General features: G+C 50.4%; 55 protein-coding genes (2 of these 55 cut by a window edge). 49 read left to right on the top strand and 6 right to left on the bottom strand.

Going from position 1 to position 57,671, the window contains the following annotated elements; all coding sequences use genetic code 11:
* From infB to EDM58_RS15340, 44 genes are all read left to right on the top strand, one after another.
* A protein-coding gene (gene infB, locus EDM58_RS15550; protein WP_122914152.1) for a translation initiation factor IF-2 crosses the window boundary here: on the top strand, positions 1–830 show its 3' portion. Its footprint begins 1,696 nt before the window's first position; the window shows 830 of its 2,526 coding nt (coding positions 1,697–2,526); the start codon falls outside the window, past its left edge; the stop codon is at positions 828–830.
* A complete protein-coding gene (locus EDM58_RS15545) occupies positions 830–1,111 on the top strand; it encodes a DUF503 domain-containing protein (RefSeq protein WP_122914151.1) in 282 nt (93 codons plus the stop codon). The genes infB and EDM58_RS15545 overlap by 1 nt, the downstream gene beginning before the upstream one ends.
* Before the next feature lie 23 nt (positions 1,112–1,134).
* Positions 1,135–1,500, top strand: a complete 366-nt coding sequence (gene rbfA, locus EDM58_RS15540; RefSeq protein WP_023557110.1) for a 30S ribosome-binding factor RbfA — start codon at positions 1,135–1,137, stop codon at positions 1,498–1,500.
* Positions 1,490–2,485 (top strand): DHH family phosphoesterase, encoded by a 996-nt coding sequence (locus EDM58_RS15535; RefSeq protein ID WP_122914150.1) that lies wholly within the window; start codon positions 1,490–1,492, stop codon positions 2,483–2,485. Before rbfA ends, EDM58_RS15535 begins: the two co-directional genes overlap by 11 nt.
* Positions 2,478–3,404, top strand: a complete 927-nt coding sequence (gene truB / locus EDM58_RS15530; RefSeq protein ID WP_122914149.1) for a tRNA pseudouridine(55) synthase TruB — start codon at positions 2,478–2,480, stop codon at positions 3,402–3,404. The genes EDM58_RS15535 and truB overlap by 8 nt, the downstream gene beginning before the upstream one ends.
* A 2-nt stretch (positions 3,405–3,406) precedes the next feature.
* Entirely contained in the window at positions 3,407–4,348 is a 942-nt protein-coding gene (locus EDM58_RS15525; RefSeq protein ID WP_122914148.1) for a bifunctional riboflavin kinase/FAD synthetase, read from the top strand.
* A gap of 138 nt (positions 4,349–4,486) precedes the next feature.
* The gene (gene rpsO, locus EDM58_RS15520) at positions 4,487–4,756 is read left to right on the top strand and encodes a 30S ribosomal protein S15 (RefSeq protein WP_122914147.1); all 270 of its coding nucleotides are present in this window, start codon (positions 4,487–4,489) and stop codon (positions 4,754–4,756) included.
* 260 nt (positions 4,757–5,016) lie between these two features.
* Positions 5,017–7,158, top strand: coding sequence for a polyribonucleotide nucleotidyltransferase (gene pnp / locus EDM58_RS15515; RefSeq protein WP_122914146.1), 2,142 nt, complete (start codon positions 5,017–5,019; stop codon positions 7,156–7,158).
* Between the two features lie 137 nt (positions 7,159–7,295).
* Positions 7,296–8,276: a polysaccharide deacetylase family protein gene (locus EDM58_RS15510; RefSeq protein WP_122914145.1), complete on the top strand. Its 981-nt coding sequence runs from the start codon at positions 7,296–7,298 to the stop codon at positions 8,274–8,276.
* 113 nt (positions 8,277–8,389) lie between these two features.
* Positions 8,390–9,649, top strand: coding sequence for a M16 family metallopeptidase (locus EDM58_RS15505; protein ID WP_122914144.1), 1,260 nt, complete (start codon positions 8,390–8,392; stop codon positions 9,647–9,649).
* A 70-nt stretch (positions 9,650–9,719) separates the two neighbouring features.
* Positions 9,720–9,980, top strand: a complete 261-nt coding sequence (locus EDM58_RS15500; RefSeq protein ID WP_122914143.1) for a YlmC/YmxH family sporulation protein — start codon at positions 9,720–9,722, stop codon at positions 9,978–9,980.
* A 135-nt stretch (positions 9,981–10,115) separates the two neighbouring features.
* Positions 10,116–11,018 (top strand): dipicolinate synthase subunit DpsA, encoded by a 903-nt coding sequence (dpsA, locus tag EDM58_RS15495; protein ID WP_122914142.1) that lies wholly within the window; start codon positions 10,116–10,118, stop codon positions 11,016–11,018.
* On the top strand, positions 11,011–11,607 hold the full coding sequence (locus EDM58_RS15490) for a dipicolinate synthase subunit B (RefSeq protein WP_122914141.1): 597 nt from the start codon (positions 11,011–11,013) through the stop codon (positions 11,605–11,607). The genes dpsA and EDM58_RS15490 overlap by 8 nt, the downstream gene beginning before the upstream one ends.
* Positions 11,608–11,663: 56 nt before the next feature.
* Positions 11,664–12,704: an aspartate-semialdehyde dehydrogenase gene (locus EDM58_RS15485; RefSeq protein ID WP_023557099.1), complete on the top strand. Its 1,041-nt coding sequence runs from the start codon at positions 11,664–11,666 to the stop codon at positions 12,702–12,704.
* A gap of 11 nt (positions 12,705–12,715) precedes the next feature.
* Positions 12,716–13,942 (top strand): aspartate kinase, encoded by a 1,227-nt coding sequence (gene dapG / locus EDM58_RS15480; protein WP_023557098.1) that lies wholly within the window; start codon positions 12,716–12,718, stop codon positions 13,940–13,942.
* A gap of 39 nt (positions 13,943–13,981) precedes the next feature.
* Positions 13,982–14,857 (top strand): 4-hydroxy-tetrahydrodipicolinate synthase, encoded by an 876-nt coding sequence (gene dapA / locus EDM58_RS15475; protein WP_122914140.1) that lies wholly within the window; start codon positions 13,982–13,984, stop codon positions 14,855–14,857.
* A 147-nt stretch (positions 14,858–15,004) separates the two neighbouring features.
* Complete coding sequence (locus tag EDM58_RS15470; protein WP_122914139.1) at positions 15,005–16,681, top strand: ribonuclease J; 1,677 nt, start codon at positions 15,005–15,007, stop codon at positions 16,679–16,681.
* Positions 16,682–16,836: 155 nt separating this feature from the next.
* Positions 16,837–17,673 carry a ClpP family protease gene (locus EDM58_RS15465; RefSeq protein WP_122914138.1) on the top strand — a complete coding sequence of 279 codons (837 nt, stop codon included), beginning with the start codon at positions 16,837–16,839 and terminating at the stop codon, positions 17,671–17,673.
* Positions 17,670–17,900 (top strand): YlzJ-like family protein, encoded by a 231-nt coding sequence (locus EDM58_RS15460; protein WP_122914137.1) that lies wholly within the window; start codon positions 17,670–17,672, stop codon positions 17,898–17,900. Before EDM58_RS15465 ends, EDM58_RS15460 begins: the two co-directional genes overlap by 4 nt.
* 121 nt (positions 17,901–18,021) lie before the next feature.
* Complete coding sequence (locus EDM58_RS15455; RefSeq protein WP_122914136.1) at positions 18,022–20,400, top strand: FtsK/SpoIIIE family DNA translocase; 2,379 nt, start codon at positions 18,022–18,024, stop codon at positions 20,398–20,400.
* Positions 20,401–20,620: 220 nt separating this feature from the next.
* On the top strand, positions 20,621–21,346 hold the full coding sequence (locus EDM58_RS15450) for a GntR family transcriptional regulator (RefSeq protein WP_122914135.1): 726 nt from the start codon (positions 20,621–20,623) through the stop codon (positions 21,344–21,346).
* 38 nt (positions 21,347–21,384) lie between these two features.
* Positions 21,385–22,440, top strand: a complete 1,056-nt coding sequence (locus tag EDM58_RS15445) for a BMP family lipoprotein (protein ID WP_122914134.1) — start codon at positions 21,385–21,387, stop codon at positions 22,438–22,440.
* A gap of 116 nt (positions 22,441–22,556) precedes the next feature.
* A complete protein-coding gene (locus EDM58_RS15440; protein WP_183187531.1) occupies positions 22,557–24,071 on the top strand; it encodes an ABC transporter ATP-binding protein in 1,515 nt (504 codons plus the stop codon).
* Complete coding sequence (locus tag EDM58_RS15435) at positions 24,064–25,134, top strand: ABC transporter permease (RefSeq protein WP_122914132.1); 1,071 nt, start codon at positions 24,064–24,066, stop codon at positions 25,132–25,134. Before EDM58_RS15440 ends, EDM58_RS15435 begins: the two co-directional genes overlap by 8 nt.
* The gene (locus EDM58_RS15430) at positions 25,134–26,090 is read left to right on the top strand and encodes an ABC transporter permease (protein ID WP_122914131.1); all 957 of its coding nucleotides are present in this window, start codon (positions 25,134–25,136) and stop codon (positions 26,088–26,090) included. The genes EDM58_RS15435 and EDM58_RS15430 overlap by 1 nt, the downstream gene beginning before the upstream one ends.
* A 79-nt stretch (positions 26,091–26,169) precedes the next feature.
* On the top strand, positions 26,170–27,348 hold the full coding sequence (locus EDM58_RS15425) for a stalk domain-containing protein (RefSeq protein WP_122914130.1): 1,179 nt from the start codon (positions 26,170–26,172) through the stop codon (positions 27,346–27,348).
* 55 nt (positions 27,349–27,403) lie between these two features.
* Positions 27,404–27,559 (top strand): hypothetical protein, encoded by a 156-nt coding sequence (locus EDM58_RS25760; protein WP_023557085.1) that lies wholly within the window; start codon positions 27,404–27,406, stop codon positions 27,557–27,559.
* A gap of 119 nt (positions 27,560–27,678) precedes the next feature.
* Complete coding sequence (gene yfmF, locus EDM58_RS15420; protein ID WP_122914129.1) at positions 27,679–28,974, top strand: EF-P 5-aminopentanol modification-associated protein YfmF; 1,296 nt, start codon at positions 27,679–27,681, stop codon at positions 28,972–28,974.
* A gap of 1 nt (position 28,975) precedes the next feature.
* Positions 28,976–30,268, top strand: coding sequence for an EF-P 5-aminopentanol modification-associated protein YfmH (gene yfmH / locus EDM58_RS15415; RefSeq protein WP_122914128.1), 1,293 nt, complete (start codon positions 28,976–28,978; stop codon positions 30,266–30,268).
* Between the two features lie 9 nt (positions 30,269–30,277).
* Positions 30,278–31,012, top strand: a complete 735-nt coding sequence (ymfI, locus tag EDM58_RS15410; protein ID WP_122914127.1) for an elongation factor P 5-aminopentanone reductase — start codon at positions 30,278–30,280, stop codon at positions 31,010–31,012.
* 100 nt (positions 31,013–31,112) lie between these two features.
* Positions 31,113–31,382, top strand: coding sequence for a DUF3243 domain-containing protein (locus tag EDM58_RS15405; protein WP_122914126.1), 270 nt, complete (start codon positions 31,113–31,115; stop codon positions 31,380–31,382).
* Positions 31,383–31,489: 107 nt separating this feature from the next.
* Entirely contained in the window at positions 31,490–32,269 is a 780-nt protein-coding gene (locus tag EDM58_RS15400; protein WP_023557080.1) for a YmfK family protein, read from the top strand.
* A 12-nt stretch (positions 32,270–32,281) separates the two neighbouring features.
* Complete coding sequence (locus tag EDM58_RS15395; RefSeq protein WP_122914125.1) at positions 32,282–33,163, top strand: helix-turn-helix domain-containing protein; 882 nt, start codon at positions 32,282–32,284, stop codon at positions 33,161–33,163.
* Between the two features lie 114 nt (positions 33,164–33,277).
* Entirely contained in the window at positions 33,278–34,624 is a 1,347-nt protein-coding gene (gene rimO / locus EDM58_RS15390) for a 30S ribosomal protein S12 methylthiotransferase RimO (protein ID WP_122914124.1), read from the top strand.
* Entirely contained in the window at positions 34,625–35,200 is a 576-nt protein-coding gene (gene pgsA, locus EDM58_RS15385) for a CDP-diacylglycerol--glycerol-3-phosphate 3-phosphatidyltransferase (RefSeq protein ID WP_122914123.1), read from the top strand.
* A 108-nt stretch (positions 35,201–35,308) separates the two neighbouring features.
* Positions 35,309–36,550 (top strand): competence/damage-inducible protein A, encoded by a 1,242-nt coding sequence (locus EDM58_RS15380; protein ID WP_122914122.1) that lies wholly within the window; start codon positions 35,309–35,311, stop codon positions 36,548–36,550.
* Positions 36,551–36,557: 7 nt separating this feature from the next.
* Positions 36,558–38,147 carry a DEAD/DEAH box helicase gene (locus tag EDM58_RS15375; RefSeq protein ID WP_122914121.1) on the top strand — a complete coding sequence of 530 codons (1,590 nt, stop codon included), beginning with the start codon at positions 36,558–36,560 and terminating at the stop codon, positions 38,145–38,147.
* Positions 38,148–38,311: 164 nt separating this feature from the next.
* Positions 38,312–39,370: a recombinase RecA gene (gene recA / locus EDM58_RS15370; RefSeq protein ID WP_122914120.1), complete on the top strand. Its 1,059-nt coding sequence runs from the start codon at positions 38,312–38,314 to the stop codon at positions 39,368–39,370.
* Positions 39,371–39,443: 73 nt separating this feature from the next.
* Positions 39,444–40,091 (top strand): RecX family transcriptional regulator, encoded by a 648-nt coding sequence (locus EDM58_RS15365; RefSeq protein WP_122914119.1) that lies wholly within the window; start codon positions 39,444–39,446, stop codon positions 40,089–40,091.
* Positions 40,092–40,374: 283 nt separating this feature from the next.
* A complete protein-coding gene (gene rny, locus EDM58_RS15360) occupies positions 40,375–41,919 on the top strand; it encodes a ribonuclease Y (protein WP_122914214.1) in 1,545 nt (514 codons plus the stop codon).
* Positions 41,920–42,015: 96 nt separating this feature from the next.
* A complete protein-coding gene (locus EDM58_RS15355; protein WP_122914118.1) occupies positions 42,016–42,810 on the top strand; it encodes a TIGR00282 family metallophosphoesterase in 795 nt (264 codons plus the stop codon).
* A 117-nt stretch (positions 42,811–42,927) separates the two neighbouring features.
* Complete coding sequence (gene spoVS, locus EDM58_RS15350; RefSeq protein WP_003385776.1) at positions 42,928–43,188, top strand: stage V sporulation protein SpoVS; 261 nt, start codon at positions 42,928–42,930, stop codon at positions 43,186–43,188.
* Between the two features lie 546 nt (positions 43,189–43,734).
* Positions 43,735–45,513 carry a 2-oxoacid:acceptor oxidoreductase subunit alpha gene (locus EDM58_RS15345; protein ID WP_122914117.1) on the top strand — a complete coding sequence of 593 codons (1,779 nt, stop codon included), beginning with the start codon at positions 43,735–43,737 and terminating at the stop codon, positions 45,511–45,513.
* Positions 45,485–46,351: a 2-oxoacid:ferredoxin oxidoreductase subunit beta gene (locus EDM58_RS15340; protein WP_122914116.1), complete on the top strand. Its 867-nt coding sequence runs from the start codon at positions 45,485–45,487 to the stop codon at positions 46,349–46,351. The genes EDM58_RS15345 and EDM58_RS15340 overlap by 29 nt, the downstream gene beginning before the upstream one ends.
* Positions 46,352–46,411: 60 nt before the next feature.
* Here EDM58_RS15340 and EDM58_RS15335 read toward each other — a convergent pair whose 3' ends face one another.
* A complete protein-coding gene (locus EDM58_RS15335) occupies positions 46,412–47,452 on the bottom strand; it encodes a YkvI family membrane protein (protein ID WP_122914115.1) in 1,041 nt (346 codons plus the stop codon).
* Positions 47,453–47,504: 52 nt separating this feature from the next.
* On the opposite strand from EDM58_RS15335, the gene EDM58_RS15330 reads away from it, so the two are divergent.
* The 3 genes from EDM58_RS15330 (at position 47,505) to EDM58_RS15320 (ending at position 50,047) form a co-directional block, all read left to right on the top strand.
* A complete protein-coding gene (locus EDM58_RS15330) occupies positions 47,505–48,254 on the top strand; it encodes an MBL fold metallo-hydrolase (RefSeq protein ID WP_122914114.1) in 750 nt (249 codons plus the stop codon).
* A 40-nt stretch (positions 48,255–48,294) separates the two neighbouring features.
* Positions 48,295–48,855: a tRNA 5-(aminomethyl)-2-thiouridylate-methyltransferase MnmM gene (mnmM, locus tag EDM58_RS15325; RefSeq protein WP_122914113.1), complete on the top strand. Its 561-nt coding sequence runs from the start codon at positions 48,295–48,297 to the stop codon at positions 48,853–48,855.
* Between the two features lie 136 nt (positions 48,856–48,991).
* Complete coding sequence (locus EDM58_RS15320; RefSeq protein WP_122914112.1) at positions 48,992–50,047, top strand: YheC/YheD family endospore coat-associated protein; 1,056 nt, start codon at positions 48,992–48,994, stop codon at positions 50,045–50,047.
* 47 nt (positions 50,048–50,094) lie between these two features.
* Here the strand turns inward: EDM58_RS15320 and cbpB are convergent, their stop codons facing one another.
* From cbpB to EDM58_RS15305, 3 genes are all read right to left on the bottom strand, one after another.
* Positions 50,095–50,565, bottom strand: coding sequence for a cyclic-di-AMP-binding protein CbpB (gene cbpB, locus EDM58_RS15315; protein WP_122914111.1), 471 nt, complete (start codon positions 50,563–50,565; stop codon positions 50,095–50,097).
* A gap of 279 nt (positions 50,566–50,844) precedes the next feature.
* Positions 50,845–51,687, bottom strand: a complete 843-nt coding sequence (locus tag EDM58_RS15310; RefSeq protein WP_122914110.1) for a lipoate--protein ligase family protein — start codon at positions 51,685–51,687, stop codon at positions 50,845–50,847.
* A 124-nt stretch (positions 51,688–51,811) separates the two neighbouring features.
* Complete coding sequence (locus tag EDM58_RS15305) at positions 51,812–53,053, bottom strand: S-layer homology domain-containing protein (RefSeq protein ID WP_122914109.1); 1,242 nt, start codon at positions 53,051–53,053, stop codon at positions 51,812–51,814.
* A gap of 327 nt (positions 53,054–53,380) precedes the next feature.
* Here EDM58_RS15305 and EDM58_RS15295 point away from each other — a divergent pair, with 327 nt between their 5' ends.
* Positions 53,381–54,748: a putrescine aminotransferase gene (locus tag EDM58_RS15295; RefSeq protein ID WP_246000775.1), complete on the top strand. Its 1,368-nt coding sequence runs from the start codon at positions 53,381–53,383 to the stop codon at positions 54,746–54,748.
* Between the two features lie 32 nt (positions 54,749–54,780).
* Positions 54,781–56,259 carry an aldehyde dehydrogenase family protein gene (locus EDM58_RS15290; RefSeq protein WP_425455623.1) on the top strand — a complete coding sequence of 493 codons (1,479 nt, stop codon included), beginning with the start codon at positions 54,781–54,783 and terminating at the stop codon, positions 56,257–56,259.
* A 63-nt stretch (positions 56,260–56,322) separates the two neighbouring features.
* Here the strand turns inward: EDM58_RS15290 and EDM58_RS15285 are convergent, their stop codons facing one another.
* Both EDM58_RS15285 and EDM58_RS15280 read right to left on the bottom strand, forming a co-directional pair.
* A complete protein-coding gene (locus EDM58_RS15285) occupies positions 56,323–57,405 on the bottom strand; it encodes a polyamine ABC transporter substrate-binding protein (RefSeq protein ID WP_122914107.1) in 1,083 nt (360 codons plus the stop codon).
* Positions 57,406–57,430: 25 nt separating this feature from the next.
* On the bottom strand, positions 57,431–57,671 hold the final stretch of the coding sequence (locus EDM58_RS15280; protein WP_122914106.1) for an ABC transporter permease. Its footprint extends 539 nt past the window's final position; 241 of the gene's 780 nt are visible here — the last part of the coding sequence; the start codon falls outside the window, past its right edge — the gene reads right to left on this strand; it ends in the stop codon at positions 57,431–57,433.

Raw genomic sequence — 57,671 nt, 5'->3', positions numbered from 1 at the left:
ACAAAGGACGCCGTCTGAAAGAAGCGGGTCCGTCCACACCGGTTGAAATCACCGGTCTGAATGACGTACCGCAAGCAGGGGACCAATTCATGGTCTTCGAAGATGAGAAAAAAGCGCGCGCGATTGGTGAAGCCCGTGCATCCAAGCAGCGTGAATCCGAGCGCCGTGAAAACACGCGTGTCTCCCTGGACGACCTGTTCCAACACATTCAGGAAGGCGATATTAAAGAGCTCAACCTGATTGTCAAAGGGGACGTGCAAGGTTCCGTGGAAGCTCTGCGTGGCTCTCTGGAGAAAATCGATGTGAATGGAACGCGTGTGAAAATCATTCATACCGGTGTAGGGGCGATTACAGAATCTGACGTAACACTTGCAAATGCGTCCAATGCAATCGTGATTGGCTTTAACGTGCGTCCAGAGCCAAACGCGCGCAGTATGGCCGAGCAAGAGAAGATCGATATTCGACTGCACCGCGTCATCTATACGGTAATTGAAGAGATTGAGCAAGCCCTGAAAGGGATGCTGGATCCCGTATATAAAGAAAACATCATCGGTCAGGCCGAAATCCGTGAAGTGTTCAAGGTATCCAAGATCGGCAATATTGCCGGATGCTATGTAACGGAAGGAAAACTGAGCCGGGATGCAGGTGCCCGTGTCATTCGCGAGGGTATCGTGATCTACGAAGGCAAGCTCGATACCTTGAAGCGCTTCAAGGACGATGCCAAAGAGGTTGCTGCCGGATACGAATGTGGCTTGACCTTGGAACGATTCCATGACATCAAGGTTGGCGATGTGATCGAAGCATTCGTCATGGTAGAAGTGAAGCAATAATGGTAGCAGGTACGCGGATTGAACTGTTTCTGCCCGCATGCCAAAACTTGAAAGAGAAACGAGCCATCGTCAAAAGTGTGATCGGCAAGCTGCGGAGTCGATTCAACCTCTCCGTAGCAGAGGTGGCTTACCAGGAGCAGTGGCAGCGTACCGTCTTGGGTATCGCTGCCGTTGCTAATGAGGTCTCTTTTTTGCAACAGGAGATTCAGGCTGCGATTCGACTCGTGGAAATCCATCCCGGCGTAGAGTTGATCGCTGCGGATACGGAATACTATGAGTAATGCAGGCGATGGAGGTGAATAGAATGAACAAGACACGCATGAGTCGCGTAGGCGAGGAGATCAAAAAAGAGTTGAGTATTGTCCTGCAGCGAGGATTAAAAGATCCGCGCGTCGGCTTTGTGACCGTTACAGATGTTGAGGTAACCAGTGATTTGCAACTGGCCAAGGTCTTTGTCAGCATCTTTGGGAGCGAGGAAGAGCGCAAGGCTTCTCTCGCCGGACTGCACAAGGCAAAAGGGTATTTGCGCACAGAGATTGGCAAGCGCGTAAAACTGCGCCATATCCCTGACTTTGTTTTCAAGCTGGATGAGTCAATCGACTACGGCAGCAAAATCGAAACGATCCTGCGGGAAATCTCCACTGAAGGGGAAAAACGGGATGAATCATAATCAGGAACAGATTAAGGAAGCGGCACAATTCATGAAGGAACATGACCGCTTCCTGGTTCTTTCTCATGTCAATCCAGATGGCGATGCGACAGGTTCGGCGCTAGGTGTCGCCTTGATTCTGGAAAAACTTGAAAAAACATACATAGTGATCAATGAAGGAGAGACTCCCGAGAAGTTTTCCTTCCTGCCTCGCTTTGAGCTTCTTCGCAATCTATCCCATCAACCGCTTGATGAGACGTTCGGGGCCGTAATCGCCGTCGACTGCGCCGATGAGTCGCGGATGGGCGATGTACGGTCTCTCTTTGCGTCTGACTCCGTACTGCTCAATATCGATCACCACCCGACGAACGACGCTTTCGGCACGCATAACCTGATACGGACGGATGCGGCGGCGACGGCAGAAATCTTGTATGATGTAGCGGTTGAAGCAGGGGTTCCTTTTGACAAGGAACTGGCGTTGTGCATCTATACGGGTCTGTTGACGGACACCGGAGGCTTTCGATACTCGAATACATCCCCGCGTGTGATGGAAATCGCTGCTCAGTTGCTTACCTACGGGGTAAAGCCCGGGGAAGTGGCGGAGCGTTGTCTGGAGGAAATCACGCTGGCGCATGTGAATATTCTTCGCCGCGCTCTTCAGACCCTCACCCTTACGCATCAAAATCAGGTAGCCTCCATCACTGTACAGCCTGTTGATTTTGAAGAAGCGGGGGCGCAGCGAGAGGATGCAGGCGGACTGGTCAACTACTGCCGCAACATTGAAGGAGTCGAGGTAGGCATTACCTTCATAGAGTCCGAACCGGGTGCGGTCAAGGTGAGCATGCGGGCGCGGGATCGAGTGGATGTCGCTGTCATTGCCAAGCAATTTGGAGGCGGCGGACATGCCAAGGCAGCAGGCTGTACGATTCACGGCGAGGTTGCAGAGGTGCAAAAGAGAGTCTGGCAGGCGGTTGGTCAAGCCCTGGGAGTGAAGGATCATGAGTAATGTAAGCGGTGTGTTGGTCGTTGACAAGCCGGCAGGGATGACGTCACATGATTGCGTAGCGAAGATCCGCCGCCTGTACGGCACTCGGAAGGTGGGGCATACAGGTACGCTGGACCCGGAAGTGACAGGGGTGCTCCCGATTTGCCTGGGTCACGCTACCCGGCTTGTCGAATATTTGCAGGAACTGCCCAAGCGCTATGATGTCGTCATGCGAATCGGGTATTCGACCACTACAGAGGACGCTACGGGAGAAATCGTGGAAAAGCAGGAAGTGGATACCGCTTCGATTACCGAAGAGCGAATCAAAGCGATTTTTCAGCAGTTTTTGGGAGAAATCGAGCAGGTCCCACCTATGTTCTCTGCGGTAAAGGTCAACGGAAAGCGGCTGTACGACCTGGCCAGGGAAGGAACTGTCGTGGAGCGGCAGGCGCGCAAGGTCACAATCTACGAACTGGTCTTGCACGAGGTTCGCGTGGAGGAGGAGATGGTAGACGTTCGTTTTACCTGTACCTGCTCGAAAGGGACTTACATGCGCACGTTATGTGTTGACCTTGGTCGTGCTCTGGGGTATCCTGCCCATATGAAGCTGTTGCGGCGAATCAAAAGCGGCCCTTTTACAGAGCAGGATGCGATTCCGCTCGCAGCATTGGAAGAATTGGCAGCACATGGAGGAGATATTTCCCAACCGTTGCTCTCCATCCGCGAAGCAGTCTCTTTCCTTCCCTTTGTCCAGGTGAAACCAGAACGGGTCAAAGCCGTTTTGAACGGACTCCCGACAGGATTGCCGGGTGTGGATGCCAAGGAAGGAAGCTTGATTTGCCTGTTTTCCGGCGAGCAGCTGCTCGGGATTCATCGCGTATGCCGAGGGGATAAGGGCCTCTATGCCAAAGCCGAAAAAGTCTTTCCTTCCGAGGTGTAACTGTGAAAACCATTTCCCTGTCATATCCATTACCCCATGACTTCCATGAGCAAAATCCTTCCGCGATCGCCTTAGGATATTTTGACGGAGTCCATCTCGGCCATCGCAGAGTGATCCAGAAGGCTATTGACATCGCAAAGGCGAATGGCTGGCAAAGCACGGTCCTGACGTTTGATCCCCATCCGCGGGAAGTGCTGGGACAAAGCGGCTACAACCACTATTTGACTCCTTTGCCGGACAAGCTGGAGCAATTTGAAAAAATGGGCGTAGACACCACATACGTCATGCAGTTTGACATTTCGTTCGCCGCCGTATATCCCGAGGATTTCATTGACGAATGCCTGCTGCCGCTCTCTTGCCGCCACGTAGTCGTCGGATTTGACTACACATTTGGACATCGGGGCATGGGGACAGCGCAGACCTTGCAAGAGATGAGCCGGGGCCGGTATGGCGTTGACATTGTCGGGCCGGTCAACCGCTTGGGAGAAAAGGTGAGCAGCACGGTCATTCGCGAATACCTGCACCATGGCGATGTGGAACAGGCCCGTCACTTGCTGGGACGTCCTTACAAAGTGCGGGGGACCGTCGTGCATGGCGACAAGCGGGGGCGCACGATTGGCTTTCCGACCGCCAACGTAGCGGCACTGCGGCCCTACCTCATCGGCAAAAACGGAGTCTATGGCGTTCGCTTTACCGTAGATCAGCAAACGTATTTCGGAGTGATGAACGTCGGGATCAAGCCAACCTTTGAGTTGGAGAAGAAAGAAAAATCGCTAGAAGTGCACATTTTTGACTTCTCCCGGGAGATTTATGGCGAAGAAGTAGAAATCGAGTTTCTCTTCTACATCCGCGAAGAGCAAAAATTTGCCGGGGTTGATGCTTTGATTGCACAAATTCAAAAAGACGTGGCTACCGCAAAGAAAAGGTTCTCTGAACCCTACTAACTGCCGATAACGCTTTGCATTCCAGAAATCGATATGATATAATTCATAACGTTGTACAGATAACCACAGCTTGGCTGTCCGATTCTCACCGACGGCAGACTCGGCTGACTGGTATACAAAACAAGGAGGTGAGTCTAGATGGCATTGACTCAAGAACGTAAAACTCAACTGATTGAAGAGTTCCGTACTCACGAGAACGACACCGGTTCGCCGGAAGTGCAAATCGCTATCTTGACCGAAAACATTAACAACCTGAACGGACATCTGCGTACACACAAGAAAGACCATCACAGCCGTCGCGGTCTGTTGAAAATGGTAGGTCAACGTCGTAACCTGTTGACATACTTGAGAGAAACAGATGTTCAACGTTACCGTTCTGTGGTAGACCGTCTGGGTCTGCGCCGCTAAGGTACGTCTTGCAAAAAGCGGGTCTTCCCGCTTTTTCCTACGTTGGGGGCTCGCTGCCGAGTGCGGCGGGCCATCCAACCTATACATGGACGTATACAGGGCTGCACCCTTCGTACGAGCTTCAAATTGAAGCTTTTTTTATTACCACGAAAGGCTGCCAATGGTATCCATTTAATTTTACTTGCGGCAGGAAATAATACATACAGGTAGAAAACAAAGTGTAGAACTGCACATTGTCGTGAAGGAGGACTGCTAGCAACATGGAGCAACAATACCGTACATATGATTTTGAACTGGCAGGCCGCAAACTGACGCTGGAATTTGGCAAAATGGCCAAACAGGCTCAGGGCTCGGTACTGGTTCGGTACGGCGATACGGCAATTCTGTCTGCGGTGACGGTCTCGAAGGAACCTAAAGCTCTTGATTTCTTCCCGCTCACTGTCAACTATGAGGAGCGTCTCTACGCAGTCGGGAAAATCCCCGGCGGCTTTATCAAAAGAGAAGGACGTCCAAGTGAAAAAGCGATTCTCGCCAGCCGCTTGATCGACCGTCCTGTACGCCCGCTTTTTGCAGAGGGATTCCGTAACGATGTACAAATCGTCAACACTGTCTTGTCTGTCGATCAGGATTGTTCGCCAGAAATCGCCGCGATGATCGGGACATCCGCAGCGTTGTGCGTCTCAGAAATTCCTTTTGAAGGTCCGATCGCCGGTGTGATCGTGGGACGCGTAGATGGTCAATTTATTATCAACCCGACTGTCGAGCAAGCGGAGAAGAGCGATATTCACCTTGTCGTGGCAGGTACCCACAGTGCCATCAACATGGTAGAAGCATCTGCCAACCAGGTGCCGGAAGCGATTATGCTCGAAGCGATCATGACAGGGCATGAAGTGATCAGGCAGCTGATTGAATTCCAAAATATGATCGTGGCAGAGATCGGCAAAGAAAAAATGCAAGTCATTCTGCACGAGGTAGATCCACAAGTCGACCAAGCGGTGCGCGCCGTCGCTGAAGCTCGGTTGAAGGAAGCTGTGCGCATCGAAGAAAAACAAGCACGCTACGATGCCATTGATCAGATCAAGGCAGAGACGCTGGAGCACTTCGCAGCGCAAGACCCGGAAGCCTTTGCAGAACAGGAAAAAATGATTTCCGAAGTGCTGGGCAATATCGTCAAGGATGAAGTACGCCGTCTGATTACGGATGAAAAAGTTCGCCCGGATGGACGAGCATTGGATGAAATCCGCCCGCTTTCCAGCGAAGTCGGCATCTTGGCCCGTACACATGGCTCAGCTATGTTTACTCGCGGACAGACGCAAGCGCTTAGCGTTTGTACATTGGGTGCTTTGGGCGACGTCCAAATTCTGGATGGATTGGGTCTGGAAGAATCCAAACGCTTCATGCATCACTACAATTTCCCGCCGTACAGCGTAGGGGAAGCACGACCACTTCGACCTCCTGGAAGACGTGAAATCGGCCATGGTGCCTTGGGTGAGCGGGCGATTGAACCGATCATTCCAAGTGAGACAGAGTTCCCGTACACCATTCGTCTGGTGTCCGAAGTGATTGAGTCCAATGGTTCCACGTCGCAGGCATCGATCTGCGCCAGCGTTCTTGCATTGATGGACGCAGGTGTGCCGATTAAAGCACCTGTAGCTGGTATCGCGATGGGCTTGATCATGGGAAAAGACGGAGACACCTTCTCCATTCTTACGGACATCCAGGGCATGGAAGACCACCTGGGAGATATGGACTTCAAGGTAGCCGGGACAGAAGCTGGTGTAACCGCAATCCAGATGGATATCAAGATCTCCGGGATTAATCGTGAAATCCTGCAAATGGCGTTGGAGCAAGCGCGCATTGGACGTCTGCACATTCTCGAGCACATGATGAGCACGATCTCCGAACCGCGCAAAGAACTGTCTCCATTCGCGCCTAAAATTATGACAATGACGATCAATCCGGAAAAAATCCGCGATGTCATTGGTCCTCAAGGTCGCGTAATCAACAAGATCATCGAGGAAACCGGCGTGAAGATCGACATCGAGCAGGATGGACGCGTCTTTATTGCCTCCATAAACCACGAGGCAAACATGCGTGCGAAACAAATCATTGAAGATCTTGTTCGCGAAGTGGCTGTTGGCCAGACGTATCTGGGCACGGTCAAGCGCGTCGAGAAATACGGTGCATTCGTAGAACTGTTTGCCGGCAAGGAAGGCTTGTGCCACATCTCTCAATTGGCGGAGGAGCGCGTAGCCAAGACTGAGGATGTAGTCGCAGTAGGCGATAAGATCGAAGTGAAGGTTACGGAAATTGACGACCAAGGTCGTGTCAATCTTTCCCGCAAGGCTGTGCTCAAAGAGCAGGCAGCAGCCAAACAGGAAGCGCCCGCGCAAGCTGAATAATAGTCCTACCCAAAAGGCTTCGTCACTCGAAGAACACTTCGCGTACGGAAGCTTTTTCTTTTTTCGTCTAACTTTCTTCTCACATACATAAAGTGGACAAAGAGAGACTTGTACGTTTTGGAGGAGGAAAGGGTCCTATGACGAAGGGCAAGAGGAGGCTGTGGTTCGCGATCGGGATCGCGGTGCTGGTGACATTCCTGATGAATGGACAGTCGATATCCCGTTATGTCGATGCGGTAAAAGGGAAGGAAGCTGTCTTCGCAACCGCCGCTGGGGACGAGAGGGAACAATTGCGCCAGAAGATCGAAACGTGGAAAGCGGGACGGGAAGAAGCGCCGGTAGATGCAAAGGTGGACCCCACATGGAAAGCGGTACCGGGCTATAATGGACTGGTGGTAGATGTAGACGCGTCCATCGAGAAAATGCTGGCTTCCAAGCAAGCAGGTCCCGAATGGCTTGTATTCAAAGAAGTAGAACCGGCTGTTGATCTCAAGCAACTGGGAGCTCATCCGGTATATCGGGGCAATCCCAAAAAGCCTGCCATTTCTTTTATGATCAACGTGGCATGGGGGAACGAGTACCTGGATTCCATGCTGGACACGCTCGACAAGCACCAGGTCAAAACAACCTTCTTTTTCGATGGCTCCTGGGTCAAAAAATATCCGGAGGAAGCCAAGAAAATCGCTCAGCGCGGCCATGAAATCGGCAATCACGCCTATTCCCATCCCGATATGAAGTATCTGGGGGTCGAAAGAATCCATCAGGAAATCCGGCGCACGCAGGAAGTGATCGAAAATACAGTCGGGATCAAGCCCAGCCTCTTCGCCCCTCCATCCGGATCATTCAATCAGCGTGTCGTGGATATTGCTCGCTCTTCCTATGACATGCAGACGATCATGTGGACTGCAGACACAGTCGATTGGAAAAAACCGTCCCCTTCGTGGGTTATCCAAAGAATCAGCAAACGAATGGAAAATGGCGTGCTTGTTCTGATGCACCCGACTGCTGCATCGGAGGCAAGCCTGGACCAATTGCTTACACTCGCCAAGCAAAAAGGGCTTGTACCAACCACCGTATCAGAGGTCATCTCCAGCAGCCGTCTGCCCAAACAGTCCTGAAGCATGCTCCTTTGTTGTGGTGAGACTGGAAGTTTGCTATAGTTAGACGTGTTTACGGCTACAGATCTGCCTATGAGGATCGAAGACGATAAGATTCGCCAAGGAGGATTTTTGTGATACAACGCCATACTTGTGAAAACGGTCTGAGAATCGTGACGGAGAAAATCCCGTCTGTTCGCTCTGTTGCCATCGGTATCTGGGTGGGGACCGGTTCGAAATATGAGAATGAACAAAACAACGGAATTTCCCATTTTCTGGAACACATGTTTTTCAAAGGCACCGCTACACGCTCCGCGAAAGAGATTGCGGAGACGTTCGATGAGATCGGCGGAAACGTGAATGCGTTTACTTCCAAAGAGTACACCTGCTACTATGCCCGTGTGCTCGATCAGCACGCTCCAATAGCTCTGGATGTGCTGGCCGATATGTTTTTTGAATCCGTTTTTGATCCTGAAGAACTGGAGAAGGAGAAAAATGTCGTCATCGAAGAGATCAGCATGTATGAGGATACGCCTGACGACCTGGTACACGATCTGATCAGTCGCGCCAGCTTCGGCCAGCATCCGCTCGGCTACTCCATCCTGGGGACGGAGGATGTCCTGCGCAGCCTCAAGAGGGACGATCTTGTCCAATACATTGAGGAGCATTATCTGCCGGGGAATACCGTGATCACGGTAGCAGGAAATTTTGATGACGCGTTAATTGAGGAGATCAAAACGCGTTTTTCCGGATTTTCGCGCAAGGGCAGTGATATCAGCCTGACCAAGCCTCCGTTTTCCGGCGGCATCATCGGCCATAAAAAAGCAACCGAGCAGGCCCATCTGTGCATCTCCCTTCCTGGATTCCAGGTTGGGCACGAGAATACCTACTCATTGATCCTGCTGAACAATGTCCTCGGAGGAAGCATGAGTTCTAGACTGTTCCAAGAAATTCGCGAAGAGCGGGGATTGGCTTATTCGGTCTATTCATATCATTCTTCCTACAAAGAGACTGGCTCGTTTACGATTTATTCGGGAACGGCTCCTGAACACGTCGGGCAGGTATTTGACATCGTCACCAACATTTTGCAGGACGTGACTGTCCACGGCATTACGGATAAGGAACTCAACAAAGGAAAAGAACAGCTGAAAGGAAGCCTGATGCTCAGCCTGGAAAGCACCAGCAGCCGAATGAGCCGTCTGGGCAAGAACGAATTGCTGCTCTCCCGACACCTCAGTCTCGATGAAATCATCGCGAAAATTGACCGTGTCTCCCATGAATCGGTCATGGCGGTAGCCCAAGAGCTGTTCCGCAGCAAGATGGCGCTCGCAATGGTAAGCCCCTTGGAGGACTTCCCGAAAAATGTGAAAAGCGATGTGCTCGTATCTAGTTGAAAAATCCGGCATAGGCCGGATTTTTTTGCGTATATCAACAGTAAATCACGTGGACAAAGGGAGTGCGTCTATGCGCTTGAGCGAATTGGGTGGCAAGGAGATCATCGGGCTGGATACCGGAGAGAGGATGGGTGTGATTGGCGACTCTGATCTGGTCATCGATCCGCAAAACGGAGCGATTGAATCCATTTTGTTGTCTGGAGGCGGCTTTTTGGGTTTGGGCAAGAAAAGGGAGGACATTGTGATTCCGTGGAGCTCCATCATCAAGATTGGGCCGGACATGATCATCATCCAGCTGAAGCCGTTGGAGAATCAAACGGTTCAAAAGTAGACTCAGTGTCACCGAACCAAGGGCGAGAGAATAGGATGGAGGTAGACTACAACGTTTCGCGACTTACGTTTCGTACGGAAAAACCCTTGCGTTTCAATCAAGATGCAGTAAAATGTGTGGAAAGGGGAACGCAGCATGCTAACGGGCATACATGTTGCCTTCATCGGCGGCGACGCGCGCCAGTTGGAAGTGATTAAACGCTGCATTCAACTGGATGCGATGGTGACGTTGATTGGCTTCGACAACCTGGAAAGCAATTTCACAGGGGCAACGAAGAGACCATTAACATGCGATGTGTTGAAAGACGCGGATGCCCTCATCCTACCCATTGTCGGAACTGATGACTCTGGTTATGTAGAAAGCATCTTTTGCTCCAAACAACTAAAGCTGCAAGAAGAGCATGTTGCAAGCCTGCCAAAGCACTGTGTGGTATACACGGGGATGGCCAAACCATACCTGCGCGGACTGTTGGAGCCAAAAAACATTCCGTTGGTAGAATTGCTGGATCGTGATGATGTAGCCATCTACAACTCCATCCCAACTGTAGAGGGAGCTTTGATGATGGCGATCCAAAACACGGATATAACCATTCACGGTTCGAACAGCATGGTATTGGGATTGGGCCGTACCGGGTTATCCATGGCTCGGGCCTTACATGCACTTGGAGCCCGTGTCAAAGTTGGAGCAAGGCGTCAGGAACACTTGGCGCGCATTTATGAGATGGGATTGACTCCCTTCCATATAGGCGAAGTAAGGCAGCACGTGACGAATGTTGATTTTATCTTCAATACGGTCCCGCAATTAATCCTGACAGCAGAAGTAATCGCTCAAATGCCGCAGTCGGCGTTTATCCTCGATCTCGCTTCCAAACCGGGTGGCACAGATTTTCGCTACGCCGAAAGACGGGGGATCAAGGCACTGCTCGCACCTGGACTGCCCGGAATCGTTGCACCAAAAACCGCAGGACAAATCATGGCCCAGACCTTGTCGCGTCTGATTGCGGAGCAAACGAGATCCAGGGGGAATCAGCATGGGTAAACTTCAAGGAAAAACCATTGGATTCGGGCTATCCGGCTCACACTGCACATTTGAAGAGACGATGCCGCAAATCCAGCGATTTGTGGATGAAGGGGCAAGAGTCATTCCTATCGTCTCCAACACGGTTATGACAACGGATACTCGCTTTGGCACATCGCAAAGCTGGCAACAGCAAATCAAGGAGATCACGGGCGAGGAACTGATTTCTACGATTCCTCAAGCCGAGCCTCTAGGGCCGTCCAAACTCCTCGACGTCATGCTGATTGCGCCCTGCACGGGAAGTACGACCAGCCGATTGGCCAATGCGATTACAGACAGTCCAGTACTGATGGCAGCGAAAGCGACGATGCGCAACCTGCGACCGCTGGTTGTCGCCATATCCACCAACGATGGACTGGGATTAAATGCAGCCAATATTGCCAAGCTGTTGGCAGCCAAAAATATCTACTTCGTCCCGTTCGGGCAAGATGCTCCGGACAAAAAGCCGAACTCACTGGTAGCACGCATGGACCTGCTCGTGGAGACGTGCATAGCTGCTATGGAAGGGCGACAATTGCAGCCCCTGCTTATCGAGAGATTCAACTACTAAAAACACTAGAGAAAAACCAATTGACTTGTTTTTCGCGATTAGGAGGAGAGTAAGAGATGGCGAACCAACTGACTTATAATGTTGCCGTCGTGGGCGCAACGGGTGCAGTCGGACAACAAATGATTCGAATTCTGGAAGAACGCAATTTTCCGATTAAACAATTGAAGCTGCTTGCATCCGGACGGTCTGCCGGCAAGACTGTCATGTTCAAGGGGCAAGAAGTGGTTCTGGAAGAAGCGACTCCGGAAAGTTTCGCTGGTATTGATTACGCCCTGTTCAGCGCAGGCGGTTCGGTCAGCAAGGAGCTGGCTCATCACGCTGTGCGCCATGGTGCCGTAGTCATCGACAATACCAGTGCCTTCCGCATGGATCCTGAAGTGCCATTGGTTGTTCCAGAAGTAAACATGGATGCTGCCCTGGCGCACAATGGGATTATTGCGAACCCCAACTGCTCCACCATTCAGATGGTAGCCGCTCTGAAACCCTTGTATGATCGTTATGGAATAGATCGGATTATTGTGTCCACCTACCAAGCAGTATCGGGTGCTGGTCAGTCGGCCATCAACGAACTGCTTACGCAAAGCCGTGAAGTGCTGGATGGCAAGGAGCCGACATGTGAAGTTCTGCCGGTCGGAAAGCTTCCTGTACACCATCAGATTGCATTTAACGCCATTCCGCAAATCGATGTGTTTACGGAAAATGGATTTACTTACGAAGAGATGAAAATGATTAATGAAACGAAAAAAATCTTCGCAGATGATCAGGTCCATGTTTCCGCAACCTGCGTACGTATTCCAGTTGTATATGGACACAGTGAATCAGTCTACGTAGAACTGAAGAACGATTACGATTTGGCTGAAGTCAAATCCCTCCTGGAAAAAGCACCAGGCATCGTACTTGTAGATGTACCAGAAGAGCAACAATATCCGCTCGCTACTGATGCGACAGGGAAGCTTGATGTCTTTGTCGGTCGTGTACGACGTGACCTCCATCATCCTCGCGGCCTGCATATGTGGATCGTTTCAGACAACCTGCTGAAAGGTGCTGCTTGGAATACGGTGCAAATCGCTGAGGAACTCATCAAAGCAAGAGCATAGGGGAGAGGTTTGTGAAGATTCTCGTCCAGAAGTTCGGTGGTTCTTCCTTGACGACGGAGGATTGCCGAATGAGGGCAATCTACCATATAGAAAAGGCGATAGACGAGGGATATTCCCTCGTCGTGGTCGTCTCGGCGATGGGACGCAAGGGCGATCCCTACGCTACGGATACACTTTTGCAGCTCATACGAAGCAACGGAAATACACTGCCAAGCAGAGAAATGGATTTGCTCTTGCACACGGGCGAAATCATTTCCGCAACAGTGATGTGCAGCATGCTGCATGCGCGTGGGATAAAAGCGAAGATATTAACTGGGGGCCAGGCGAATATCGTAACAAGCGATGATTTTACCCAGGCCCAGATTAACCATATCGACCCTGCACGAATGATCAAGGAGCTGCAGGAAGGGAATGTACTCATCGTACCTGGTTTTCAGGGACGCACAGAAGATTGGGAGATTACGACCTTGGGGCGCGGGGGCAGCGATACGACAGCGACCGCGCTCGGGGTGGCACTGGAAGCCGAAATGGTGGACATTTTTACGGATGTAGAAGGAATTATGACGGCAGATCCTCGGATCGTGGAGGAAGCGCAACCCCTGACCACCGTTACCTATACGGAGATTTGCAATATGGCGCATCTGGGTGCCAAAGTCATTCATCCGCGCGCTGTAGAGATTGCGATGCAGGCGAACGTACCAATTCGTGTCCGCTCGACGTTTTCGGACGATCCCGGTACATTGGTCACAACGATGCTGGAGATCGGCAAGTTGGGGTATGCGGTGAATGATCGGGTCGTAATGGGAATCGCGCATGTACCCAACATTACACAGATTAAAGTTGCCAATAAAGAGGGACAGTACGATACACAGCTCCAGGTCTTCAAGACGATGGCGACACACAACATCAGTGTTGATTTTATAAACGTAAATCCGTTGGGAGTCGCCTACACGGTCCATGACGAATTAGGAGAGAAAGCGGCACGATTGTTGACAGAGATGGGCTATGAGCCACAACTGCTGCCATGCTGTGCAAAGGTTTCTGTGATTGGCGCCGGAATGACGGGTGTACCGGGAGTAATGGCTCAAATCGTTGAGGCTTTGACTCATGAAGATATTCAGATTTTGCAGTCGGCAGATTCGCATACGACCATCTGGGTACTCGTACATGAGGCAGATATGGTAAGGGCTGTCCGTGCTTTGCATCAACAATTCCATCTGCATCAACATCATGTGTAGGTTTCCATTCTGACCATTGATAGAGGAGTTGGATAGGCAGTGGCACGTTTTGGCCGACTGGTTACCGCGATGGTAACGCCATTTAATGATCAAAACCAGGTTGATTATGAGAAAACCGAACGTCTGATCGATCATTTGCTGGAGACAGGGAGCGAAGGTATTGTCGTGAGCGGCACGACGGGGGAATCCCCCACCCTGTCGCAGAAAGAAAAGCTGGATCTCTTCAAACATGTAGTCAGCTATGCAAAAGGCAAATGCCACATTATCGCCGGCACTGGAAGCAACAATACGCAGGCGAGTGTGGAATTCACGAAAGAAGCGCAAAGCTTGGGCGTGGATGGGATTATGCTGGTAGCGCCCTATTACAGCCGCCCCTCCCAAGAAGGGCTGTATGCTCATTTTCACGCAATCGCCTCTGCCACAGAGCTGCCCGTCATGCTGTACAATGTACCCGGCCGCTCCGCTGTCAACATGACTGCTGAGACCACGCTTCGGCTGGCGCAGCTTCCCAATGTCGTATGCATGAAAGAAGCATCCGGCAATCTGAGTCAGATCGCAGCTATCATCGAGCATGCTCCCGAGGGGTTTGAAGTATACAGCGGTGATGACAGCCTGACACTGCCGGTTCTGTCGATCGGAGGCGTAGGGATTGTCAGTGTTGCCAGTCATATCGCAGGACGTCAAATGAAGGAAATGGTCAACGCCTTTTTTGACGGCAACCTGAAGGAAGCGGCAAGCCTTCATCGCAAGCTGATGCCAATCTTCGAAGGTTTGTTTGCCTACCCGAGCCCGGGACCGACCAAGGAAGCCTTGAACCAATTGGGGATAGATGTGGGTGGAGTACGACTGCCGTTGGTGGAGCTGAACGAAGAGGAAAAAGCGTTCGTTCAGTCCCTGCTTGCCCACTTAGCCTAGCATCCATAATTGCAGCAAGAGCCATTCTTCGTGAATGGCTCTTTTTTCTTGTGTTCACGTTTTCACTTCGGGTATAATGAAAACAAGTGATTTGGGGCGGTTATTTTTGAGTGTACAATGACAACTAAATATAGGAGGTTACAAGTTTTGGCAAAGTCGAATCACTCTGTTCTCATTTTCGCCCTGGGCGGAGTCGGCGAAATTGGGAAGAATATGTACGTGGTACAATGCGATGATGACATCGTAGTAATTGATGCTGGATTGAAATTCCCGGAAGAAGAGATGCTGGGAATTGACATGGTGATTCCAGACATCACTTACTTGGAGGAAAATCGCGATAAGGTTCGGGGGATCATCATTACGCATGGGCATGAGGACCACATCGGTGGGTTGAGCTATTTCTTGAAGCACCTCAATGTACCAGTCTATGCAACCAAGCTTACCCTCGGACTGATTGATGCAAAATTGAAGGAAGCGGGCATATTAAACGATACGAAGCGCGTATTGATCAACAGTGATTCGGAGATCGTCCTCGGAAGCATGAAGGCTACCTTTTTCCGGGTAAACCACAGTATTCCTGACTGTGTCGGCGTATGCCTGGAGACACCTGAAGGGTACATTGTTCATACGGGAGATTTCAAATTTGATCAGACGCCGATCAACAACCAGACGGCTGATTTGGCCAAAATGGCGATGATCGGCGAGCGCGGCGTCTTGTGCTTGCTCTCGGACAGTACCAATGCGGAGCGTCCTGGCTTTACAGGCTCAGAACGTTCGGTTGGAATTGCCATTAAAGATGTGTTCAGCAAATCCACAGGCCGCATCGTCGTATCCACTTTTGCATCCAACGTGCACCGGATCCAGCAAGTCGTGGATGCTGCTGTGCAATTTAACCGAAAACTGACCGTTGTCGGCAGAAGCATGCAAAATGTGATCAATATCAGCCGTGATCTGGGCTATCTTTTTGTGCCGGACGGTTTGATTGTGGATACGGATGAAATTAACAAATTGCCTGCCGAGCAGGTAGTGATTCTGTCTACTGGAAGCCAGGGAGAGCCGATGTCGGCGCTCACTCGCATGGCCCGATCCGCCCATCGGAAAATCGATATTCTTCCAGGAGACACCGTGATTATCGCCGCTACCCCAATTCCTGGGAATGAAAAGTACGTAGCGCGCACGATTGACCAGCTTTCCCGCATTGGAGCCGAGGTGATTTACGGCGGCCATGGACCAAACGGAACCGTCCACGTATCCGGTCATGGCAGCCAAGAAGATCTTCGTCTGATGCTCAATCTCATGAAACCCAAATTCTTCATCCCGATTCATGGAGAATATCGCATGCTGAAAAGCCACTCGATTCTTGCGGAACAGGTCGGAATTCCAGCGGAGAACATTTTCTTGCTGGACAATGGCGACACCGTCGAAATTTCCGGTGGCAACGCCCGTTACGGCGGCAAGGTTCACGCAGGCATCGTGCTGATCGATGGATTAGGTGTCGGAGATGTGGGAAATATTGTATTGCGAGACCGCAAATTACTCTCTCAAGATGGTATTCTGGTAGTTGTCGTTACGCTCAGCAAACAAAACGGTACGATTTTGTCCGGTCCCGACATCATTTCCCGCGGCTTCGTGTATGTACGTGAGTCCGAAGAATTGCTGGACGAGGCTAATCGCATCGTCACCCAAACACTTGTGAAATGCATGGAAGAAAATGTAAATGAGTGGTCGTCCTTGAAAAATAATGTGAAGGAAGTATTGGGTCGCTTTCTGTTCGAACAGACGCGCCGCCGCCCGATGATCCTTCCGATTATCATGGAAGTGTAGCTCATTTTATGTGCAGACAAGCAAGAGATCCTTGTTCCAAAAGGATGCTCTTGCTTGTTTTTGTTTGGGCAAATCCGCAGGCAGGTTACCTGCCATCTGTGCATCTTTTTCCCTTTGCCTATCCATACTAACGAGGAAAGTGAGGGAGGATGATTATGTCAAATCGCGGACTCACCGATTATTTGAATCGGCCACCTTTTGCAAGCAACGCAAATGTTAATGCCAACCTGCGAGCTTCGGCTTCGAGGGAGGAACAGGAGCCTGGAGAGGTGCCGCCTGGGGAACCTGCGGCTGCGCCGAATGCTCCGGACGATTCCAAGAAAAAATTGCTTGATTCCATTACACAACTGGGGCAGACCAATGTCCCTCAGCTGGAGAGCAACATCTACTGCATGAGCATTATTGGGCAGGTAGAGGGGCATATCCAACTGCCGCCGCAAAACAAGACGACCAAGTACGAGCATCTGATCCCGCAATTGGTCGCAGCCGAACAGAACAGCAAGATTGAAGGCGTGCTGGTCATCCTGAATACTGTTGGCGGAGACGTGGAAGCGGGACTCGCGATCGCGGAAATGGTCGCTTCGCTTTCCAAACCGGTGGTCACTTTGGTGCTGGGTGGCGGACATAGCATCGGCGTACCGATCGCAGTAGCAGGAGATTACGCCTTCATTGCCGAAACGGCTACCATGACGATTCACCCGATTCGTCTGACGGGGTTGGTCATCAGCGTTCCGCAAACTTTTGAATACCTGGACAAGATGCAGGAGCGCGTCGTCAGCTTCATCGCACGCCACTCCAAAATCAGCGAGCAGCAATTCCGTGACCTGATGCTTCGTACGGGAGAATTGACACGCGATATCGGAACCAATGTGATCGGCGCTGATGCCGTGAAGTACGGTCTGATCGATGAAGTCGGGGGACTCGGCAAGGCCTTGAAAAAATTAAATGAGCTGATCGAAAAGAATCGCACCGAAGAGAAGGTGTTGCAATGATTTTGCATTCGGTCGTACCGATGGAGACGGTCTTCGCCAACATGGATCAGGTGGAAAAGCAAGAACTGAAGGAAGTTACGATCGGCCACATGACCATGCTGGTGGAACCGACTGGCCCCTTTGAAGGAAAGATCGTCCGGATGATCAGTCCGCTGCCGCAGGACTATCTCAATCCCCGATGCGCTCCCGGCCAGACGATTGCTTTTCATCCGAACGGTTTCTCCTAAGAAGTCCTGTATTTCTATGAATTTCCTGTGTTATACTGATGATGTGCGAACAGCAGCCGAACAGCAGCCGGCTGCCTTTTTACAATCTCAAGCAATATTTTGAAGAAAACAAAAAGGAGGCATGCCAGTGAGTAAAAGAGGAAAAAAACAATCAAGTGCGGCATTGGCCTCGGTTGTCAAAATAGAGCTGCTGGGACTCGTCATCATCGTGTTGTCACTCATAGGACTTCTGGAAAGCGGCTTTTTGGGAAAAAACGTCCTGGCGTTTCTCTTCCGCTTTTTCGCGGGCTCCTGGGATTTTACGATTCCTGTCTTTTTGATCGGAATGGCGCTCTACATGATGTTTACCCGCCAGAAGCCGCAGTTGAACTTCCGGGTCCTGGGTATACTCTTCATCGCGCTTGCGGTCTTTACATGGGATCATTTGATTCTCTACAAGCAGATCACGGCTGACGGCAAATTTGCGGACCAGAGCATCCTGCGAGTCACCTGGGACAGGCTCTGGCTGGATCATAGCCAACGGGTATCGACCACAGGAGTTGGCGGCGGGATGCTCGGAGCGATCGTGTTTGCGATCAGCAATGGACTGGTTGGGACGATTGGAACAGGAATCATCATCGTGTTTCTCTTCCTGGTCGGCCTCATGCTGTTGTTCAATCTCTCCTACGTGGACATTCTGATGTTCTTGCGTGACAAGGCAGCCCGAATGTACGGCAAAGCCAAGGATACTGTCAAGGAGTCCGTCCATTTAATGCAGGAGGAGAACGAGAAGAGAAAGCAAGAGGCAAAGGCGGCCAAGCAAGAGCAAATGGCCGAAAAGCAAGCGGAGCAAACTCTGCCGCCTGATGGCTCATCCGAGCTGGCTAGTGCCCGGGAACATTCCACTCCACTGGGTGCCGAGCCTCACACTGATACACCGATCAAGCCGGTCATCCACGATTTTACGGACAAATTGCAAGCAACAGATGAGCGGACAACAGCGCCGCCTCAGAGCAGCAAAGCTGTCTCCAATACGGAACAGGAAATTACGTTTACGCTGGAAGGCGACGAAGAAATATTCGGGACGCTGGAGCATGACGCGGCATCTGCCAACACAATACCGTATGAATTGCCCGGTTTACATATGCTGTCAAGACCGCGTCCGACTGGTTCAGCCAAAGATGTCGACCATACCTCCAATGCTGCCAAACTCGTGCAAACGTTGAAAAGCTTCGGAGTGAATGCCACCGTATCAGAGGTGCACCGCGGTCCCGCAGTCACGCGTTATGAGGTCCAGCCTGCCACAGGTGTAAAAGTGAGCAGAATCGTCAGTCTGACCGACGATTTGGCTTTGGCGCTGGCAGCCAAGGACATCCGTATTGAAGCGCCGATTCCGGGGAAATCGGCAATAGGCATCGAGGTTCCCAATTCCGAGGTAGCGGTTGTATCGCTGCGGGAGGTACTGGAATCCCCCCAATACCAGGACGCGCCTGGAAAGCTGACAGTAGCGCTGGGCCGGGATATTTCAGGAGAGCCGATCGTGGCCGACCTGACCAAAATGCCCCACTTGCTCGTCGCAGGTGCTACCGGCAGCGGAAAATCCGTCTGCATTAATGGCCTGATCATGAGTATTCTTTTCAAGGCAAAGCCGGATGAGGTCAAGCTGATGATGGTAGACCCGAAAATGGTGGAGCTGAATGTCTACAACGGCATTCCCCATCTGCTTGCCCCGGTGGTTACAGACCCGAAACGCGCGTCTGTCGCCCTGAAAAAAGTAGTCGCCGAAATGGAGCGCAGATACAATCTGTTCGCCAAATCCGGCTGCCGCAATATCGAAATGTACAATGCGCATACGCCCGAGTCCCCGCTCCCTTATATCGTGGTGATCGTGGACGAGCTGGCTGACCTGATGATGGTGGCGCCAGGAGAGGTAGAGGATGCCATCTGTCGTCTGGCTCAAATGGCCCGTGCATCGGGTATTCATCTGATCATTGCTACCCAGCGTCCATCCGTCGACGTGATCACGGGGGTAATCAAGGCAAACATCCCTTCCCGTATCGCTTTTGGCGTGTCCTCGATGGCTGATTCGCGGACGATTCTGGACATGGGTGGGGCGGAAAAGCTGCTGGGAAGGGGCGACATGCTCTCTTTGCCGATGGGCGCCTCCAAACCGATTCGGGTACAAGGAGCCTTTGTTTCTGACAAAGAAGTCGAAGAAGTCGTCAACTTTGTCAAAAACCAGCAGGAAGCCAAATACAATGAAGATATGATTCCGGGCGATGTCCAGGAGGATCAGCAGCCAGTCGCGGATGATGAGTTGTACGACCAGGCTGTACAGATTGTCCTCGAGGCGCAGACGGCTTCCGCATCGCTGTTGCAGCGCAGATTGCGGGTTGGCTACACCCGGGCAGCAAGACTGATTGACATGATGGAAGCAAATGGGGTAGTAGGTCCCTACGAAGGGAGCAAGCCCCGGGAGGTTCGCCTTCCACGCCCTTCCATAGAAAGCCATATCTCATAACCAATTTTACCCAAGAAATACAAATACGGAAAATCACAAAAGCAGGCCATGTTTTCGATAACAGCAATGTTGTTCACGAAAATATGGCTTGCATGATGTTCGCCCCTAGGTTAAAATTCTTACGAGATTAAAGGAAATTGTTGTTATGCCGTCTTTCAGGAAATAGAGGTCTGACGTCTTACCTGTTGGAATGGCTAGTGGACAGCAGGAGTGAATGACAATGAGCATAAAAGGGAATTCTCGATCTTTGTTTCTCTTGGTGATGGATAAAATCAAGAGCGATATCGAGTCTGGGAAACTGCGGCCTGGTGAGCGCCTTCCTTCAGAGGCTGAACTGTCAAAACAGTTGGGCGTAAGCAGGGCGACGCTTCGCGAGGCACTCCGCCTTCTGGAAGAAGAGAAAATCGTCATTCGCCGTCACGGGGTAGGAACCTTTATTAACTCCAAACCTGTTTTTTCTGGAGGAATTGGGGAACTCTTTAGTGTGACAGACGCCATTGAGCGTCAAGGATACACGGCGGGGACGATGATCCTGAAGACTTCTTTTGAGGAGTCTGCGGAAGAGGAGCGGAAAAGACTATCCATGAAGCCGGGCGAAGGCGTATTGATGATCGAGCGTATTCGCACCGCGGATGGCTTGCCCGTGGTTTATTGTATCGACCGAATTCCCGCGCACCTGGCACCCGAAGGCTATTCCGCAGGGGGAGAATCCATCTTTACATGGTTGGAGAGTACTACAGGGATCAGGATCACGTATGCAGTCGCCGAGATCAAACCGATGGGCTACAATGAAAAGGTTTCCAACCTGCTGCACTGTGATCGATCGACTCCTTTGTTGCTGCTCGAGCAGATCCACTATGATGAGAATGAGCGACCGATCTTGTATTCCCACAACTACTTTCGGGCTGACAAGATTCACTTCCACGTCGTTCGCAGACGGATGTAGACAATTTCATTTATATCAATAACAGGGGGTAATCTCGAATGAAAAAGGTTCTTTCCGTCCTCTCTGTTGCAACTCTCAGCCTCTCGCTCGTACTGGCTGGTTGCGGCAGTAAAACAGAAGCACCTCAAGGACAAACAGGCAATGCAGGTGGCACAGAAGGAGCAGCACCGGCAGCAGCGGCTAGAGTCGGTATGGTTACGGACGTTGGCGGCGTAAACGACAACTCCTTCAACCAAAGCGCTTGGGAAGGACTGCAAAAACTTCGCACAGATTTGAATCTGCCAGAAGGCAATGTGAACTTCCTGCAATCCACCAGTGATGCGGACTATGTTCCGAACCTGACCCAGTTTGTAAAAGACGGTTGGGATCTGACTTGGGGTATTGGTTTCTTGATGGGTGACCACCTGAAAAAAGTAGCGGATGAAAATCCAAATTCGAAACTGGCAATCATCGATGCTGAGGTTGACGCTCCAAACGTGGAATCCGTTCTGTTCAAAGAACATGAAGGTTCCTTCCTGGCTGGGGTAGTAGCTGCGAAAATGAGCAAAACGAAAAAAGTCGGTTTTGTCGGCGGTGTTGAAATCCCAGTTATCAAACGCTTTGAGCTTGGCTTTGAAGCAGGTGTAAAAGCTGCTGATCCAAGCGTAGAAGTCATCAAAATCTACACAGGCTTCTTCGACAAGCCAGACGAAGGAAAATCTGCTGCTTCCCAAATCTACGGTCAAGGCGCAGACATCATCTTCCACGCAGCTGGCGGTACTGGCGACGGCGTGTTCAACGAAGGGAAAAACCGCAAATCCAAAGGTGAAGACGTTTGGGTAATCGGTGTTGACAAAGACCAATCCCTGACATTTGGCGACGACATCACATTGACTTCCATGGTAAAACGCGTAGACGAAGCGGTACACCGCGTTTCCAAAGACGTGATCGACGGCAAGTTCGAAGGCGGCAAAATCGTATGGCTGGGCTTGGCTGAAGACGGTGTAGGCTTGGCTGACACATCCAGCAAAAACGTCCCAGAAGACGTACTGAAGCTGGTTGACGAGTACAAGGAAAAAATCGTTAAAGGTGAAATCAAAGTCCCTGCTGAGTAATGATGACAAGGCTGTAAGCGAGCAAGGCTGGTTCGAGCAACTGGCCTTGTTCTTTACCTACTAGACCCATAAAAACGGGGTGAACGTGGTTGGAATCGGTAAAAACTGTTGTTGAAATGAGAGGAATTACGAAGCGTTTCCCCGGAATTGTTGCCAACGACAACATTTCTTTTTCCGTGAAAAAAGGGGAAATACATGCGCTGCTTGGTGAAAACGGCGCAGGTAAATCTACACTGATGAACGTTCTATTTGGTCTTTATCAACCGGAGGAAGGCGAAATCCTCATTAACGAGAAGCCGGTTAAGATTACCAGTCCCAACGTTGCGAACGAGCTGGGGATTGGCATGGTGCATCAGCATTTCATGTTGGTTGAAACATTTACTGTGACAGAAAATATTGTGTTAGGAAATGAACCGAAAAGCGGGTTACAGATAGATATTAAGAAGGCTGTAAAGGCTGTGGAGGAACTTTCCAATCAATATGGCTTGAAAGTGGACCCAAATGCGAAAATCGAACAGATTTCCGTAGGTATGCAGCAGCGGGTTGAGATTTTGAAAACCTTGTACCGCGGTGCTGACATTCTCATTTTTGATGAGCCTACTGCTGTTTTGACACCGCAGGAAATCAATGAACTGATTGAAATCATGCAGAGCCTCGTCAAGGAAGGCAAAACGATCATCCTGATCACGCACAAGCTGAAGGAAATCATGGCAGTGTGCGATTCAGTGACCATCATCCGCCGAGGCAAGGTCATCGATTCCCTCAAGGTGAAAGACACCAATCCAGATGATTTGGCAGCCAAAATGGTCGGACGGGAAGTAAACTTCAGCGTGGACAAGCAGGAAGCACAGCCAAAAGGCCCGATCCTGCAAGTGGAGAACGTCGTCACTCGCGGAAATCGCGGAGTAAATGCTTTAAACGGCATCAGCTTCGAAGTTCGTTCCGGAGAGATTCTGGGGATCGCCGGGGTGGATGGCAACGGGCAGAGTGAGCTGATCGAGGTCTTGACGGGATTGCGCAAAGCTGATTCGGGCCGCGTTCTTCTGAACGGCAAAGATATCACCAACCATACGCCGCGTGACATCTCCGAATCAGGCTTGTCACACATTCCGGAGGATCGCCACAAGCGCGGGTTGGTTCTTGATTTCACCATGAGTGAGAATATGGTGTTGGAGACGTATTTTCATCCCACGTTCAACAAGAACGGCTTCCTCGACTATGCAGCCATTGACAAGCATGCAGCGAAACTGATCGAGGAATTCGATGTGCGTACACCGAGCATCCACACACCGGCACGGGCCTTGTCCGGGGGAAATCAGCAAAAAGCGATCATCGCCCGCGAAGTGGATAAAAATCCGGATCTTTTGATTGCGGCTCAGCCGACGCGCGGCTTGGATGTCGGCGCGATTGAGTTCATTCATCGCAGACTTGTCGATCAGCGGGACAAAGGTAAAGCGGTATTGATGCTTTCCCTGGAGCTGGACGAGATTATCAATGTCTCCGACCGAATCGCCGTGATTTACGAAGGAAAGATCGTAGGGATCGTCGATGCGAAGTCGACCACAGAGCAAGAGCTGGGCTTGATGATGTCTGGCGGAAATCGCAAGCAAGGAGGAGGAACCGATGAATAAAGCTATAGCCATTTTTACGAAGGAATCGTTCCTCGTCCCGGTCATTGCCATTATCCTGGGTCTGCTGGTTGGCGCGATAGCGATGCTTGCGGGTGGATTTAACCCGATTCTGGCCTATACCGCGCTGGTTGAGAAAGTATTTGGCAGCGCCTACAATTTCGGGGAAACCATCCGTCAAATTACGCCCTTGATTTTTACGGGTCTCGCTGTCGCATTCGCATTTCGCACGGGTCTTTTCAATATCGGAGCGGAAGGACAATTTATCGTAGGAATGGTAGCTGCGACAACAGTCGGAGTCGCTTTTGAGCTTCCGGCCATCATCCATGCGCCACTCGCGATCCTGGCAGGTGCGATTGCAGGGGGGCTATGGGGTTCCGTCGCAGGCTACTTGAAGGCAAAACGCGGTGTTAACGAAGTCATTACAAGCATCATGATGAACTGGATTGCGCTTTATCTCGCCAACTGGGTCATGAATTCCTTCTTCGTCCCAAAAGGGCAGCAACGCTCTGAGATGGTCCATGATTCTGCGATCATCACGATCACCTGGTTATCACAGATGTTTGACAACGCCCGCTTACATTGGGGCACGTTAATTGCCGTTCTGGCCGCCATTTTCTTTTATGTTATTATGTGGAAAACGAGAACCGGATACGAATTGCGTGCGGTTGGCCTGAACCCGCATGCTTCCGAATACGCAGGCATGAACGTCAATCGCAATGTGATCAAGGCCATGTTCATTAGCGGTTTGTTTGCGGGGATTGGCGGGGCTGCGGAGATTCTAGGCGTTTTCCATTACCAGGCGATTCTTACTGCACAGCCGGGATACGGATTTGATGGTATTGCGGTCGCCCTGATCGGTGGCAATACGCCTATCGGGGTTATCCTGGGAGCGATCCTGTTTGGAATCCTCAGCTTTGGCGCAGCGGGCATCAAATTTACGGCTGGAGTGCCCGTCGAATTAATTCGTGTCGTCATCGCGTCCGTCATCTTCTTCGTGGCCGCACATGGAATCGTGAAAGTTTTTGTGAAGCCTATTTTGAAGAAGAAGGAGGGTGGAAACTGATGGATTGGGCAACCGTCGCCAGTAACCTCGTTCATGATACCATCGTGTTTTCCACTGCCTTGATTTTTGCGGCATTGGGAGGACTTTACTCGGAGCGGTCTGGTGTAGTCAACATCGCGCTCGAGGGAATGATGATTATCGGTGCATTCACCGGTGCCGTTATCACCAACGTCATACAGGATTCCGGCTCTATTGCGCCTTGGATCGGATTTATCGCAGCAGCGATAGCCGGTGCTATTTTTGCATTGCCTCATGCCGTGGCATCCATTACATTCAAGGCCGACCAAGTGGTTAGCGGTGTGGCACTTAACTTTCTGGCTGCAGGATTAGCTGTCTATTTGACCAAAATCATTTACAACGGCGCCGGTCAAACAACGACACTTACTGAGGTATTCGATAAATGGGAAATACCGGGCTTAGCCGAGATTCCTTACCTCGGGCATGCTCTATTCGAGGCGTATCCTACCAGCTTTCTCGCCTTTATCATCGTGTTCCTGACATGGTTCCTGCTGTTCAAGACCTCCTTTGGACTCCGCCTGCGCGCGGTAGGGGAGCATCCGCGTGCAGCGGACACCGTCGGAATTAACGTCAAGAGAATGCGTTATATCGCAGTTATGATCAGTGGTGCTCTGGCAGCGATGGGTGGTGCGACCATCACCTTGACCACGACAAGCAACTTTTCCCACAACACGATATCCGGGCAAGGCTTTATCGCTCTCGCCGCCCTGATATTCGGGAAGTGGCACCCTGCCGGTGCTATGGGAGCCGCACTATTCTTCGGGATCGCACAAGCCATCAAAGCGCTGGTGCAGGTGTACGGATTGACCCAATACGTACCGACCGAATTTATCTTCATGCTTCCTTACGTCTTGACGATCCTCGTTATGGCAGGTTTCGTAGGACGCTCCAGCGCTCCTGCGGCACTTGGCAAACCGTACGAGACAGGATCCCGCTAGTTAACATTTTTTACGCCTAGAACCCGGCTCCATCCCTGTGTGATAATGGCTTCTAATACATTGCACAGGGAGGGATTAGATGAATCGCTGTATACATACAGACAGCATCCGTCTATGGTCGGGAATTCTAGGCGTTTTCGTCTTGCTTGCCGGTCTTTGGGTGCAGAGCGCGGATGCAAGGGAGAAGCCAGGACCGGAGATTTCGCTGATCATCGACGGTATTGGAATGGAGACAGATGTACAGCCTTTGCAAAAAAATGGCCGCATGCTGGTTCCGGTTCGGGCCATTGCGGAAAAAACAGGGGCCAAGGTTGGTTATGACGCGCAAAAACGCCAAGTCGAAATCAGCAATGAGCATAAAAAAATCGTTGTCCCGATCGATCGGTCTTCCGCTTATGTAAACGGAAAACAAGTCTGGCTGGATGTTCCTGCTACCATCGTGAACCGAAGGACCCTAATCCCGGTTCGCTTCGTAAGTGAAGCACTGGGTTATGATGTAAAATGGGATGACGATTCACGTATCGCGGTGATTTGGACAACAAAAGCCAAAGCTACTCGAGCGGACCGTGTTCAACAAGCCGCAAACCCTTACGTGGTCCAGGCAGGAGACAGCCTCTATCAGATTGCCAAGCGCTATCAGGTCAGCATGGAAACGGTAAAGAAAAACAATCATTTGTACTCCGATGAATTGCTGGCAGGACAAATTCTCTACCTCACCGATCAGGCCCAAAAAGCAGAGTTTAACCCAACGGGCTTCTTAGGAGATCAGAAATTGCTGCGGGACCATTTCGTTTTTCCCTTTGCTGCGCAAAGCATCTATACCCCTTTCGTCAGAAGCTTTGGCTCTGACCGGGAGTGGACGGAAAGCGGCAATGGAAGCGTACGCTCTCACGAAGGAATCGACATCATGGCACCGAGTGGAACTCCCGTCTATGCGGTATCCTCCGGCACGATTAACCGGATTGGATGGAATACATATGGCGGCTGGCGCATCAACATTACAGATGCAGGCGGGGCGTACAAGATGTATTACGCCCATCTTCACGCATATGCTCCGGGGTTGAAAGAGGGAAGTCATGTCAAAGCCGGGCAATTGATCGGTTTCGTCGGGGCGACTGGCTATGGCCAACCGGGGACGACAGGCGTGTTTTCTCCTCATCTGCATTTTGGGCTCTATCTTGCCCGGAACAACGAGGCGATCGATCCTTACCCGTATCTTCGTTTCTGGGAACGGCATAAAGTCAACGTCCTTTCATAAAAATGGGACAAACTAAGAAGAGCATGTTCTTTTACGAAAGAAAGGAGGGCTCTTCATGTGGACATGTCCTTATTGTGGCGGAAATCACGGTCTCCCTTTTCACGATGATCATTTGGACGGAATGCTTTGTCTGGAATCTGATTGCGGCCGTTTTGTTGAGGAGAAAATGCTTCCTGATGAAGTGCGCGAGTGGGATTATACAGATTTTTAAAGCCGGAGAGGAGCGAATCTGCTCCTCTTTTACATTTTCATACAAGTTTTGGTTACTCGGCTGCCTGTCAATTGGTTACAATAGAGGGGAGTGATCTGACGCAGAAGGGAGAATCATGTATGGGGACCCAAGTACACGAGATCGCATTTACAAGCTCCCACATCAATGGGATGAACGTACATATTTTACAAACCGAAAAATTCAAGACAACGACGATCGTAACCATGATTGAGCAGGAATTGTCAGTAGAAACCGTGACCAAAACCGCACTGTTGGCTATGGTGATGAAAAGAGCTACTGCCCGGTTCAAGGAGACCAAACGCCTGCGGGAATACCTGGACTTCCTGTATGGAGCCATATTCGATGTAGATGTTACGAAAAAAGGAGAACGTCAGATCCTGCAAATCTACATGGAAGTGCCCAATGAAAAATACTTGGCTCAAGCTTCTACGTTATTGGAGGAAGCGATTCAGTTCGTCGGTGACATGCTGACTAGGCCGTGCGTGGAAAACGGAGCATTCTTGCCCAAGTATGTAACGCAAGAAAAGGAAACCCTGCGCAAGCGCATCGAGAGTCTGATCGACGACAAGATGAAGTACGCCAACCAGCGAGTGACGGAAGAGATGTGCAAGGATGAGCCGTTCGCTTTGCTCGTTCAGGGAAGAGCTGAGGATTTGCCCGGAATTACAGGGGAAGATTTGTATCGTCATTTTCAGGAGATCACAACCAGCAATCCGATCAATCTTTTTGTAGTAGGCGATGTAGATGAACAGCAGGTAAAAAAGGCAATCGAGACGCATATTCCGCTGCAGCGCAACGCTGTCAAGGAGCTGAAGGCTACAAGCCCGGTCAAGAACGTCGAGCAGGAGCGCACCGTCGTAGACCGGCTGGATGTGAGTCAGGCCAAGCTGAACATTGGCTGCCGAACCAACATAGCCTACAAGGATGATGACTATCCGGCCCTTTTGGTGTACAACGGCATTCTTGGCGGCTTTCCCCACTCCAAGCTGTTCGTTAACGTGCGGGAGAAAGCAAGCCTTGCGTACTATGCCGTCTCCCGGCTGGAGAGCCACAAAGGCATCATGATGATCATGTCCGGAATCGAAGCGAAAAAATACGACCAGGCAGTAGAGATTATCAAGGCGCAGATGGATTTGATGCGGCAAGGAAAAATCACCGAAGAAGAACTCAGCCAGACGCGCGCGACATTGACCAACCAGTTCCGCGAGCTGTTGGACAGTGCCCGGATGATGATCGAATATACCTACAACGGCGTCGTGAGTGGACGCCAGCGCCCGCTGAATGAGCTGCTGCAAGCGTTTGAAACCGTGACAATCGATGAGATCAAGCGAGTAGCCGATAAAGTACAAATAGATATGATCTACCTTTTACGCGATAAGAAAGGGGAGGCGTAAGGTGCAAACAACCGTTTTTGAGCAAGTAAAAGAAACCGTCTACCATGAAACCTTGGCGAATGGTCTGAAAGTGTTCCTCGTCCCCAAGCAGGGATTTAGCAAAACATATGCTGTCTTCACAACTCGCTATGGCTCGATCGACAGTCATTTTCGCACCAGGAGCGGGGAAGAAATCAATGTACCCGACGGGATCGCTCATTTCCTGGAGCACAAGATGTTTGAGAAAAAAGATCGCGACGTCATGCACGAATTCAGCAAAAACGGCGCTTCCTGCAATGCATTTACGAGCTTTAACCGCACGGCGTACCTTTTTTCCTGCACGGATAAGCTGGATCAAAACCTGAATTTGCTGCTCGACTACGTGCAAGAGCCGTATTTTACAGATGCCAGTGTGGAGAAGGAAAAAGGGATCATTGGTCAGGAAATCACGATGTATGACGACAATCCTGACTGGAAAGTGTATATGAACCTGCTGAAGGCCATGTACCAGAAATACCCGATCAATATCGAGATCGCCGGAACAATCGAGACGATTTCGCACATCACCAAGGAATATTTATACCAATGCTATGAGACGTTTTATCATCCCGCCAACATGCTTTTGCTGGTGGTCGGCTCTTTTGATCCCGAAGCAGTGATGAAGCTGATCCAAAAGAATCAGGGAGGGAAGGATTTCCCGCCTGCACCGCAGATCACGCGGATTTTTCCCGAAGAACCGCCTGCACCAGCCCAACATCGCGTGGAGGCAAATCTGGCGGTTGGACTGCCCAAGTGCATGATCGGGATCAAGGAAAAAGAAAACGGCCTGACCGCAGAAGCGTTGCTCAAGCGCGATTTGACGACCAAATTGCTGTTGGACATCGTCTTTGGCAGCAGCTCATCTGCGTATGAGAAGCTGTATGACAGCGGGTTGATCACCGAGAACTTTGACTTCGACTATAGCTGCGAACAGGATTATGCCTACTCGATTTTTGGCGGGGATACGCCCGATCCGGATCAATTGGTTGAGACCATTAAAACGATCATCGAAGAATGGAAGCAAAAAGGGATCGATCAGGATGATTTCGAGCGGGCGAAGCGCAAAAAGATCGGCAACTTTATGCGTGGTCTCAATTCCGTAGAATTCATCGCCAATCAGTTCACCCAATTCAAGTTTAACGGAAATGATCTTTTTTCCGTTGTACCCGTATTGGAATCCATTACAAGAGAAGACGTGGAAAAACGCATGAGGGAGCATTTTCAGCTCGATCAAATGGCTGTCTCCATTGTTCGTTCCGCCGCGCAGCAGGAGTAGGGAAAATTCATGAATCCACAGAGTCCTTGGGCATTGGTTACAGGGGCGTCAGGAACGATCGGGCTGGCTATTGGCGAAGCGCTGGCCCGGGTTGGCGTTCCCTTGTACCTGCATTACAATCGATCCGGGGAAAAAATCATTCCGCTTTTGCGACGCTGCCAGGAACTCGGTGTGCCCGCCGTATCCTTGCAAGCTGATTTGCGCTACCCGGAGCAGATTTCGCACATGTTCCAGCAGATGCAGGTGCCTCCTTTGCTGATTGTCAACAATGCTTCTGCCGATCATGTCGGACTGTTTACGGATGTCACCATTCCCCAGTTCGATGAGATGATGGCGCTCAATGTCCGTTCCAGCTTCCTCGTGACACAGCTTGCCTTGCCGGCGATGCTTCGCGAACGATACGGACGGATCGTGAATATCACCTCGGTTTGGGGCCTCACGGGAGGATCCTGTGAAGTGCTGTATTCCCTGACAAAGGGAGCGCTCAACACCTTCACGAAAGCACTGGCGAAGGAAATGGCTCCGAATGGGATTACGGTCAATGCCGTCGCTCCAGGCGCCATACAGGGAGGCATGATGGAACGCTTTTCCCCCGATGAGGTCGAAGCAATCGCGGAGGAGATTCCGGCGAATCGCCTCGGCCAACCGGAAGAGGTTGCTTCCGTCGTGCGCTTTCTTCTCTCGAGAGAAGCCAGCTATGTAACCGGTCAGATTATCAGTCCCAACGGCGGATGGTATACCTGAGTGCTTGCCCCAAGCCAATGAATAGTTCGTCCACAAAAAAGGAATTCTACCTTTGTGTGGGTTTGCGTGCCCACAACATACAAAGGGAGGGAATGTCCACATGTCGATTCTGGAAAATTTTCGTGACTGGAAAGAGTTTCTCGGCGATCGAGTAGAGCAGGCGAAGCAAGCGGGCATGGAAAGTGAAACCCTGCAGAACGTGGCGTACCAAATCGGCGGCTACCTGGCTGAACAAGTAGATCCGAAGAACGATCAAGAGCGCCTGTTGAAACAGCTCTGGGACGCAGGAGACAAGGAGCAGCAGCAAGCACTTGCTTCTTTGATGGTCAAGCTGGTTCAAAACCCTGAAAACATCAACCGTGGCAACTGACGATAAAATCCCCGACTTTTGGGGATTTTTCTTTTCGCGATTGTCGAATGTTTGGAAAATGTTATACTAACATATGAAGGCAATTTTGGTGTCGGAGAGGATAAGGTATGGAAGCAAAAAAAGAGTGGTACATGGAATACGAGATCTCGCGAAACCGTCCTGGTTTGTTGGGGGACGTAGCTTCTATTTTAGGGATGCTGAATATTAATATTGTGACAATTAACGGTGTGGACACCATGCGCCGCGGAATGCTCTTGTTGACGGATGATGACGAAAAAATTGAGGTATTGCGCAATGTTGTACAGAAAATGGACAACATAACCATAACAAGGCTTCGACCTCCGACCATGCTGGATCGGTTGGCGGTTCGTCATGGCCGATATATAGAAAGAGACAGTGAGGACAAGAAAACATTTCGTTTTGTGCGCGAGGAACTGGGGCTTCTGGTTGATTTCATGTCCGAGATCCTGAAAAAGGAAGGGCATCAATTAATTGGGATCCGCGGCATGCCTCGTGTCGGAAAAACGGAATCCATGATTGCAGCCAGTGTTTCAGCAAACAAGCGCTGGACGTTTATTTCCTCTACACTTTTGCGTCAAACCGTAAGAAGCTCACTCGCCATTGATGAGATGTCCACTGATCATGTATATTTAATAGATGGGATTGTTTCCACCCTTCGTTCGACAGAAAAACACTATTCTTTGTTGCGAGAGATCATGAATTTCCCTGCCGCGAAGATTATTGAGCATCCGGATATTTTCGCAAGAGAGTCAGAGTACGAAATGTCTGATTTTCATTACATCATTGAGTTGCGTCATCATCCGGATGAGGAGATTACATACGAATTGATCAACAATCGCGGCTTCGAACATTTTGACATGAATTAAGGAGGGTAAGCTGTGTCTGAGCTAGGTCAAGTACTTCAAAGGGCCCGCGAGGAAAAAGGAATATCACTCGACGATATCCAGCGAATCACCAAGATACAAAAGCGCTACTTGGAAGCGATCGAGAGAGGCCACTTTCACGTACTTCCTGGTCACTTTTACGCGCGCGCTTTTATTAAAAGCTATGCTGAAGCAGTTGGACTTGACGCGAATCATCTTATGGAGCATTTCCAATCGGATTTGCCAGCGCAGCCACCGACTGAACAGGTGGAGCGTTTGCGCAGACGCCGGGTAGCTACCGCGAGCAACCCGATGCAGGCAAGCCGATGGATTACCAAGACGCTCTTGGTTTTGTTTGTGGCATTAATCTTTGGCGTTTCGTATTACGCACTCGTCAACAACGAAGGTGGAGTAAGCTTGCCCATCCCCGGTGAAAAAGTGAATCCGGGAGCGGAATTCTATCCGCCGGGGCAAGGAGGGAATTCCCCAATCGCTCATATGCCTACCCCCCCTGCCAATACGCCAACCCCTGATCCTGCAACCGAGACACCTCCTGCCGTGGAAACTCCGACCGTTCAGGTAACCTTCGAATCACAGCAAGGCTCCCTGTACAACTATGCGTTGCAGGGCGGTGACAAAATTTCCGTGAAACTGAAAGTGACGGATGACAGAAGCTGGTACGGTGTGTCAGAAGCGAAAGGAAAGAAATATGCAGCTTCCGGTGAATTGAAGACCGGGGAAGAAAAGACGATTGAACTGGGCAAAAGTGCTTATGTGCGCCTTGGTAAACCAATGAAGGTAGAATTGACAGTAAATGGAGTAGCTGTGGATACATCCCAAATGAAATCGATGCCGTCGGACATTGTCATTGCAGTGAAAGAGGCGGCTGCACAATAGGCAAGCACATGCTTGCCTTTCTTGGCTTTTGTCCTTTTTGACACTTCCTTTGAGCTTATATTATACTGAGTAGGTGCAATTTAAGGGCTGGTATGACCAATTGGAGGAAAACAAATGGGAGAAAAGCTAGGGTCGCGAGAAAAAGTGGCAATTGTAACATTGGGCTGTGAGAAGAATCTCGTCGATTCGGATATGATGGCCCATCTGATAGATGAGAAAGGCTATGAACTGGTCGATAATCCCGATGAGGCGACCGTAGTCATCGTCAATACCTGTGGCTTCATCGATGCAGCCAAGGAAGAGTCGGTCAACAAGATTCTCGACATGGCGGAATTGAAAGAAGCTGGAAAGCTAAAATCACTTGTGGTGGCAGGCTGTCTCACCCAACGCTACAAAGAGGATATCCTAAGCGAGATTCCTGAGGTGGATGGCATTGTCGGAACAGGTGATTTTATGTCCATCACGGGGATCATCGAAGAGTCCTTGGAAGGAAAGCAGCCCATTTACGTAGGCAATCCGATTTTCACGTATGAAGATGTCGTGAAGCGCAAGGTAAAAGAGGGAACGTATTCCGCTTATATCAAGATTGCGGAAGGCTGCGACAACGCTTGTACATTTTGCAGCATTCCGTTGATGCGCGGAGGATTCCGCAGCCGCTCGATCGAATCCATCCTGGAAGAGGCGCGTCACTTGGCTGAGCAGGGAATCGTCGAGATCAGCCTGATTGCGCAGGATTCGACAAATTACGGAACGGACATTTACGACGGCAAACACATGCTGCCGGAGTTGCTGCACCGCCTGGCGGAAGTCGAGGGGATCGAGTGGATTCGACTCCATTACGCGTATCCGGGATTTTTCACGGATGAGCTGATTGCGGAATTTGCCAGCAATCCGAAGGTGTGCAAATACGTGGATATGCCGCTGCAGCACTCGGAGGACCACATCCTCAAGAGAATGCGCCGTCCGGGACGCCAGACGGATATTCGCGAGTTGGTGGCAAGAATTCGGGCGCAAGTGCCTGACGTGGCGCTGCGTACATCCTTGATTGTCGGTTTCCCTGGAGAGACAGATGAGGACTTTGAGCGCTTGTGCCAATTTGTCAAGGATATTCGGTTTGATCGATTGGGTGTTTTCACGTACTCCAATGAGGATGACACTCCAGCTTCCCGACTCCCCGATCATGTGGATGAGGAGCTCAAGGAAAAGCGTGCGAACATCCTGATGGAAATTCAGCGGGAGATTGCAAGCGAACGAAACGGCCGTTTCGTCGGTCAGGTTCTGGATGTTCTGATCGAACGGTACGAGGGACGCAATGATATTTATGTGGGCCGTGCCCAATACGATGCTCCAGAAATCGACGGAGAGGTATTTGTCTCTGGTTTCAAAGGCGAACTTGGCTCTATGGTCAAGGTGAAGATCACGCACTCCTATGAATATGATTTGGCCGGGGAGGTAGTATAGGTGAATCTCGCCAACCGCATCACCCTCTTCAGGATCTTTCTTGTTCCGGTAGTAATGTTTTTTCTGCTGGTGCGTTACAACATCGGTACTTTTACCATCGGTAGCCTGACGATGACGTATAATGAGCTGATTGCGGCTTTGGTGTTCATCTTGGCGGCCAGTACAGACGGACTTGACGGATATATCGCCCGAAAGAACAAAATGGTAACGAACCTGGGGAAGTTTTTGGACCCGCTGGCAGATAAGCTGCTCATTTCGGCGGCATTGATTTCCCTCGTGGAAATGCAAAGGATGGAAGCGTGGATTGCAATCATCATCATCAGCCGGGAGTTTGCCGTGACGGGTCTGCGGCTGATTGCGGCTGCCGATGGAAAGGTGATTGCTGCCAGCGCCTTGGGCAAGCTAAAGACGTGGGTGCAAATCGTCGCGGTAACGGTCGTGATGATTCGCAACTTTCCTTTTGCGTTTTTTGGCATTCCGTTTGACCAGGTCGCCATTTGGGCCATGGTCATTATCACCCTGTACTCCGGGTACGACTACTTTGCGAAGAATCGCAACGTGATCCAATACTCGTAATGCGAGTATTGGTCTCTTTTTTCAATGAGAGGCTTTTCGCGGAAGAGCGTCGGTGGTAGACTGTCTTTTTAGATGCATTTCTACTCATAAAGAGAATGGATGAGGGACATGAGAGCAGAGATCATTGCGGTTGGAACTGAACTCTTGCTAGGGCAAATTGCCAATACAAATGCACAGTACCTTTCTCAAAAGCTGGCGGAAATCGGCATCGGGGTTTATTTTCATACGGTTGTAGGGGATAACACGGAGCGATTGCTTCAGACGATCCGGCAAGCGGCCAGCCGATCCGACCTGATTATCTTTACAGGCGGCCTTGGTCCGACTCAGGACGACCTGACAAAGGAAACAGTCGCCACTCACATCGGTGTGGGCCTGGAAACGAATCAGCCTGCGATGGCAAACATCGAAGCCTTTTTTACACAGCGCAACATGGTAATGACGGAAAACAACCGGAAGCAGGCACTGGTTATCGAGGGCAGCCATGTGTTTGCGAATGATTTTGGAATGGCTCCTGGTATGGGAATTTCTCACGCTGGCAGCACGTATGTACTGTTGCCAGGTCCGCCCAGCGAGCTGTACCCAATGGTGGAGAGGTATGTGATGCCGTACCTGACCCAACTGCTGCCTGACAAGCAGGTGTTTCATTCGCGTGTGCTGCGTTTTTACGGAATCGGGGAATCCGCGCTTGAAGCCCAGCTCATCGATCTGATCGAGAAACAGGAAAACCCGACGATCGCACCTTATGCCAAAGAGTTTGAAGTGACACTGCGAATTACTGCTCGGGCTGCGACAGTCGACGAGGCAGAAGAGCTGATTTTGCCAGTAGAGCAGGAGATACGCGGCAGATTGGGGCAATATATCTATGCGACCGGAGAATCATCCCTTCACGAGGTATGGGTGGAGGAATTGAAGCGCAGGCAAGAGACTGTCGCTTGCGCCGAAAGCTGCACGGGTGGTTCGCTGGCCTCGTTGATCACCATGGTGCCCGGCAGTTCTGCCGTGTACAATGGTGGTATCGTCTGCTACACCAACGAGGTGAAACATCGCTTTTTGGATGTACCAGAAGAAGTACTGCAGACAGATGGTGCTGTCAGTGAGAAGACAGCGCTGATTTTGGCGGAAAATGTAAGAGAGAAGTTTGGTACTACTTACGGCCTGTCGGTAACCGGAGTTGCCGGCCCCGATCCGTCAGAAGGCAAACCGGTCGGATTGGTCTATATCGGGATTGCGGCTGAAGGGCTGCCTACAGTGGTGAAGGAGCTGCGGCTGGCTGGAAAAAGACATGCCATTGTAAAGCGTGCCGCAAAATATGCGCTGTTCTATGCGCTGCAAATGCAAAAAGAAAGGTGACGTATTCATGACGATGTTTTCTGATTTTCCTTTACATAAATCCATTCTTCAAGCCATTCACGACATGGGCTTCGAGGAACCATCGCCAATCCAGGCGGCTTGTATCCCAAAAGTGCTGGAGGGCGGCGATCTGATCGGTCAAGCCCAGACGGGTACTGGGAAGACAGCGGCCTTCGGTATTCCGCTTTTGGAGAAAGTCACTCCGGCAAACCGTGTGCAGGCGATCATCCTCACACCGACTCGTGAGTTGGCGATTCAGGTTGCGGGCGAACTCTTGCGCATCGGGAAGTACAATAAAGTGCGCACATTGCCGATCTATGGCGGACAATCGATTGGCCATCAAATCCGCGCCCTGCGCCAGGGTGTTCAGATCGTAGTCGGTACGCCTGGACGTGTGCTCGACCATCTTCGCCGCAAAACGTTGAAATTGGAAGGCGTACATACACTCATCCTGGATGAGGCGGATGAAATGCTTGACATGGGCTTCGTCGATGATATCGAGACAATCATCAATCACATGCCGGAGGAGCGTCAAACCCTGCTCTTCTCCGCAACTATGCCGCCAGAGATCAAGCGGCTGGCTACACGCTACATGAAATCGCCTGAGACAATCGCTGTCAGCCGTGAAGAAGTAACGGCTCCCCTGATCGAACAGGTGTATTACAAAGTATTCGAGCGCAACAAGCTGGAGAGCTTGTGCCGAATTCTCGACAGTGAAGACGTCGAGCTCGGGATTATCTTCTGCCGCACCAAGCGCGGTGTAGATGAACTGACAGAGATGCTGCAATCCCGTGGCTATCTGGCTGATGGCTTGCATGGAGACCTGTCGCAGGCTCAACGCGACAAAGTAATGAATGCCTTCCGTGAAAGCTCGATCGAATTCCTCATCGCGACAGACGTGGCGGCCCGGGGCATCGACGTGGGCAACGTCTCCCACGTCATCAACTACGATATTCCGCAAGACTCGGAGAGCTATGTCCACCGCATCGGACGTACAGGACGAGCTGGCCGCAAAGGTATCGCCATGACACTGGTAACCCCTCGCGAAGTCAGACAGATGATGTTCATCCAGAAGCAGACCAAGGCGCAGGTACTGTCCCGCAACGTGCCGTCCCTTGAGGAAGTGGCGGAACGCAAGCAGGAGCAATTGCGCGAACAGTTGATCAGCCTGCTGGAAGGCGATGCGATCGCTGAGATGTATCAAAAAGTGACCAACTCCCTTTTGGACCAGTACCCTGCGGAAAAAATCGCTGCAGCGGCGCTTCATCTCTCCTTCCATAGCGAAGTAGGCGAGACGAAAGAGCCGGAAGCGTACAATTTCGGGGAGACTGGTGCCGCCAAGGGCATGGTTCGCTTCTTCCTGAACGTAGGCCGCAATGCCAACCTGAAGCCGCAGGATCTCGTGCGCGAGATTTCCGAATCCGTCGGCATTCCTGGCAAAGCAGTAGGTCGAATTGACATTTTCGAGAATTTTACGTTCGTCGAGGTTCCCGAGGATGTCGCCGCCTTCGTCTACGAGTCGCTGCGCCAGACGCGGATCAACGGCAAGCGCATTAATCTGGAGCCTGCTAAACCGCGCGGAGCCAAACGCTCCTAATAACCCCTGTTTGCAGACAGCCATCCTCCAAGAACCGTATTGCGAGGATGGTTGTTTTTATATGCGAATATTTGTTCGCAAAAAATACTTGGCAAACCCTTCTGTCTCGATGTATGATGAAGACAAGAACAATTGAAGCGAAAAGTTGAAAGGGTGTGTATCATTTGTCAGATCGTCGCGCAGCTTTGGAGAGTGCCTTGCGTCAGATAGAAAAGCAGTTCGGAAAAGGTTCCATTATGAAACTCGGGGAAGTAGCCAATGTACAGGTATCTACTGTATCCAGTGGGGCACTTGCTCTAGACATCGCTCTCGGCGTGGGCGGTTTCCCACGCGGCCGTATCGTTGAAGTATACGGCCCGGAATCCTCCGGTAAGACTACCGTCGCCTTGCATGCGATTGCAGAAGTGCAAAGACAGGGCGGACAAGCAGCCTTTATTGATGCCGAGCACGCCTTGGATCCGGTCTATGCGGCCAAACTCGGAGTAAACATTGACGAATTGCTGCTTTCCCAGCCTGACACAGGAGAACAAGCGCTGGAGATCGCGGAAGCGCTGGTGCGCTCCGGTGCGGTTGATATCATCGTCGTTGACTCGGTCGCTGCCTTGGTACCGAAAGCAGAGATCGAGGGTGAAATGGGAGATTCCCACGTGGGTCTGCAGGCTCGCTTGATGTCGCAGGCGTTGCGCAAGCTCTCCGGTGCGATCAACAAGTCCAAAACCATCGCCATCTTCATTAACCAATTGCGTGAAAAAGTTGGCGTCATGTTCGGTAATCCGGAGACGACACCAGGCGGACGCGCCCTGAAATTCTATGCCAGTGTTCGTCTTGATGTCCGGAAAGCGGAATCCATCAAGGTGGGCAACGACATCCTGGGTAGCAAGACCAAAATCAAGGTTGTCAAAAATAAAGTAGCTCCGCCGTTTAAAGTAGCGGAAGTGGACATCATGTATGGCGAGGGGATCTCCCGGGAAGGAAGCATTCTCGATATCGGTGCGGAGATTGATGTGGTGCAGAAGAGCGGCGCCTGGTATTCGTTTAACGAAGAGCGCTTGGGGCAAGGCCGCGAGAACTCCAAGATCTTCTTGAAAGAGAACCCGCATATCGCATCCCAGATTGAAGCCAAAGTGCGCGAGTACTACAGCCTCAATCCCAACTCGATTCCAGCCTCGGAGCCGGTTATTGATCCAGAGCAGGATGAGGAACCAACTTTCGATCTTGACTAATGATGATAGAGGAACAAGCAGCCTGTCGGGGTAAGACAGGCTGTTTTGCTTACATCAGTAGGGGAGGAAAAGGATGAATAACGGGACCATTACCGGTGTCCATCAGGATCAGAAACAGAAGCAGCGCTATCATATCTATGTCGATGATTCGTTTGCCTTTTCCGTGCACGAGGATATTCTGGTCAAATACAATCTGTTTAAAGGAACGCAAGTCGACGAGGCGTTTTTCCGCGAGATTGTACTCGCGGAGGAGAAGCACAAGGCGTATCTCGCTGCACTGCGTTATCTGGGGATTCGGCCGCGTACAAGCAGCCAGCTTCAAGCCTACCTCCTTGAAAAGGGGTTTTCAGCCCCGATTGCCGAAGAAGTATGCCAACGGTGCAAGGAACAGCGCTACCTGGACGATCAGGCGTTTGCCCGCCAGTGGGTTGACGAGCGGCTGCGCGTCAAGCCGAGAAGTTCGTATATGCTTCGGATGGAATTGCAGCAGCGCGGTGTGGAAAAGACGTTCATCGAAGAGGCTGTAAGTGCAGTCACGAGAGAAGACGAATTGACGGCAGCGCGCGCGCTGGTCGAAAAAAAGCTGCGTCGTCTGACAGGAAAGCCGAATCCTGACGAAGAGCGAAAGCTCCTGTCCATGCTGGTGCGCAAAGGCTTTTCTCATTCGATTGTCCAGCAGATCAGAGGCGAAATCCGTCAGCGTAAGGATCATGCGGAGTGACTGCATTTGCATGTTCTTGACAATTCTTGTTCACAAAGAATAAAATAGGTGTGTATTTACTAGATGTATCATACCATTTACGCTGATTTGCTCACTCGTTGCCTGTGGAACAACTGAAAACCCGTGCAATGATTGTGCGGCTTCAGCGGACCGAGTCACATCGGTCTTGTTTTTTAGTCGAATGTTCGAAGCCGAGCGGAATCGACAAGCGGCACTCCATGAAAAACGAATGCTTGGAAAGCGGGGAGATGTCTTACAATAAGGAGGTGAAATGAAAGAGCCTATGGAACCAACAACCATAACCGTAGTCATTGCGCTACTTACCTTGCTGATCGGCTTGGCTGTCGGCTACTTCGTCCGCAAGTCGATTGCGGAAGCGAAGATCGGCAGTGCTGAAGAAGCAGCCCGTCAAATCGTCGAAGAGGCGAAGCGGGATGCAGAAGCCGTGAAAAAGGAAAAGGTGCTGGAAGCCAAGGATGAGGTGTTTAAACTTCGTTCCGAAGCTGAAAACGAATTGCGCGAACGCCGCAATGAAATCCAGCGTCAAGAACGCCGCATCCTGCAGAAGGAAGAGGCGTTGGACCGCAAGATGGAACAACTGGAGCGCAAGGAAGAAGAATTGTCCGAGCGTGACCGTGCCATTGCGGAGTTGCAAAGCAAGGTAGAGCAATTATATAAAGATCAAGTATCCGAGCTGGAGCGAATTTCCGGGCTGACGCAGGATGAGGCGAAGAACATTATCCTGACCGAAGTGGAAAACACCGTTCGCCATGAGATGGCCGTCATGATCAAAGAGATCGAGACGCAAGCAAAAGAAGAGGCAGACAAACGCGCCCGTGAAATCATCACTACCTCCATTCAGCGTTGTGCAGCGGACCACGTAGCAGAGACAACGGTATCTGTTGTTACGCTGCCTAACGATGAGATGAAGGGACGGATCATTGGACGCGAGGGTAGAAATATCCGCGCGCTGGAAACTTTGACAGGAATTGACCTGATCATTGACGATACGCCAGAAGCTGTTATTCTTTCCGGATTTGATCCGATTCGCAGAGAAATTGCCAAGACGGCTTTGGACAAGCTGGTCGCGGATGGACGAATTCACCCGGCCCGCATTGAAGAAATGGTGGAAAAAGCTCGTCGCGAAGTGGACGAACGGATTCGTGAATACGGGGAACAAGCGACCTTTGAAACTGGAGTTCATGGCTTGCATCCTGATCTCATCAAGATCCTTGGACGTTTGCGCTACCGCACAAGCTATGGTCAAAACGTACTGAAGCACTCGATGGAAGTGGCTCACCTCGCAGGCCTGATGGCTGCTGAGTTGAAGGAAGATGTCAAACTGGCCAAACGGGCTGGTCTTCTCCACGATATTGGTAAAGCGATTGACCATGAAGTCGAAGGCTCTCACGTCGAAATCGGCGTAGAGCTGGCGAAGAAGTACAACGAGCACCACGTGGTGGTAAACAGTATCGCATCCCACCATGGGGATACAGAACCAACTTCTGTCATTGCCATGCTCGTTGCAGCAGCAGATGCATTGTCGGCTGCACGTCCGGGTGCCCGCCGGGAGACCCTGGAGACATACATTCGACGCTTGGAAAAGCTCGAAGAAATCTCCGAGTCGTTCGAGGGCGTGGAGAAATCTTATGCGATTCAGGCAGGCCGCGAAATTCGCGTCATCGTACAGCCTGACAAGATTGACGATGCCGAAGCAACGCGCCTCGCACGCGACATCACCAAACGAATTGAAAATGAACTTGACTACCCGGGACACATCAAAGTAACAGTGATCCGTGAAACGCGGTCGGTCGAGTATGCAAAATAAAGTGGCTCAAAAAGCCGCTTTATTTTTTTCTTTTGGCGCAGTGCGATTTTCTAATCGCAGGAGAAGTAGTGTATACTAGCAACGAGGTGAGAACGAATGAAGTTGTTATTTATTGGGGACATCATGGGTTCGCCGGGGAGAGAGATCGTGAAGACTTATCTTCCCATGCTAAAGCGAAAATACCAACCGACTTTTATAGTTGCTAATGGAGAAAACTCTGCTCATGGACGGGGCATTACCGAGAAGATCACCAAGGAGCTCTTCGATAGTGGAGTTCATGCGATTACGCTGGGGAACCACGCTTGGGATCAAAGGGACATCTACGACTTTATCGACAGCGAGCCGCGTTTGATCCGACCAGCCAATTTTCCGCAGGGTGCACCAGGCAGCGGAATTACATATGTCAAGCAATCGGAAGGCGAGCTTGCCGTTATTAATTTGCAAGGACGCACGTTTTTGCCGCCTTTGGACTGTCCGTTTCAAATGGCAGACAAACTGGTTGAACAAGCCCGCAAGCGGACCAAGCTGATCTTCGTCGATTTTCATGCGGAAGCGACATCGGAAAAGCAAGCCATGGCCTGGTATCTGGATGGGAGGGTCAGCGCAGTGGTCGGTACGCATACGCATGTGCAGACAGCCGACGAGCGCGTGTTGCCGCAAGGAACCGGATTTTTATGTGATGTAGGAATGTGCGGACCGAGCAATGGAATTTTGGGGATGGAGCGAGAAGCGGTGATCCGCAAGTTTTTGACGCAGCTTCCCGAGCGCTTTGAAGTAGCGCCAGATCCAGCCCAACTCAATGCTGTCGTCATTACTCTCGATAAAACGACAGGACACGCGAAAAAACTGGAACGGATCCGAATTGACTCTGACCATCTATTTATGGAATAATAAAGAAGAGAATTGAATTTTTTGAATCTTTCTTTGGGAATAGCAGGAATTTTTAGGGGTTATGCGAATATCATTCTAATGATGACAGGATTCCGATCAGACGGGAGGTTCAAAAGGATGGAAGTATTAAAAGTTTCAGCAAAGTCTAACCCCAATTCCGTTGCTGGTGCCCTTGCTGGAGTGCTTCGCGAACGCGGGGCGGCTGAGATCCAGGCCATTGGTGCTGGGGCGCTAAACCAAGCTGTGAAAGCCGTAGCAATCGCACGAGGGTTCGTAGCGCCGAGTGGAGTTGACCTCATTTGTATTCCAGCCTTTACCGACATCGTGATTGATGGAGAGGAACGCACTGCAATCAAACTAATCGTTGAACCCAGATAATCATACAACAAGCCGATTGGCCTGCCTGTTTGTTCGTAGAATGAACAGGTTTTTTCATTTGTCCAGAAATCCTTCTGAAAAAAGACAGACGTTCTTGTCATGGGCAAGCTGATCATACCGCAACAAAGCCCCTTTACATATGCTAAAGGGGGGAGAGCAATGATGAGCGGAAGCCCTCAGACGCTGTGCAAGTAGGGTATGAAAGCCATGCAAAGAGGCCATTCTGATGATAGAAGAGCGTGGTTTTTCCTCTATCATGCAGCAAGAAATCATAGCGACTTGCTGAAGAAAAGAATGGAATGCAAAATGTACGAGGAAATGAGTTGCGTGTTTTCCGAAACGTGCTACAATGATACATGAGGATATTAATGAACCAAAGTTCAAAATTCGATTCAGGTCAAAAGTAAGTAGAGTAAAAGCACTTGCAATTTTACATGGACAGGACTACAATTGGTACTGTCAATGCACAATATTGTCACATCTTATCGAAATAAATGGATAGGATAAGCTGCTTTTTCTCACAGTCACTGAAAGGGTGGAATCTGAATGATTAGTCAACTTTCTTGGAAAGTTGGAGGACAACAAGGGGAGGGTATCGAGAGTACTGGTGAGATCTTCTCGATGGCGATGAACCGGATGGGTTACCATCTGTATAGCTACCGCCACTTCTCTTCCCGAATCAAAGGTGGACACACAAACAACAAAATCCGTGTGAGTACAACACCAATGCGCGCAATCTCTGACGACCTCGATATTCTGGTTGCATTTGACCAAGAAACTATCGATTTTAACGCGCATGAACTTCGTGAAGGCGGTATCATTATCGCTGATGCGAAATTTAACCCCAAACTGCCGGACGGTTTGAAAGAAGTACGTTTCTTGACTGTTCCTCTTACCGAAATCGCAGATGAGCTTGGCACATCTCTTATGAAAAACATGGTTTCGATCGGTGCTTCCAGTGCGATTCTGGGAATTCCGGTTGAAAGCTTCCGTCCTATTGTCGAAGATATGTTCCTCCGCAAAGGTGAAAAAGTCGTTGAAAAGAACATGGACGCCATTCGCCGCGGATTTGAATTCGTTACAGAATTGACAGGCGGCCAATTGCCTGAATTCCAATTGGAAAAAGCCAACCCTCAAAAACAGCTGTTCCTGATCGGGAACGATGCGATCGCACTTGGTGCAGTAGCAGCAGGTTGCCGTTTCATGCCTGCATACCCGATTACGCCTGCTTCTGAGGTAATGGAATATCTGATCAAAAAGCTGCCTAAATTCGGCGGTACAGTAATCCAAACGGAAGACGAGATCGCTGCGGTTACCATGGCAATTGGTGCAAACTTTGCTGGTGCTCGCGCGCTGACTGCATCTGCAGGTCCTGGTCTTTCCCTGATGATGGAAGCGATCGGTCTGGCCGGTATTACAGAAACGCCAGTCGTCATTGTAGATACGCAACGCGGCGGTCCTTCCACAGGTATGCCGACCAAAATCGAGCAATCCGACGTGAATGCCATGATCTACGGTACACACGGTGACGTTCCGAAAGTTGTCATCGCGCCAAGTACAGTAGAAGAGTGCTTCTATGATACCGTGGAAGCGTTCAACATCGCGGAAGAATATCAGCTCCCAGTTATTCTGATGACAGACCTGACTCTGTCCTTGGGCAAACAAACAGTAACTCCTTTCGACTACAACCAAGTGGAAATCCGCCGCGGAAAACTGCTGGCTGGACAAGAGTTGCCTGAGAAGGAGCAAAATGACCTCTTCAAACGTTATGAAGTAACAGAAGATGGCGTTTCTCCTCGTGTCATCCCAGGACAAAAATACGGTCTGCACCACGTAACAGGTGTTGAGCATGACCAAACAGGTCGTCCTTCTGAAAACGCTGCAAACCGTGTGCAACAAATGGATAAACGTATGCGCAAGCTGCAAGGCGTGCTGAAAACGTTCAAAAAACCGGTTGTTGCGGATGCACCTCACGCAGATGCTGACGTATTGATCGTGGGTATCAACTCTACAATCGGTACGATCCAAGAGGCGAAAGTTCGTCTTGAAAACGATGGCCTGAAAGTAAACCATGCACAAATTCGTTTGCTCCACCCATTCCCTGCTGATGAAATGAAAGCACTGATGGAGAAAGCAAAACAAGTAGTTGTGGTTGAGCATAACATTCAAGGTCAAGTTACCAACCTGCTGAAACAAAACGTAGGTGGCGCGGACAAGATCAAATCCGTTCTGAAATACGACGGTAACCCATTCTTGCCGAAAGAAATCTATGCTGAAGTGAAGGAGCTGACTAAACATGGCAACTATGAAAGAGTTTCGAAATAATGTAAAGCCGAACTGGTGCCCAGGTTGTGGCGACTTCTCCATTCAAGCTGCGATTCAACGTGCTGCTGCGAACGTAGGTCTGGAACCTGAAAACCTGGCTGTCATCTCTGGTATCGGTTGCTCCGGCCGTATCTCCGGCTACATCAACTGCTACGGTCTCCATGGAATCCACGGTCGTTCCCTGCCAATCGCACAAGGTGTGAAAATGGCAAACCGTGAACTGACTGTTATCGCTGCAGGCGGTGACGGTGATGGTTTTGCGATCGGTATGGGCCACACTGTCCATGCGATCCGCCGCAACATGAACATCACCTACATCGTGATGGACAACCAAATCTACGGTCTGACAAAAGGTCAAACATCTCCTCGTTCTGCAACTGGATTTGTGACCAAGTCTACACCTGCTGGTTCTATCGAATCTTCCATCTCTCCAGTTGAGCTGGCGCTGTCTGTAGGAGCAACTTTTGTTGCGCAATCCTTCTCCAGCGACCTGAAAGGTTTGACTGAACTGATTGAAAAAGGGATCCAACACGAAGGCTTCTCCCTGATCAACGTATTCAGCCCTTGTGTAACCTACAACAAGGTAAACACATACGACTGGTTCAAGGAGAACATCGTTCCTGTAGATACAATCGAAGGCTACGATCCGCATGACCGCGTCAAAGCGATGGCTGCTTCGATGCAACACAAAGGCCTGATTACAGGTCTGATCTATCAAAATACAGAGCAAAAAGCTTATGAAGCACTGGTTCATGGCTTCAAAGAACAAGGTTTGGCTAATCAAGACATTCGCCTGTCTGAAGAAGACTTTGCGAAACTGGTTGCCGAATTCGCGTAAGGTTTGGACGGTAAGAAGGGGCGGTTCCGATTGGGAACTGCCCCTTTTTTGTGCTTTCGGCTAGGAGATTCGACTGCGCCATTGACGATAGAAGAGCATGACGAGGAAAAAGAGCACGAGCTGTCCGAACAAGGGGTAGAGAATGCGAAGCAAGGAGCTGAATCCGATAAAGCTGACCAAATAGCTGATCAGAAGAATGCCAACCAGGATCGTGGTAGGTCGCAGCCGGGTGACGAGGCGCAATTGTTCCGATAATCCAAATACATTGGCTACCACCGTCGAGAAAATTTCCGCGTAGACCAAGAGGGAAAAAAGAAGCGGAATCGTTCGGCCCAAACCCTGCAACAAGGCGATCATGGGCATTTCGGTGTGCGAGATGCCGGGCATTTTGACGGAAAGGGAAGCGAATGCGAGTAATAGCAGCAGACCAATTCCGAGCCCCCCGATGATGCCGCCTGCGATCAAAGGCTTTTCACTTTTGCTCTGACGTCCGATCGGGACGAGAACGGCTTGTGTAAGAGAGACATTTAAGGCAACATAGTATAAAGGAGAACTCAACCATGCCCAGGGACGCAGAGACTCTACTTGAATGATCATCTGGCTTTCCCAGGGTTGTACATAGCAAAAAACCAGAAAAGTAAAGGCTACCAGGGAAGGGACGAAAATGCTGTTTACCCGGTGAATGGCGAATAAGCCTTTGCGGGTGACAAAGAAAATGGCGATCATGCTGATCCAGATCCCGAGTTGTGATGGCAGTTGAAAGGCCTCCCAGAAAATCGATCCAGTCGCCGCCAGCATGACGGAAGTAATACCGAGAAGAACGGTTAGCAGCAGGGCGTTGAACAGCGTGCCAAAAGGATGGCCGAACAGGTATGTACTGACGGCTTGATAGGAATCAGCCTGGATACGATAGGAGATCAACATGACGCGAATACCAGCCCAGATAAACAGGAAGGTAGCCAAAAGAATGCCGATTAAACCTTGCAGGCCGTATTGGACAAAGAATTCGATGATTTCTTTTCCGGAGGCAAATCCAGCTCCTACGACGGTACCCATATAGGTAAAAGCGATCTGCCATGCCGTTTTCCATGATCCTTGCATCTCAGACCTCCTGTCCCACTTTTTCCATTCTATGAAAGGAAGTGTACAGATTATGCGTATAACTGTCCTGGTGTATCAATCACCCTATCCGGGTCCCAACGGTGCGACCCCCGGTTATTTGGTGGAGACTCGAGCTGCGCGCATTTTGCTTGATTGCGGCAGCGGCGTACTGGCTCAATTGGGCAACCATACTCCGATCTACCACCTAGACGCCTTGCTCTTGTCGCACTATCATCACGATCATATTGCAGATGTGGGTGTCTTGCAGTACGGCATCATGGTCCATCAGTTGTTTTCCCAGCGGCCAACAGAAAAGCCTTTGCCGATCTATGCTCCTGCCCAGCCGATTGCCAATGCCCAGTCTTTGCCCTACAAGCAGGCAACTACCTTTCATCCTGTCGATGAGAAGACGCAGATGACCATTGGCGATATTCAGATTTCCTTTTTGCGCACGGATCATGGAGATGGAGATCCCTGTTTTGCCATGCGCCTGGAAGCTTCGGGCAAAGTTCTCGTCTACGGGGCAGACAGTGGTCCCCATACCAAATGGAAGGGCTTCGCCGATGGAGCGGATTTGTTTATTTGCGAGGGGACCTATCTCGATCACAACAAGCCGAAGGAACCCAAGGGGCATCTCTCGGTGCGTGAGGCCGCTCAGTTGGCCCAAGAACTGGCCTGCCGCTCCCTGATGATCACCCATTTGTATGCGGAGTATGAAGTGGAAGAAGTGAAAAATCAAGCGAAGGCATACCAGAATGGACCATGCCATATTGCTCAAATCGGGCTGCAAATCGAGTTGTAAAACCGGAAGTAATCGTTTTTAGGTAGAGGAGAAGAACAGCATGTTTCCAAATGTATTGGAAGTCGCACGCCAACTGATTCGAGAGCGTGTAGAAGAGGGAGAAATTGTGATCGATGCGACCATGGGCAACGGAAATGATACGTTGTTTCTCGCGCAGCTAGTCAAAGAGCAGGGAAAGGTCATTGCTTACGATATCCAGCCACAGGCGCTTGCCAAGACGAAGGAGCGTCTGGAACAGCACGGCGCATCCCAGCAAGTCGAGCTGCACCAGTGCAGTCATGAAGAAATGGCGCATTTGCAGCTGAAGGTCGGAGCGATCATGTTTAATCTGGGGTACCTGCCAGGTGCGGACAAGGAAATCACGACAACGGCTCCCAGCACCCTGCGCGCGATAGAAGCTGGATTGGAATTGTTGCGCAGGGGCGGAATAATGACGATCATGATCTATTGGGGGCATGCGGCAGGTGAAGTAGAAAAAGGGGCGGTAGAAAGCTTCTGCCAGAAACTTGACCAGAGCCGTTTTCTTGTCCTGAAATATCAGTACGTGAACCAGCAGAATCAAGCGCCATTTTTGCTGGCTATCGAGCGCAGGGCAGAATAAATCTCCTCCTTCTTTTCCCGGGCAAGCGCAGGCTTTGACAAGTGCGGCGAACGGTGTAGAAGTTTGAAAAATAGGCACGCCCCATTCGCTGATGGCACATACCCTAGGAAGAGGAATTCTTGCAAGGGGGATCTCTGTGAAAAGAATCGGCATAATGTTGGACTGGGAGATCATTCAGAAGGGGATTCGGGGAGACAAGTCATACGAGCGGCTGCCTTATTATGTAGAAATCGGAAAAGAGCTTGGACTGGAGCCCGTTTTCTTTCATCCGCGGCATGTGCTGGCAGGGGATGGGAGGGTCCGTGGATATTTTTGGAATGGCAGCAAACTGATCCCCCGTCTCGTTCATATCCCGAGTGTCATCCATAACCGTGTATTGACCGGCGACAAACAGGCTCGAGCCATCATTGCCCGATTAGGGAAAAAAAGGAAGGTCTTTAACGGATTGGTCGTCCGTGATAAGCGAAAGGTCCACCAGATGTTGTGGGAGAACGCGGCGATACGCTCTTTCCTTCCACATACAGTTCCCTTTTCAATCACTAGGCTGAGGCAGTTTTTGGATGCTTACAGAATCGTCTATGTAAAGCCTGCGATCGGATCGGTCGGGATCGGGGTCGGACGGATTGAAAAACAAGGAAACGAGTATCATTTTATTTCATCCAAGATTCGCAGAACGCTGTCCAGACAGCGGTTGTTTTCATTCGTGAAAGCATGGGTGGGGAATAGGCGCTTTCTTATCCAGCAGGGAATACCCCTGGCCCGGTATGAAGGAAGGACCTACGATATTCGCGTCTCTGTGCAAAAAAACGGGGAGAGGGAATGGACCGTGAGCGGGATGGTTGCCAAGGTAGCGAACCAGAAAAATAAATTGAGCAACTTGTCACGCGGGGGAAGGGCGTATCCGCTTCATGTCGTGATGCAAGAAAGCTTTCCCCCAGAGCAGCATGAAAAGATACGCGAGCAAATTGAGGTGGCAGCGGTAGAAATCGCCAAGACCTATGGCCAACATTTTCCCTCGCTCGCTGATTTGGGCATGGACATCGGGATCGACCAGAACGGAAATCCTTCCTTAATCGAGGTTAATGTGCGCGACCAGCGATATTCGTTTTTCAAAGCAGGGGAAAAGGGAATGTTCAAGCAGACGTATCGCCATCCCCTGGAATATGCGCGGTCCTTGTATGCAGGCACGTAAAAAGACGGAGGCATAAACCTCCGTCTTTGTGCTTTTCCAAGCAAGTTTTACGCCTGCGTGGTGGGCTGATTGTCCGCCATCGGGTAGGGTAAATTGCGAAAATGCCGATACACCAAGGCAAGAATGGATTTACGGGTCAGAATTCCTTGAAAAATGTTCTGGTCGTCTTCAATACATACGTAGGGATGATTGATGGAGACCTCCAGGGCTTTCATAAATTCTTCTGTATCCTTCAAACGAGGAATTTTGGTGTCCATGACATCATCTACAATCAATTCCGACATTCGCTCGTACTCAAAGCGTTCCAGGCCGAGGCTTTTATTCAAAATATGGTTGGTGCTGATCTGTCCGTGCAGCCGATATTGATGATCCAGGACCGGAATGGCCGAATAACCGCTTTTGATTAAAACGAGCAATGCGTGTTCGAGGGAATTTCCAAGCTGTACATGGGCAACTTTTGTGGAAGCAATAATCAGATCTTTGATGGGTGTATGTAACAGGGAAACGTCTTGATTCATATGGATCCACCACCTTTTCTTTCGTCTAGGGCAGGTAGTTCATGGTTCATTCAAAAGATATCCGGTACCCCTTCTATGATACCGCAAGACTGCGGGAAGCGGTAGGTCTACATGAGAAATCATGGCTTGGCTATGCCATTTTCAAAAAGGATAAAAAAACCTGGCGGTGATACGCCAGGCAAGGAAAATCGAGGTGTGGAACAAATGGTTCCTGCCTTTCAGTATGCAGCATGTATACATCGGATACATTAGGAGCTTGCAGGAAGCATCTTCTCGTCTTTACTCAGGCAAATGCCAATCAGGCTTGGCTAATTCCTCGGCTGTATAAGCAAACAAATTCAGACGTTGCGACAGATGCTGGGTCGATTCCTGGAGCAAATCCGCCGGGACCGAAAAAGGGACCGATTGGACAGGCCAATGCTTCGCGATTGCGGACATCAACTGCTCTTTTACATGAGCAACGCTGACTTCACGTCCCGTCAAACCAGCGATGCTGCCTGCAGTTTTTCCGTCTATATACGGAATGGGTTTATGACTCTCCATTTCCTCCAGTCCGGCTTCCCGATAAAAGTCTTCCATCCACTCTCCGCGGGGTGATTCCTCCACGTTGATACAAAGCTGCAGAATGGAACCGTACCGAGTGCGACGCTGAGCCATACCGCCAATTTTTATGCCGCCAAGCGCAAAATCATAGTCACCAGCACAATAAGAACCCGTCACTTCACCGAACTCTATCGTTCCATACTGCTGAAGTCCTACTCCAAGAAGCTGGGAAACGAAGGAGAAGAAGGAGTCGATGGAAAGAGAGGTATCAGGCAAAAGACAAGCCAGATTGAGAACCCCTGCATCGAGTGGAACGCACGCACCCCCGGAAGAACGCAAAACACAGCCGAAGCCTTTTGTTCCAAAAAGGCGCAGTGCATGTTCAAGATGCGGAAGCTTGGCATCGCGCCTTCCCAGGTAGAGGGCACGATCGTACACCCATAGATGAATGACCGGGGCAGCGTTGGCTTCACGCAAGCTGGCTGTCAGCGCTTCATCCCGGATCAGGGGCTCCAGAGGACTGTGTGTATAAATGCCGGAATCCATCCAGCGAAAAGGTTGAGTCAGGACAATAGACATCTGAAAAACTCCTTCTACATTCTAAAAGGCTTCCATCCCATTATACATGGGCACCCGAATCTTTACTATGCATGAAAAAGCCCGACAACGCATCGCGCGTGTCGGGCCAGCCATTCTATTCCTACTATTCAAAAGCCTTAAAGGTGAAGTTATCCAGGTAGGTCATCTTGCGAGGAGCATCTTTCGTTGCTTCTGCTTTCAGGTACAGACCCAGCTTGGTGCCTTCCTGCTTCACTTGTTTCTGGGAGAACAGGAATTGATCGTTCATGTAGATCGAAACGGTCGTGCCGTTGACTACAACCTTCAGGCGATTCGTTGCTTTCAGCTTGTAGTTGCCAGAAGCGATGACATCGACATCATCATCTTCGACATCGGTTACTTTGCCCAGGATAACGCGATCTTTTTGCACGTATACGACATTCGCTTTATCCTTGACTCCGTTAAAGAACACACCGCCATAGCCATTGGTGCCGGATGGAATGACATCGACGATGAGCTCATACTTTTCGGGCTCTGTGGATTCCTTCCAATTAAGCGGCAGGAAGAAATGCTCGATATCCTCATCGGTCTCGATGGCGGTCACTTGTTTGTTGATAACACCCCAAGTACCAGTAGCACTGTCTGTATTCCAGTTTTTCAGCTCGGTGTTGGAGAAGTTGTCAGTCACAGTTGCAGGCAGCTCTGGCTTTTCAGGTGTTGGTGTCGGATTCGGGAACACCACTTTGGATTCATCATTGTTTTTGCGCTCGATCAAAGCACGGTGGAGCAGAGATGCTGCTTCTGCACGCGTGATGGCATCCAGCGGGCGGAAGCGGTTGTCGGATCCTTGCATCAAATCTTTTTGAATCGCAATGGCGACGTAGGAGCGCAAATTCGGTGAGATGCGGTCATCGTCACGGAATTTTTTCAATACATTCAAGTCAGCCTTTACAGACTTGTCGTAGCCCAGCAAGCGCACCATCGCTACAGCGATATCTTCCCGTACGGCTGCCTCATTCGGTTTATACGTGTACTTGCTGCCGGATTTGTAGCCGGTCAGATAAGGCTTGGCGGATTCTACATAGTAGAACGCCCAGTGGGACTTTGGCACATCCTGGAATGTTTGGGATACATTGCGTCGGTCAATATCGACATCCGCGGCTGCGATCATAATTTTGGCGAATTCAGCACGTGTGACCAGATTGTTGGGACGGAATCTCTTGTCATCGTATCCGACGATGATCCCTCTTTCGGCCATGTCTGTAATGGCTTTGTACGCCCAGTGGTTGCGGGGGACGTCTACGAAAGAAGGGGACGCTGCGCTCACGAAAGGAACCAGCGTAAAGACCATTATCACCGCTAAGAAGAAGCTTATGGCTCGTTTCATGGTGACCTCCTCAAATCTTTTTATAATTTTTGGTCCGGCAGCTATTCAGACGCCAAGGGACAAGGGAATGTTGCAGCAACCGGGACCTATTTTGGCAAAAATGGGTAGAAAGTCGGAAGTATCGGGAAATGGAAAGATGCTACTGGCAAGTGAATATGGAAAGGAATGACTTAGAATCCCTGCATTCTCAAAAACAAGAAGAACATTCTCATTTCCCTTCTTCCATTACCCTTTTTGACCGAATATTTTCCAGATTCTTTGGATGATTTGGGTGGCACCATTCTTGCAAAGTTAAAACAGTGAATATAAAGAACAAGGAAGGTGGATATGATGCATCAAAAATCCCGTGACGAATCGCTTGCCATGGCAACAGAGATGTTGGAGCTGATCGAGAGTGAGACACTGACAGTTGAACAGAAGAAAAAGATCGTTGCTGACTCAGTGGAAAATTTCACGAATCATGTGACAAAGGCGATCCTGACACACCGTAAATCCGTCTCAACTGACTTTTCTGTCGTGGAGTGGGAAGATGAAGGTGCTGTATTTCGGGATACGATGGGTGACGAGTACGTCGATTGTCTGGGCGGTTATGGTGTTTATCTTTTGGGACATCGCCACCCCAATGTAGTCAGGGCTGTTGAGGCACAGCTCAAGCGCTATGCCTTGCACAGTCAGGAGATGGTAGATCCCCTGCGAGGATATTTATCCAAGCTGGTAGCTGCGATTACCCCAGGAGATCTGCAACACTCCTATCTGGTCAATTGCGGCACAGAAGCAAATGAAATGGCCCTAAAGCTTGCTCGCTTGGCAACAGGTAAGAAATACTTTATTTCGATGGAGCGTGGCTTCCACGGCAAAACGATGGGTTCGCTGTCAGCGTCCGGTAAATCCACGTTTCGTGAGCCCTATTCGCCCTTGGTTCCGGGCTTCCAACATGTTCCCTACGGAGATGCTGACGCGGTCGATCAGGCGATTCGCATGCTGATCGCGACAGGGGAAACCGTCGCGGGAGTTATCGTAGAACCGATACAGGGAGAAGGGGGAGTCAATATTCCCCCGGATGATTTTCTGCCTCGTCTGCGCGAGATTTGTGACAAGTACGAATGTCTCTTGATTGTAGATGAAGTCCAGACAGGTATGGGACGCACAGGTACCATGTTTGGTGTCGATCACTGGAATGTCGTACCTGACATCATGACGCTCGGCAAAGCATTTGGAGGCGGTGTCATGCCCATTGCTGCCATGGTCGCGAAGAAAAAATGGTGGGGCAAAATGGAAGAGAACCCGTTCCTTTTGGGATCATCGACTTTTGGGGGAAATCCGCTTTGCTGCGCGGGAGCGATCGCCGGAATCAAGACGATTCTTGAAGACAACATCCCGCAGATGGCGAAGGAGAAAGGCGATTACATCATGCAGCGATTGGATGAAATCCGGCAGCAGTACCCGGAAGTGCTGGTTGCTGTACGCGGAAAAGGGTTATTGATCGGCATGGAATTCGCCAATAATAGCCTCGGCTACACCTTGGCCAAAATGTTGTTCGTAAAGAAAATCCTGGTAGGCGGCACCATCAATAATGCGACAGTCATTCGAATTGAGCCACCAGCGGTAATCAGCTACCAACAAGTGGATTACGTGCTAGCCTGCATTGAGGAAGGTATAGCTCAGCTGGCGAAAGAATTGAAGATAGCTCGTTAATTGGGAGATAAGCGGTGAAGGAGGCTTCGGTCATGATAGTGAAGGCTAACCGGCTTTTTATCAATGGAGAGTGGGTGGATTCTTCTTCGGGAGAAACATTCGAGGTTCGCAATCCTGCGAATGGAGAATTGATCGCTCTGGCCGCAAAGGGGACGCGTGAAGATGCGCAGCGAGCGATCCAGGCAGCGCGTTTTGCATTCGATGAAGGTGGATGGGGAGATAGCAAGGCGAGGGATCGGGCAGAGCTGCTCTGGAAGGTCGCCGATCTGATTGAAGCTCGGGCAGAAGAGTTTGCCCAGACGGATACACGCAACAACGGAAAGCCGCTGCGTGAATCTCGTTATGATGTATCGGATGCCGTCAACCAGTTCCGTTATTATGCCGGACTCTGCACGAAACCTCAGGGGCAGACCTATGATGTTCCGGACGATATTTCAGCGATGGTCGTACGTGAGCCGATTGGGGTGGTCGGCGCCATCACCTGCTGGAATTATCCACTGGTAATGAATGCACAGAAAATTGCTCCGGCACTGGCAGCAGGAAATACACTGGTGTTGAAGCCGGCAGATCTGACCCCTTTATCGACCATCATGCTGTTTGAATGTTTGGAACAGGCTGGTTTTCCGCCAGGCGTGGCCAATCTGGTGACAGGGCCGGGCAGCGTCGTCGGAGATGAGATATCTCGCAATGAGCTCGTGGACAAAGTAGCCTTCACCGGAGGGACGGAGACCGGGATTACCATTATGAAAAATGCGGCTGACACGGTGAAGAAGCTTTCTCTTGAGCTTGGAGGGAAATCCCCGAATATCGTTTTTGCCGATGCCGATTTCGAAACTGCCGTCGATTATGCGCTCTTCGCGATTTTTGCCAATCAGGGAGAGGTTTGTTCGGCTGGATCAAGGTTGTTACTGCAAGAGGAGATTTACGAGCCATTCCTCGCGCGGCTGGTGGAACGTGCTCAAAAAATCGTCGTGGGGGATGGAGCCGATCCAGAGACGGAAATGGGTCCATTGATTTCAAAAGAACATATGGAGCGTGTGCTCGCCTACATCCAGCTTGGACGCGATGAAGGGGCGCAGCTCCTCTGCGGGGGAAATCGATTGACGGATCGAGGAAGGGGCAATGGCTATTTTGTAGAGCCCACGATTTTTGCAGTAGATCGTCATGACCTGAGAATTGTGCAGGAAGAGATTTTTGGTCCGGTACTCGTGGTGCAAAAGTTCACCACGGAGCAAGAAGCGATCCGTCTTGCAAATAGCACCAAGTATGGATTGGCAGGAGGGGTTTTTACCAACGATGGGGCTAAAGCACAACGTGTCATTCGGAAGCTGAGGGCAGGCATTACCTGGATCAACACGTATCACCCCACTTTTAACGAAGCTCCGTGGGGCGGATACAAGATGAGCGGGATCGGCCGCGAGCTGGGGACCTATGGCTACGAGGCGTACACAGAGGTCAAGCAGATTAATGTAAATCTCCAGGTACAGCCGATCGGATGGTTTCGCGAGTAAGGGAATCAGAACGAAAAGAGACGGGGAGCTCCTTCCCCGTCTCTTTTGTCTTTATTCATCTCGTTATTGAGAACTTTTCACTTCAGACCAGACGCGATCATACAGCTTGATCGCATCACCAATGTCCTTTACGCTTTCTACCTTTTTCATTTCTTCTTCGGGAGGGTAGATGGCTGGATTGTTCATGATGTCTTTGTCAATCAATGGGTGCGCTTCCTTGTTCGGGCTGATGTAGGGGAAGGACTTCGATATTTCCGCATTTATTTCCGGTTCCAGCATGAAGTTGATAAATGCTTCCGCTGTTTTCTTATGTTTGGCGCCGGTCGGGATGACGAAGTTGTCAAAGGAGATCATCAGCCCCTCCTTGGGCAACACCGTTCGGAATTGCGGCTTCTCACGTTGGGCCAGCGCGATTTCCGCACCCCATACAAAGGCGACATTTACTTCTCCATTCACCATCAAGGTTTTGGGGCTGTCGCTGTCAAACGCTTTGATGTTGGGCATCAGCTCCAGCATTTTTTGTTTGGCTTCCTCCAATCGGGCCGGATCGGTTTCATTTCCCGAATAGCCAAGGGTTTTCAGAACCATGCCGAGAACAAAGCGCTGATCGTCTACCATCACAATCTGACTTTTCAATTCCGGTTTCCATAAATCGGCGAAGCTTGTGATTTCTGTCTTGATGTTATCCGGGTTGTATCCGAGAGATACGGTATTTCCCATGTATGGGATACTGTACTGGTTGCCGGGATCGTGTTCCTTGTTGATGTACTCTGCAGCCAGGTTTTTGTAGTTGGGGATGTTATTCATGTCAATAGGCTGAATCATGCCTTCCTTTACCATTGGTTGGATGTAGTAATCGCTGGCAACGGTTAGATCGTAGATACCCTTGCCTACAGATACCTTGGCTAACATTTCTTCGTTTGAGGAGAAGGTGCTGTAATTGACCTTGACCCCATGCTTTTCTTCAAATTTCTTGATCACGTCTTCAGGAACATATTCAGACCAGTTAAATACATTCAGCTCCTTGTCCAGTCCTTCCGCTGTGGTTCCGCTCGAAGTGGATGAAGATGTGCTACAGCCCGCAGTGACGGCCAACGATAAAGCTATTGCCGAATACGTGATCGTTTTTTTCCAACTCTTGACCATGGAGGCACCCCCTATTATGTGTTCTCTAATTTTTCCTCATCCGGATACGTTCCGCGATGATTACTAGAAATAAGGTGACAACTAACATCAAGGTAGACAAGGCATTGATTTCGGGACTGACTCCGAATTTGACCATCGAGAAGATCTTTAAAGGCAGGGTGGAGCTGGATGGACCTGCCACGAAAAAGCTGATAATGACATCGTCAATCGAAAGTGTGAAAGCCAGGAGAGCACTTGCCAGAATCCCGGGAGCAATGATGGGAACG

The sequence above is a fragment of the Brevibacillus panacihumi genome, from assembly GCF_003710985.1.
Classification (GTDB): Bacteria; Bacillota; Bacilli; order Brevibacillales; family Brevibacillaceae; genus Brevibacillus; species Brevibacillus panacihumi.
This window is presented reverse-complemented; position numbering and strand designations above follow the sequence as displayed.

What these genes read in the sequence shown, in the direction of transcription:
- EDM58_RS15545 (WP_122914151.1), top strand. Translation starts at nt 830, where the DNA reads ATGGTAGCAGGTACGCGGATTGAACTGTTTCTGCCCGCATGCCAAAAC.
- rbfA (WP_023557110.1), top strand. Translation starts at nt 1,135, where the DNA reads ATGAACAAGACACGCATGAGTCGCGTAGGCGAGGAGATCAAAAAAGAG.
- EDM58_RS15535 (WP_122914150.1), top strand. Translation starts at nt 1,490, where the DNA reads ATGAATCATAATCAGGAACAGATTAAGGAAGCGGCACAATTCATGAAG.
- truB (WP_122914149.1), top strand. Translation starts at nt 2,478, where the DNA reads ATGAGTAATGTAAGCGGTGTGTTGGTCGTTGACAAGCCGGCAGGGATG.
- rpsO (WP_122914147.1), top strand. Translation starts at nt 4,487, where the DNA reads ATGGCATTGACTCAAGAACGTAAAACTCAACTGATTGAAGAGTTCCGT.
- pnp (WP_122914146.1), top strand. Translation starts at nt 5,017, where the DNA reads ATGGAGCAACAATACCGTACATATGATTTTGAACTGGCAGGCCGCAAA.
- EDM58_RS15510 (WP_122914145.1), top strand. Translation starts at nt 7,296, where the DNA reads ATGACGAAGGGCAAGAGGAGGCTGTGGTTCGCGATCGGGATCGCGGTG.
- EDM58_RS15500 (WP_122914143.1), top strand. Translation starts at nt 9,720, where the DNA reads ATGCGCTTGAGCGAATTGGGTGGCAAGGAGATCATCGGGCTGGATACC.
- dpsA (WP_122914142.1), top strand. Translation starts at nt 10,116, where the DNA reads ATGCTAACGGGCATACATGTTGCCTTCATCGGCGGCGACGCGCGCCAG.
- EDM58_RS15490 (WP_122914141.1), top strand. Translation starts at nt 11,011, where the DNA reads ATGGGTAAACTTCAAGGAAAAACCATTGGATTCGGGCTATCCGGCTCA.
- EDM58_RS15485 (WP_023557099.1), top strand. Translation starts at nt 11,664, where the DNA reads ATGGCGAACCAACTGACTTATAATGTTGCCGTCGTGGGCGCAACGGGT.
- EDM58_RS15465 (WP_122914138.1), top strand. Translation starts at nt 16,837, where the DNA reads ATGTCAAATCGCGGACTCACCGATTATTTGAATCGGCCACCTTTTGCA.
- EDM58_RS15460 (WP_122914137.1), top strand. Translation starts at nt 17,670, where the DNA reads ATGATTTTGCATTCGGTCGTACCGATGGAGACGGTCTTCGCCAACATG.
- EDM58_RS15455 (WP_122914136.1), top strand. Translation starts at nt 18,022, where the DNA reads ATGCCAGTGAGTAAAAGAGGAAAAAAACAATCAAGTGCGGCATTGGCC.
- EDM58_RS15450 (WP_122914135.1), top strand. Translation starts at nt 20,621, where the DNA reads ATGAGCATAAAAGGGAATTCTCGATCTTTGTTTCTCTTGGTGATGGAT.
- EDM58_RS15445 (WP_122914134.1), top strand. Translation starts at nt 21,385, where the DNA reads ATGAAAAAGGTTCTTTCCGTCCTCTCTGTTGCAACTCTCAGCCTCTCG.
- EDM58_RS15440 (WP_183187531.1), top strand. Translation starts at nt 22,557, where the DNA reads ATGAGAGGAATTACGAAGCGTTTCCCCGGAATTGTTGCCAACGACAAC.
- EDM58_RS15435 (WP_122914132.1), top strand. Translation starts at nt 24,064, where the DNA reads ATGAATAAAGCTATAGCCATTTTTACGAAGGAATCGTTCCTCGTCCCG.
- EDM58_RS15430 (WP_122914131.1), top strand. Translation starts at nt 25,134, where the DNA reads ATGGATTGGGCAACCGTCGCCAGTAACCTCGTTCATGATACCATCGTG.
- EDM58_RS15425 (WP_122914130.1), top strand. Translation starts at nt 26,170, where the DNA reads ATGAATCGCTGTATACATACAGACAGCATCCGTCTATGGTCGGGAATT.
- EDM58_RS25760 (WP_023557085.1), top strand. Translation starts at nt 27,404, where the DNA reads ATGTGGACATGTCCTTATTGTGGCGGAAATCACGGTCTCCCTTTTCAC.
- yfmF (WP_122914129.1), top strand. Translation starts at nt 27,679, where the DNA reads ATGGGGACCCAAGTACACGAGATCGCATTTACAAGCTCCCACATCAAT.
- ymfI (WP_122914127.1), top strand. Translation starts at nt 30,278, where the DNA reads ATGAATCCACAGAGTCCTTGGGCATTGGTTACAGGGGCGTCAGGAACG.
- EDM58_RS15405 (WP_122914126.1), top strand. Translation starts at nt 31,113, where the DNA reads ATGTCGATTCTGGAAAATTTTCGTGACTGGAAAGAGTTTCTCGGCGAT.
- EDM58_RS15400 (WP_023557080.1), top strand. Translation starts at nt 31,490, where the DNA reads ATGGAAGCAAAAAAAGAGTGGTACATGGAATACGAGATCTCGCGAAAC.
- rimO (WP_122914124.1), top strand. Translation starts at nt 33,278, where the DNA reads ATGGGAGAAAAGCTAGGGTCGCGAGAAAAAGTGGCAATTGTAACATTG.
- EDM58_RS15380 (WP_122914122.1), top strand. Translation starts at nt 35,309, where the DNA reads ATGAGAGCAGAGATCATTGCGGTTGGAACTGAACTCTTGCTAGGGCAA.
- EDM58_RS15375 (WP_122914121.1), top strand. Translation starts at nt 36,558, where the DNA reads ATGACGATGTTTTCTGATTTTCCTTTACATAAATCCATTCTTCAAGCC.
- EDM58_RS15365 (WP_122914119.1), top strand. Translation starts at nt 39,444, where the DNA reads ATGAATAACGGGACCATTACCGGTGTCCATCAGGATCAGAAACAGAAG.
- rny (WP_122914214.1), top strand. Translation starts at nt 40,375, where the DNA reads ATGGAACCAACAACCATAACCGTAGTCATTGCGCTACTTACCTTGCTG.
- EDM58_RS15355 (WP_122914118.1), top strand. Translation starts at nt 42,016, where the DNA reads ATGAAGTTGTTATTTATTGGGGACATCATGGGTTCGCCGGGGAGAGAG.
- spoVS (WP_003385776.1), top strand. Translation starts at nt 42,928, where the DNA reads ATGGAAGTATTAAAAGTTTCAGCAAAGTCTAACCCCAATTCCGTTGCT.
- EDM58_RS15345 (WP_122914117.1), top strand. Translation starts at nt 43,735, where the DNA reads ATGATTAGTCAACTTTCTTGGAAAGTTGGAGGACAACAAGGGGAGGGT.
- EDM58_RS15340 (WP_122914116.1), top strand. Translation starts at nt 45,485, where the DNA reads ATGGCAACTATGAAAGAGTTTCGAAATAATGTAAAGCCGAACTGGTGC.
- EDM58_RS15335 (WP_122914115.1), bottom strand. Translation starts at nt 47,452, where the DNA reads ATGCAAGGATCATGGAAAACGGCATGGCAGATCGCTTTTACCTATATG.
- EDM58_RS15330 (WP_122914114.1), top strand. Translation starts at nt 47,505, where the DNA reads ATGCGTATAACTGTCCTGGTGTATCAATCACCCTATCCGGGTCCCAAC.
- mnmM (WP_122914113.1), top strand. Translation starts at nt 48,295, where the DNA reads ATGTTTCCAAATGTATTGGAAGTCGCACGCCAACTGATTCGAGAGCGT.
- cbpB (WP_122914111.1), bottom strand. Translation starts at nt 50,565, where the DNA reads ATGAATCAAGACGTTTCCCTGTTACATACACCCATCAAAGATCTGATT.
- EDM58_RS15310 (WP_122914110.1), bottom strand. Translation starts at nt 51,687, where the DNA reads ATGTCTATTGTCCTGACTCAACCTTTTCGCTGGATGGATTCCGGCATT.
- EDM58_RS15305 (WP_122914109.1), bottom strand. Translation starts at nt 53,053, where the DNA reads ATGAAACGAGCCATAAGCTTCTTCTTAGCGGTGATAATGGTCTTTACG.
- EDM58_RS15295 (WP_246000775.1), top strand. Translation starts at nt 53,381, where the DNA reads ATGATGCATCAAAAATCCCGTGACGAATCGCTTGCCATGGCAACAGAG.
- EDM58_RS15290 (WP_425455623.1), top strand. Translation starts at nt 54,781, where the DNA reads ATGATAGTGAAGGCTAACCGGCTTTTTATCAATGGAGAGTGGGTGGAT.
- EDM58_RS15285 (WP_122914107.1), bottom strand. Translation starts at nt 57,405, where the DNA reads ATGGTCAAGAGTTGGAAAAAAACGATCACGTATTCGGCAATAGCTTTA.